Annotated in this window: 54 protein-coding genes and 1 tRNA gene (1 of these 55 running past the window's edge); 32 read left to right on the top strand and 23 right to left on the bottom strand. The window is 42.4% G+C overall.

Features of this window, described 5'->3' with window-relative positions; all coding sequences use genetic code 11:
- The 14 genes from FB6_RS10680 to FB6_RS10615 form a co-directional block, all read left to right on the top strand.
- On the top strand, positions 1-933 hold the 3' portion of the coding sequence (locus FB6_RS10680; RefSeq protein WP_174559982.1) for an AMP-binding protein. It extends 738 nt beyond the left edge of the window; 933 of the gene's 1,671 nt are visible here — the last part of the coding sequence; its start codon lies beyond the left edge, outside the window; its stop codon occupies positions 931-933.
- A gap of 12 nt (positions 934-945) precedes the next feature.
- Complete coding sequence (locus FB6_RS10675) at positions 946-1,680, top strand: glycosyltransferase family 2 protein (protein ID WP_174559981.1); 735 nt, start codon at positions 946-948, stop codon at positions 1,678-1,680.
- Between the two features lie 73 nt (positions 1,681-1,753).
- A complete protein-coding gene (locus tag FB6_RS10670; protein ID WP_174559998.1) occupies positions 1,754-2,614 on the top strand; it encodes an LpxL/LpxP family acyltransferase in 861 nt (286 codons plus the stop codon).
- Entirely contained in the window at positions 2,614-4,146 is a 1,533-nt protein-coding gene (locus tag FB6_RS10665) for an HAL/PAL/TAL family ammonia-lyase (protein ID WP_174559980.1), read from the top strand. The genes FB6_RS10670 and FB6_RS10665 overlap by 1 nt, the downstream gene beginning before the upstream one ends.
- A 19-nt stretch (positions 4,147-4,165) precedes the next feature.
- Positions 4,166-4,585, top strand: a complete 420-nt coding sequence (locus FB6_RS10660) for an acyl-CoA thioesterase (protein ID WP_174559997.1) — start codon at positions 4,166-4,168, stop codon at positions 4,583-4,585.
- 68 nt (positions 4,586-4,653) lie between these two features.
- The gene (locus FB6_RS10655) at positions 4,654-5,238 is read left to right on the top strand and encodes an outer membrane lipoprotein carrier protein LolA (protein ID WP_438819968.1); all 585 of its coding nucleotides are present in this window, start codon (positions 4,654-4,656) and stop codon (positions 5,236-5,238) included.
- Positions 5,213-7,537 carry an MMPL family transporter gene (locus tag FB6_RS10650; RefSeq protein ID WP_174559978.1) on the top strand — a complete coding sequence of 775 codons (2,325 nt, stop codon included), beginning with the start codon at positions 5,213-5,215 and terminating at the stop codon, positions 7,535-7,537. The genes FB6_RS10655 and FB6_RS10650 overlap by 26 nt, the downstream gene beginning before the upstream one ends.
- A 19-nt stretch (positions 7,538-7,556) precedes the next feature.
- Complete coding sequence (locus tag FB6_RS10645) at positions 7,557-8,855, top strand: NAD(P)/FAD-dependent oxidoreductase (RefSeq protein ID WP_174559977.1); 1,299 nt, start codon at positions 7,557-7,559, stop codon at positions 8,853-8,855.
- Between the two features lies 1 nt (position 8,856).
- On the top strand, positions 8,857-9,423 hold the full coding sequence (locus FB6_RS10640) for a DUF3261 domain-containing protein (protein WP_174559976.1): 567 nt from the start codon (positions 8,857-8,859) through the stop codon (positions 9,421-9,423).
- Positions 9,424-9,435: 12 nt separating this feature from the next.
- Positions 9,436-10,635 (top strand): beta-ketoacyl-ACP synthase, encoded by a 1,200-nt coding sequence (locus tag FB6_RS10635; protein WP_438819967.1) that lies wholly within the window; start codon positions 9,436-9,438, stop codon positions 10,633-10,635.
- Positions 10,632-11,069 (top strand): ApeP family dehydratase, encoded by a 438-nt coding sequence (locus FB6_RS10630; RefSeq protein WP_174559975.1) that lies wholly within the window; start codon positions 10,632-10,634, stop codon positions 11,067-11,069. Before FB6_RS10635 ends, FB6_RS10630 begins: the two co-directional genes overlap by 4 nt.
- A complete protein-coding gene (locus FB6_RS10625) occupies positions 11,066-11,791 on the top strand; it encodes a 3-ketoacyl-ACP reductase FabG2 (RefSeq protein WP_174559974.1) in 726 nt (241 codons plus the stop codon). Before FB6_RS10630 ends, FB6_RS10625 begins: the two co-directional genes overlap by 4 nt.
- A complete protein-coding gene (locus FB6_RS10620) occupies positions 11,791-13,011 on the top strand; it encodes a beta-ketoacyl-ACP synthase (protein WP_174559973.1) in 1,221 nt (406 codons plus the stop codon). The genes FB6_RS10625 and FB6_RS10620 overlap by 1 nt, the downstream gene beginning before the upstream one ends.
- A gap of 20 nt (positions 13,012-13,031) precedes the next feature.
- A complete protein-coding gene (locus tag FB6_RS10615) occupies positions 13,032-13,466 on the top strand; it encodes an excinuclease (RefSeq protein WP_174559972.1) in 435 nt (144 codons plus the stop codon).
- A 75-nt stretch (positions 13,467-13,541) separates the two neighbouring features.
- On the opposite strand, the gene secF is transcribed toward FB6_RS10615, so the two are convergent.
- The 8 genes from secF to queA all read right to left on the bottom strand — a co-directional run bounded on the left by secF (position 13,542) and on the right by queA (position 21,836).
- A complete protein-coding gene (secF, locus tag FB6_RS10610; RefSeq protein WP_174559971.1) occupies positions 13,542-14,510 on the bottom strand; it encodes a protein translocase subunit SecF in 969 nt (322 codons plus the stop codon).
- 7 nt (positions 14,511-14,517) lie between these two features.
- A complete protein-coding gene (secD, locus tag FB6_RS10605; RefSeq protein WP_174559970.1) occupies positions 14,518-16,419 on the bottom strand; it encodes a protein translocase subunit SecD in 1,902 nt (633 codons plus the stop codon).
- A gap of 51 nt (positions 16,420-16,470) precedes the next feature.
- Positions 16,471-16,800, bottom strand: coding sequence for a preprotein translocase subunit YajC (yajC, locus tag FB6_RS10600; protein ID WP_174559969.1), 330 nt, complete (start codon positions 16,798-16,800; stop codon positions 16,471-16,473).
- Between the two features lie 103 nt (positions 16,801-16,903).
- Positions 16,904-18,034, bottom strand: coding sequence for a tRNA guanosine(34) transglycosylase Tgt (tgt, locus tag FB6_RS10595; RefSeq protein ID WP_174559968.1), 1,131 nt, complete (start codon positions 18,032-18,034; stop codon positions 16,904-16,906).
- 143 nt (positions 18,035-18,177) lie between these two features.
- Positions 18,178-19,044 carry a DUF4303 domain-containing protein gene (locus tag FB6_RS10590; RefSeq protein ID WP_174559967.1) on the bottom strand — a complete coding sequence of 289 codons (867 nt, stop codon included), beginning with the start codon at positions 19,042-19,044 and terminating at the stop codon, positions 18,178-18,180.
- Positions 19,045-19,146: 102 nt separating this feature from the next.
- The gene (locus FB6_RS10585) at positions 19,147-19,713 is read right to left on the bottom strand and encodes a LemA family protein (RefSeq protein WP_174559966.1); all 567 of its coding nucleotides are present in this window, start codon (positions 19,711-19,713) and stop codon (positions 19,147-19,149) included.
- A gap of 27 nt (positions 19,714-19,740) precedes the next feature.
- Entirely contained in the window at positions 19,741-20,769 is a 1,029-nt protein-coding gene (locus tag FB6_RS10580; protein ID WP_174559965.1) for a hypothetical protein, read from the bottom strand.
- Positions 20,770-20,798: 29 nt separating this feature from the next.
- Positions 20,799-21,836, bottom strand: coding sequence for a tRNA preQ1(34) S-adenosylmethionine ribosyltransferase-isomerase QueA (gene queA, locus FB6_RS10575; RefSeq protein ID WP_174559964.1), 1,038 nt, complete (start codon positions 21,834-21,836; stop codon positions 20,799-20,801).
- A gap of 193 nt (positions 21,837-22,029) precedes the next feature.
- On the opposite strand from queA, the gene FB6_RS10570 reads away from it, so the two are divergent.
- The 12 genes from FB6_RS10570 (at position 22,030) to rfbC (ending at position 34,802) form a co-directional block, all read left to right on the top strand.
- Positions 22,030-22,116, top strand: a tRNA-Leu gene (locus FB6_RS10570).
- A gap of 249 nt (positions 22,117-22,365) precedes the next feature.
- Positions 22,366-23,634: a sensor histidine kinase gene (locus tag FB6_RS10565; protein ID WP_174559963.1), complete on the top strand. Its 1,269-nt coding sequence runs from the start codon at positions 22,366-22,368 to the stop codon at positions 23,632-23,634.
- An 86-nt stretch (positions 23,635-23,720) separates the two neighbouring features.
- Positions 23,721-26,480 carry a bifunctional [glutamate--ammonia ligase]-adenylyl-L-tyrosine phosphorylase/[glutamate--ammonia-ligase] adenylyltransferase gene (gene glnE, locus FB6_RS10560; protein ID WP_174559962.1) on the top strand — a complete coding sequence of 920 codons (2,760 nt, stop codon included), beginning with the start codon at positions 23,721-23,723 and terminating at the stop codon, positions 26,478-26,480.
- 18 nt (positions 26,481-26,498) lie between these two features.
- Positions 26,499-27,425, top strand: coding sequence for a branched-chain amino acid transaminase (locus FB6_RS10555; RefSeq protein WP_174559961.1), 927 nt, complete (start codon positions 26,499-26,501; stop codon positions 27,423-27,425).
- A 73-nt stretch (positions 27,426-27,498) separates the two neighbouring features.
- Positions 27,499-28,395 carry a mitochondrial fission ELM1 family protein gene (locus FB6_RS10550; RefSeq protein ID WP_174559960.1) on the top strand — a complete coding sequence of 299 codons (897 nt, stop codon included), beginning with the start codon at positions 27,499-27,501 and terminating at the stop codon, positions 28,393-28,395.
- 9 nt (positions 28,396-28,404) lie between these two features.
- A complete protein-coding gene (locus tag FB6_RS10545; protein ID WP_174559959.1) occupies positions 28,405-29,214 on the top strand; it encodes a polysaccharide deacetylase family protein in 810 nt (269 codons plus the stop codon).
- A gap of 3 nt (positions 29,215-29,217) precedes the next feature.
- The gene (locus tag FB6_RS10540) at positions 29,218-30,213 is read left to right on the top strand and encodes a glycosyltransferase (protein WP_174559958.1); all 996 of its coding nucleotides are present in this window, start codon (positions 29,218-29,220) and stop codon (positions 30,211-30,213) included.
- On the top strand, positions 30,210-31,241 hold the full coding sequence (locus tag FB6_RS10535) for an ELM1/GtrOC1 family putative glycosyltransferase (protein ID WP_174559957.1): 1,032 nt from the start codon (positions 30,210-30,212) through the stop codon (positions 31,239-31,241). The genes FB6_RS10540 and FB6_RS10535 overlap by 4 nt, the downstream gene beginning before the upstream one ends.
- Positions 31,242-31,403: 162 nt before the next feature.
- A complete protein-coding gene (rfbB, locus tag FB6_RS10530; protein WP_174559956.1) occupies positions 31,404-32,471 on the top strand; it encodes a dTDP-glucose 4,6-dehydratase in 1,068 nt (355 codons plus the stop codon).
- Between the two features lie 2 nt (positions 32,472-32,473).
- Positions 32,474-33,367 carry a dTDP-4-dehydrorhamnose reductase gene (gene rfbD, locus FB6_RS10525; protein ID WP_174559955.1) on the top strand — a complete coding sequence of 298 codons (894 nt, stop codon included), beginning with the start codon at positions 32,474-32,476 and terminating at the stop codon, positions 33,365-33,367.
- Entirely contained in the window at positions 33,364-34,248 is an 885-nt protein-coding gene (gene rfbA / locus FB6_RS10520; protein WP_174559954.1) for a glucose-1-phosphate thymidylyltransferase RfbA, read from the top strand. Before rfbD ends, rfbA begins: the two co-directional genes overlap by 4 nt.
- Entirely contained in the window at positions 34,245-34,802 is a 558-nt protein-coding gene (gene rfbC, locus FB6_RS10515; RefSeq protein WP_174559953.1) for a dTDP-4-dehydrorhamnose 3,5-epimerase, read from the top strand. The genes rfbA and rfbC overlap by 4 nt, the downstream gene beginning before the upstream one ends.
- 126 nt (positions 34,803-34,928) lie before the next feature.
- Here the strand turns inward: rfbC and FB6_RS10510 are convergent, their stop codons facing one another.
- The 10 genes from FB6_RS10510 to FB6_RS10465 all read right to left on the bottom strand — a co-directional run bounded on the left by FB6_RS10510 (position 34,929) and on the right by FB6_RS10465 (position 44,304).
- Positions 34,929-35,993 (bottom strand): glycosyltransferase family A protein, encoded by a 1,065-nt coding sequence (locus FB6_RS10510; protein WP_174559952.1) that lies wholly within the window; start codon positions 35,991-35,993, stop codon positions 34,929-34,931.
- On the bottom strand, positions 35,980-37,092 hold the full coding sequence (locus tag FB6_RS10505; protein ID WP_174559951.1) for a DegT/DnrJ/EryC1/StrS family aminotransferase: 1,113 nt from the start codon (positions 37,090-37,092) through the stop codon (positions 35,980-35,982). Before FB6_RS10505 ends, FB6_RS10510 begins: the two co-directional genes overlap by 14 nt.
- Positions 37,085-37,555, bottom strand: coding sequence for an acyltransferase (locus FB6_RS10500; RefSeq protein WP_217427339.1), 471 nt, complete (start codon positions 37,553-37,555; stop codon positions 37,085-37,087). The genes FB6_RS10505 and FB6_RS10500 overlap by 8 nt, the downstream gene beginning before the upstream one ends.
- 1 nt (position 37,556) lies before the next feature.
- Complete coding sequence (locus FB6_RS10495) at positions 37,557-37,955, bottom strand: sugar 3,4-ketoisomerase (RefSeq protein ID WP_174559949.1); 399 nt, start codon at positions 37,953-37,955, stop codon at positions 37,557-37,559.
- Positions 37,956-38,037: 82 nt separating this feature from the next.
- Positions 38,038-39,054 (bottom strand): glycosyltransferase family 2 protein, encoded by a 1,017-nt coding sequence (locus FB6_RS10490; RefSeq protein WP_174559948.1) that lies wholly within the window; start codon positions 39,052-39,054, stop codon positions 38,038-38,040.
- Positions 39,055-39,082: 28 nt separating this feature from the next.
- Positions 39,083-40,024 carry a CgeB family protein gene (locus tag FB6_RS10485; RefSeq protein WP_174559947.1) on the bottom strand — a complete coding sequence of 314 codons (942 nt, stop codon included), beginning with the start codon at positions 40,022-40,024 and terminating at the stop codon, positions 39,083-39,085.
- A 160-nt stretch (positions 40,025-40,184) separates the two neighbouring features.
- Complete coding sequence (locus FB6_RS10480) at positions 40,185-41,054, bottom strand: lysophospholipid acyltransferase family protein (RefSeq protein ID WP_174559946.1); 870 nt, start codon at positions 41,052-41,054, stop codon at positions 40,185-40,187.
- A gap of 175 nt (positions 41,055-41,229) precedes the next feature.
- Positions 41,230-41,451 (bottom strand): hypothetical protein, encoded by a 222-nt coding sequence (locus FB6_RS10475; RefSeq protein WP_174559945.1) that lies wholly within the window; start codon positions 41,449-41,451, stop codon positions 41,230-41,232.
- A gap of 118 nt (positions 41,452-41,569) precedes the next feature.
- Positions 41,570-43,360 carry an aspartate--tRNA ligase gene (aspS, locus tag FB6_RS10470; protein WP_174559944.1) on the bottom strand — a complete coding sequence of 597 codons (1,791 nt, stop codon included), beginning with the start codon at positions 43,358-43,360 and terminating at the stop codon, positions 41,570-41,572.
- Positions 43,361-43,530: 170 nt separating this feature from the next.
- Positions 43,531-44,304, bottom strand: coding sequence for a DUF4184 family protein (locus tag FB6_RS10465; RefSeq protein WP_174559943.1), 774 nt, complete (start codon positions 44,302-44,304; stop codon positions 43,531-43,533).
- A 145-nt stretch (positions 44,305-44,449) separates the two neighbouring features.
- Here FB6_RS10465 and znuD point away from each other — a divergent pair, with 145 nt between their 5' ends.
- Together znuD and FB6_RS10455 are read left to right on the top strand one after the other, a co-directional pair.
- Positions 44,450-46,483, top strand: coding sequence for a zinc piracy TonB-dependent receptor ZnuD (gene znuD, locus FB6_RS10460; RefSeq protein ID WP_174559942.1), 2,034 nt, complete (start codon positions 44,450-44,452; stop codon positions 46,481-46,483).
- Between the two features lie 106 nt (positions 46,484-46,589).
- Positions 46,590-48,053, top strand: a complete 1,464-nt coding sequence (locus FB6_RS10455; protein WP_174559941.1) for a phospholipase D family protein — start codon at positions 46,590-46,592, stop codon at positions 48,051-48,053.
- A gap of 87 nt (positions 48,054-48,140) precedes the next feature.
- Here FB6_RS10455 and FB6_RS10450 read toward each other — a convergent pair whose 3' ends face one another.
- Positions 48,141-48,593, bottom strand: a complete 453-nt coding sequence (locus tag FB6_RS10450) for a hypothetical protein (RefSeq protein ID WP_174559940.1) — start codon at positions 48,591-48,593, stop codon at positions 48,141-48,143.
- Between the two features lie 198 nt (positions 48,594-48,791).
- Here FB6_RS10450 and FB6_RS10445 point away from each other — a divergent pair, with 198 nt between their 5' ends.
- Complete coding sequence (locus tag FB6_RS10445; RefSeq protein ID WP_174559939.1) at positions 48,792-49,271, top strand: RcnB family protein; 480 nt, start codon at positions 48,792-48,794, stop codon at positions 49,269-49,271.
- A gap of 75 nt (positions 49,272-49,346) precedes the next feature.
- On the opposite strand, the gene FB6_RS10440 is transcribed toward FB6_RS10445, so the two are convergent.
- Positions 49,347-49,844 carry a phosphate-starvation-inducible protein PsiE gene (locus FB6_RS10440; RefSeq protein ID WP_174559938.1) on the bottom strand — a complete coding sequence of 166 codons (498 nt, stop codon included), beginning with the start codon at positions 49,842-49,844 and terminating at the stop codon, positions 49,347-49,349.
- Between the two features lie 169 nt (positions 49,845-50,013).
- Here FB6_RS10440 and FB6_RS10435 point away from each other — a divergent pair, with 169 nt between their 5' ends.
- Entirely contained in the window at positions 50,014-50,223 is a 210-nt protein-coding gene (locus tag FB6_RS10435; RefSeq protein ID WP_174559937.1) for a hypothetical protein, read from the top strand.
- Between the two features lie 55 nt (positions 50,224-50,278).
- On the opposite strand, the gene FB6_RS10430 is transcribed toward FB6_RS10435, so the two are convergent.
- The 3 genes from FB6_RS10430 to FB6_RS10420 all read right to left on the bottom strand — a co-directional run bounded on the left by FB6_RS10430 (position 50,279) and on the right by FB6_RS10420 (position 54,955).
- Positions 50,279-52,060, bottom strand: coding sequence for an acyl-CoA dehydrogenase C-terminal domain-containing protein (locus tag FB6_RS10430; RefSeq protein ID WP_174559936.1), 1,782 nt, complete (start codon positions 52,058-52,060; stop codon positions 50,279-50,281).
- Positions 52,061-52,230: 170 nt separating this feature from the next.
- Positions 52,231-54,033, bottom strand: coding sequence for an acyl-CoA dehydrogenase C-terminal domain-containing protein (locus tag FB6_RS10425; protein ID WP_174559935.1), 1,803 nt, complete (start codon positions 54,031-54,033; stop codon positions 52,231-52,233).
- Positions 54,034-54,331: 298 nt separating this feature from the next.
- A complete protein-coding gene (locus FB6_RS10420; RefSeq protein WP_174559934.1) occupies positions 54,332-54,955 on the bottom strand; it encodes a hypothetical protein in 624 nt (207 codons plus the stop codon).
- 135 nt (positions 54,956-55,090) lie between these two features.
- Between FB6_RS10420 and baeS the strand changes: the two genes are divergently transcribed.
- Together baeS and FB6_RS10410 are read left to right on the top strand one after the other, a co-directional pair.
- Positions 55,091-56,752, top strand: a complete 1,662-nt coding sequence (baeS, locus tag FB6_RS10415; protein ID WP_174559933.1) for a sensor histidine kinase efflux regulator BaeS — start codon at positions 55,091-55,093, stop codon at positions 56,750-56,752.
- Positions 56,753-56,765: 13 nt separating this feature from the next.
- Positions 56,766-57,452 (top strand): response regulator, encoded by a 687-nt coding sequence (locus FB6_RS10410; RefSeq protein WP_086175456.1) that lies wholly within the window; start codon positions 56,766-56,768, stop codon positions 57,450-57,452.
- The last annotated feature ends 219 nt before the right edge of the window (positions 57,453-57,671 follow it).

Raw genomic sequence — 57,671 nt, 5'->3', positions numbered from 1 at the left:
GTACGTCCTTATCTGAACCGGCCGATTACTGAAGTGTTTGGCAGTTCGGAAACCGGCGGAATTGCCCATCGCCAGCAAGATGATGCCCTGTGGACGCCTTTTGCCAATGTGGATATTCAGGCGGGTGCAGAGCAGGAGTTGCAAGTTAGAGCCAATCATGCTTTTAGTGTGGACTGGATTTTTACTGGCGATAAAGTTGAGGTCATTGACTCGACCAATTTGAAAAGTCCATTTCACTTGTTGGGTCGCTTGGACCGGATTGTCAAACTGGAAGAAAAACGCTTAAGTCTGGATGCCATTGAGCAGAAAATTGTCGAGCTGGATGACATCGTACAATGTCATGTGCTGATTCTGGAGCGTGAACACCGCCAGATTCTGGCCTGTGTCGCGGTCTTATCGGAGCCGGCCAGACAGCGCTTAAAGCAAGGTGCTAAAGCCGACTATGTAGCGGCCATTAAAACACAGTTAAAATCCAAGCTGGAAAGCATTGCCATTCCCCGACAGTGGCGCTTTTTGACACAATTACCGCAAAATGCCCAATCTAAACTGAATAAACACTACATGAAATCCTTATTTCAACCTATGTTGTTGCCTATAGTCTTGGAACAGCAGAATGAGCCAGAGCAGGCGCTCTATCGTCTGGAGTTCGCTCCTGAGCTGGAATGCTTTAAAGGGCATTTTCCGGGTCAGCCCATTTTTCCAGGGGTCGGGCAAATCGGTTTTATTCAGCATTTTGCCCGCCAGACCTGGGCAGACCTAGACTGGTGCAACGGTATTGAACAGCTCAAATTTCAGGATCTGATTCAGCCCTATATGGTGCTACAACTGAAACTGAGCAGAAAACTGCACAAAGTCAGTTTTGAACTCTCCCATGCAGAGCAGACCTTGGCCTCTGGACGCTTGTTATTTCATACACAACACGATCCGATTTAAAGGTAAATGTAGATGCAGCAATGTTTTGTCATTCCAGTTTATAACCATCCTCATCATATTGAGGCGTTGGTCACCCATTTGGATCAGTTTCAAATGCTGATCATTCTGGTCAATGACGGTAGTGATGCCGCATGTACTGAGCTTTTACATGATATTGCTACGAAACATCCTCAGGTAGATTTGGTCGAACACAGCTACAATCAGGGCAAAGGTCAGGCGGTGATGACCGGTTTACGCCATGCTCACAAGCTGGGTTTGAGTCATGCCTTACAGCTGGATTCTGATGGTCAGCATGACTGGCAAGATGTAGCAAAATTCCTGCAAATTTCCCAACAAAACCCAGAAGCGATGGTCATCGGTCAACCCATCTTTGATGCATCGGTGCCGAAAAAACGCCTTTATGGTCGTTATGCCACGCATATCTGGGTGTGGATTAACAGCCTGTCTTTAGAGATTAAAGACAGCATGTGCGGCTTCCGGGTTTATCCACTCGCCAAGACCATTCAAGTCTTGGATTCTGCCAAATTTCAGCCGCGTATGGGTTTTGATAGCGAGATTCTGGTGCGTCTGAAATGGGCCAATGTGCCTTTTATCAATGTGCCGACCAAAGTGATTTATCCTGAAGATGGCATTTCGCATTTCAATGTATGGCGTGACAATCTGGGGATGAGTCAGGCACATGTGCGCCTGTTTGGTGGCATGCTGCTGCGCTTGCCCAAATTGCTGGCACAGAAAGTAAAAGGTTGACGGTGTGACTGAGCTGAAGCAGACCCAGTGGAATGAGATCAAGGAACGAGGCGGTGCGCTATCCTTGACTTTGATGCTGGCGTTTTATCGTCTTGGCGGTCGCTGGTTATGCCGAATACTGATGTATTTTATTATTTTGTGGTACTGGCTGTTTGCGACAGTCGCACGTCAGGCTTCGCTGCAATATTTGACGCGGTTACACCATTTTGCTGGCAGTCATTCGCCGTTTCCGCATACGCCTAGTCTGATGCATAGCTATCAGCATTTCATGCAGTTTGGTGAATGTATTCTGGATAAAATTGAGGGTTGGCTGGGGAAAATTCCAGAGCAGCAATTGCAGTTGCATGGACACGAGCATTTCCGTCAGCATTATCAAAAAGGCGCAGTGATTGTGGTGTCGCATTTTGGCAATATCGAATTGTTACGCGCGATTAAATCGGAACATCAACAGAAAATTAATGTGCTGGTTTATCAAAAACATGCCACCAAATTTAACCAGTTTTTAAAAAAGCTGAATGATCATGCCGATGTCAATCTGGTGTCGGTGGATGAATTAGGGATTGAAACAGCCTTGATCTTGCAGGACAAACTGGATCAGGGCGAGTGGGTGATTGTGGCGGCAGATCGTGTACCGGTGCAGTCAGATCGGGTACAGCCGATTTCATTTTTAGGTGCAGAGGCCAACTGGCCGCAAGGGGCGTGGATTTTAGCCAGTTTGCTGAAAGTGCCGGTGCTGGCTGTGTTTTGTTATCGAGTTGGTAATCAATTTGAAGTGCATATTCACTCGATTGCGGAAAAGCTGAATTTTCCGCGCAAAAACCGTCTGCAGGCCATGCAAGCGACCACCCGTGAATATGTGGCCTTACTGGAACAGCATTGTATACGTGCGCCATATCAATGGTTTAATTTTTATAATTTTTGGAACAAACAATAATGCAAGTGTTAGTTGTAGGGGAAACACCACTTTCGATTGAAGATGTGGTGGCTGTTGCACGTCAGGAAAAATTAGTCGCTTTACCGGCCTCGACTGAATGGCGGGAGTTAATTCAGCGCGGTGCAGATTTTCTGGATCAACTGTTGCAGGATGAAGGCGTAATTTATGGCGTGACCACCGGTTATGGTGATTCCTGTCTGGTGGAAATTCCTCCCCATCAAGTTAATGAATTGCCTTTGCATTTATCGCGTTTTCATGGCTGTGGTCTGGGTCAAAATCTGGATTTAATCAGTGCCCGTGCGGTGGTGGTGACGCGCTTGTGTTCACTGGCTCGCGGATATTCCGGAGTTTCACATGCACTGCTGGAACGTCTGGTGTGGATGCTGAATGAAAATATCATTCCGGTTATCCCTTCCGAAGGTTCAGTTGGTGCCAGTGGGGATTTAACCCCATTGTCTTATATCGCCGGGGCCTTGGTCGGTGAACGTGATGTTTATCATCAAGGGCAAATTGTGCCGATCAGTCGCGTATATGCGGAAAAAGGTATGCAGCCTTTGGTGTTACGTCCGAAAGAAGGTCTGGCCCTGATGAATGGTACCGCAGTGATGACGGCAATTGCTTGTCTGAACTACAAAAAAGCCGAACAGATTGCCGTGGCCAGTACCTGTATCACTGCACTAAATGTCTTGGCTTTAGAAGGTAATCCGAGTCATTTTGATGAAGTGCTGTTTGCACAAAAACCGCATCCGGGGCAGCAACATATTGCCGCACAACTGCGTGATTGGCTAAATAGTGAAGTGCAAACGGAACATCAAAGTTCACGCCTGCAAGACCGCTATTCGCTACGCTGTGCACCGCATATTATTGGCGTATTTGAAGATTCCAAAGTTTGGTTACGCCAGTTTATTGAAAATGAATTGAACTCCAGCAATGACAATCCGCTGATTGATCCGGTGAATTTACGGGTGTTGCATGGCGGTCATTTCTATGGCGGTCATATTGCCCAAGCCATGGATAGCCTGAAAATCATGATTGCCAATATTGCCGATTTAATGGACCGTCAATTGGCGCAATTGGTGGACTATAAAATGAATAATGGTTTGCCGCGTAATTTGACTGGGGCGACCGATGAGCGCCTACCGCTGAATCATGGCTTTAAAGCCGTACAGATTGGCGTATCGGCATGGACCGCGGAAGCCTTGAAACACACGCTGGCGGCCTCGATTTTTTCACGTTCGACCGAATGCCATAATCAGGACAAGGTCAGTATGGGCACCATTGCCGCGCGCGATGCCAGCCGCGTGATTGTGCTGACCGAACAGGTGATTGCGGCACTGGGCTGTGCCAGTGTACAGGCCATTCATTTAAAAGGTCTGGATGGCAAATTGTCCGAAGTCCTTGGTGCATTTAAGACTTGGGTGTTGCAGAGTTTTGATTATGTGGTGGAAGATCGACCATTACAAAACGAATTACAACAACTGGTTGACCGACTGGAAAATTTAGAATTATTGCAGAGTGGACTTGTCCGCTAAACGTGATGGGAAACAGACTATGCATGCCGATGTAATCATTGAAGTACCATTTCACGACGTGGATACCATGAACGTGGTCTGGCACGGGCACTATTTGAAGTATTTTGAAATTGCCCGCTGTAAGCTGCTGGATCAATTTCACTATAACTATATGCAGATGCGTGAATCCGGTTATGCCTGGCCTGTAATTGAAAGTCATGTGCGTTATGCGCATGGCATCCTGTTTGAACAGAAAATTCGGGTACGGGCTATTTTAAAAGAATGGGAAAACCGTCTGAAAATTGAATATCAGATTTTCGATGCCGAAAGTGGCAAGAAGCTGACTAAGGGTTATACCACGCAAGTGGCCGTACATATGCAAAGCCGGGAAATGTGTTTCCAGTCGCCACAAATTTTATTGCAGCGTTTAAACGCCTGGTCTGAGTTTAAGCCGGAGTAAAGCAGATGACATATCTTAATCTACCACGTGCAGCAGGATTCTTACTTGCAGGGCTATTATCTCTGCTGATGCTGCTGTCGCAAGCGGTACATGCACAGAATTCGCAGCTCAAACAAATCTTTGCCCAGCTCTCTGAAACGCCGACGGTACGAGCCAATTTTGAACAACAAAAAAAGCTGGCTGCAATGAATAAAACCTTTGTTTCTAAAGGCACGGTTTTATTTTCCAAATCTCAAGGCGTGATCTGGAAAATTCAGAGTCCGGTCAAAGCCGACCTGATTGTCACTCCACGCAAACTGGTGCAAAAAACCCAGCGGACTTATAGTCAAATTGCAATTGATAAATCACCTTATGGTTCGGTGGCGACCATGTTCCTGCAATTGATGTCTGGCAATGAAGCAGCTTTGGCCAAAAACTTCAATATTGTTTCGGCCAGTTATAGCCCAGCGCAGTGGAATGTGGCTTTAACCCCTAAAAGCAGTTTGTTTAAAAAACTGTTTGTCCGTGTTGATGCGCAAGGGCAGCGTTATGTGGACAGAATCGTGATTCGTGAGAAAGCCAATAACAGCACCACCATTCGCTTTAGTCAGCAAAGCACTCAACCACAGACATTAATGGCAGAGGAAAATGCACTTTTCCAACTGGCAAAATAAATTTACCGCACTCTGGCTGATTGTCCTTAGCGTGCTGGCTATCACGCTGGGTATGGCATGGCTGAAAAAAGATATTCATATTCAAACCAATATCTTTGCCTTATTGCCGGAATCGACGCATGATCAGAGACTGGAACGGGCGCAGCAATATGTCAGTGGGCAACTGAATGACAAAGTCTTTGTGGTGCTGAATGCCAAAGATGACGCAGCCTTAAATCAAGCCACCACGCTATTTAAAAATACTGTGGCGCAAAGCGACTTATGGAAGCCTTTGCATGCTCAAGTTGACAGCGAGCAGTTTGCTCAGCTGTTATATCAGCGTCGTGCCGGGCTGTTAACGGCCGCGGATCAAAAGTTACTTGAGCAAAAGGATTATGCGGCGCTGGCTGAACAGAGCTTGTTGCAGATCATGAGTCCGGGCATGCCGTTGACGGCAGAACTGCTACAACAAGATCCCTTGCTGCTGTTTCCACGTTATGCCATGGGTTTATCCAGTTTACAGAACAATCCGGATATCAGTCTGGAAGATGGCTTTGCCACGCTTCGGGATGAGCAGGGCATTTCCCGTTTATTGGTTCTGGAGCTGAAAAGCAGTCCCTACAATATTGATTATCAAGAAAAAACTGCGGCCTGGATGAAACAGCTGGATCAGCAGTTGCATCAAATGCAGGTTGAGCCGCATTGGACAGGAACGTTATTATTTGCCCAGTTTGGTACCACCTCGGCAGAAAAAGAAATTTCGACTATTGGAGTAGGTTCGACCATCGGGATTTTCTTGTTGGTGTTATTTGGTTTCCGCTCGGTTCGTCCAATGCTCACCGAGATGATTGCAGTTGGAACAGGCTGTCTGGTGGCCTTTGCCATCACTCATTGGGTGTTTGGGGAAATTCACCTAATGACCTTGGTGTTTGGGGCCAGTCTGGTCGGGGTCTGTGTCGATTTCTCGTTTTATTTTATGGCGATGCAGTCGCAGCATCGGCAGATTGACGGTTTTGCGGTATTAAAGCCATTATTGCCCAGCCTGTTTATGGGTCTGATGACCACCTTGGTGGCCTATGTCTTCCTAAGCTTCACTCCATTTCCGGGCTTTAAGCAGATTGCCGTGTTTTCGATGGTCGGTCTGGCCGCGGCATGGATCACCAGTGTTTTATTACTGCCACGCTTGCCGGCTTTAAATGCCGAACCGGCGATTCGCAGCTTAAGTTTTATTGGCAAAGCACGAGGTTTTGTACAGTCGAGAAACCGTATGCGTTATGGCTTGATCGCCTTAATTACTGTGGTCGCGGGCAGCAGTTTGATGTTTCTGCAAAGCAATGATGATATCCGTAACTTGCAAAGTATGGATCAGAAGCTAAAGCAGGAAGATCAATATGTCCGTGAACGTTTTATGCAGCAGCAAAGCAGTGAATATTTTGTGGTGCAAGGCAGCACGGCACTTGAACTGGAACAAAACGAACAGAAACTGTTAGAAAAACTGCAAGTTTTACAGACACAAAACAAGCTGGATAGTTTTCAGGCTTTAGGTCAATGGCTACCATCCAAAGCGCAGCAACAACACAATATTCAGTTACTGCAAGCCATTCCAGCCAGTGCCCTGAATGAATACGCCGCGGCATTAGAGTTAAATCCGGCCGATGTGCGTGCTTGGCAACAGCAACTGGCTCGGCAGCCTTTACTCAGTTCGGCTGAAATGGCACAACATCCGCTGGCCTTTTTACAGATGAGTCCGACCGAGCGTCTGGTACTGCTGCAAAATGTGCACGATGTGAATGCCTTGCAAAAACTGAATAGCACACAGGTGCAACTGCTGCGTCCAGTCAATCAACTGTCTGAATTATTCCAGCAGCATCGTATACAGGCACAGTGGTTGCTGATTGCCGCATTGATCACCCTGATGATTGGACTGGGTATCATTTATGGCATCAAGTCAATTTTGCCGCTGGTCTTGCCAGTCACTTTGGCCTTGATGACCACCTTTGCCATTCAGGCCTGGCTGGGTGTGGAAATCAATTTATTCAGTATTATGGGCACCTTCCTGATTATAGGGATTGGGGTCGACTATGCCATCTTCTATCGTCATGGTCATGATCATCCGCAAGTGGTGGGCATGGCTTTATTCCTATGTATGATGTCAACCTTGCTCGGTTTCGGGTTATTATCCTTTAGCCATACCTATGCCATTCACTGCTTTGGTCTGACCGTGTTACTTGGGGTTATTTTTTCATTTATCTATGCAACATTGTTTACGTCATCCGATGCCAAACATGTTGTGCTTCAACAATATCAGCCAAAGAGCTGAGAAAATAAGGTACCGTGCAATGAGCACTATGCAACATACAGATGTATTAATTATCGGAGCAGGCCCATCGGGGAGTTCGGCAGCAGCATTACTGCGCCAAAAGGGCTATCAGGTCACGATCATCGAAAAACAACATTTTCCACGCTTTTCCATTGGCGAATCTTTACTGCCACAATCGATGGTATTTTTAGAAGAAGCAGGCCTGCTGGATACCGTACGTGAACACGTGGAACAGTTTGCCTTCCAGTTTAAAAATGGCGCCGCTTTTTTAAAGGGCAAGCAGCGCAGTTTCTATGATTTCCGTGAGAAGTTTACAGACGGCCCGGGTACCACCTGGCAGGTGCGCCGTGCCAACTTTGACCATTTACTGGCACAACAGGCAGAAAACTACGGTGCCGAAATTCGCTTTGGTCATGAAGTGATTGATGTCAATGTTGAGCCTGAACATCCGCTTTTAACCGTCAAAGATGAACAACAAAATGTGTATCAGATTCAGGGCAAATTTTTACTGGATGCCAGTGGTTTTGGCCGCATCCTGCCCAAATTTCTGGAACTGGAAAGCCCATCCGATTTCCCGGTACGCCGTGCGGTGTTTACCCACATTGAAGATGGTATTTTAGATGATCCCGATTTTGACCGTGAAAAAATCCTGATCAGTGTGCATGCCAAAGATCCGCGTGCCTGGTACTGGCTGATTCCTTTTGCCGATGGCCGTTCATCTTTTGGGGTGGTGGCAGAACAAGACTTCTTTGAAAAATATGGTTTTGATGGCAGTGCCGAGCAGGATTTAGAAGCCTTGTTTAAACGCATTTTGGCTGATGAAGAAAGCCTGTCTCAGGTGCTGCGCAATGCCCAATTCGATACTCCGGTTCGGACACTGGTTGGTTATTCTGCCAATGTCAAACATCTGGCAGATCGTAACTATGCTTTATTGGGCAACGCCGGTGAATTTCTCGATCCGGTGTTTTCTTCAGGTGTAACGATTGCCCTGAAATCTTCAAGCCTGGCCATTCCACTGGTCGATCAGGTACTGCAAGGCCAGCCGGTCAACTGGATGGAACAGTATGAAAAACCGTTACGTTCAGGTATTCAGGTATTTCGTGCCTATGTGGAATCCTGGTATAGCGGTGAGTTTCAGGATGTGGTGTTCTCCAAAAATCAGGATGAAAAAATCCGCCGTATGGTGTCCTCCTTGCTGGCCGGTTATGCCTGGGATAGCAGCAACCCGATTCATAAAAATGCCAAAAAGCGTTTAAGTACTTTGGCTGAATATTGCCGTGAACCTGCGTCGCTTGAAACCGACCTGAGTGGTGTTTGATATGCAGTTGAAATGGGCAGGAATCGTGATTTGTGCCATGTTGCTATGTGGTGGTTGTCAATCGATGCTGCCCAAGGCACAGGGCCTGGCGGCCAGCAGCTGGACTGCACAGAATTATCAGCGGCAGGATCAGCTGGAAGTACAGTGGAAAGAGCATAGCTTCAGCTTTTTGCTGTATCAGCAGCAACAGGGGCAAAAACTGGAGATGCTGGCGTTGACCCTGACCGGGCAGCAACTGTTCAAACTGAATTTTGATGGTCATCAGGTGCATGTGGAGCAGCGGATTGAACAAATGAAGCTGTTGCCCTTTGAATTTGTGGTGCGGGATATTCTGTATGCCACCTATCCTGATTTTGCCCGTTTACAACAGCAGAATGTACGGATTGATACTGCGGTGCAGACACAAAGTATTTTTATTAATCAACAACCTGTGTTAAAAATTGTGCATCAGGATGATGCAATAGAATTGAATAATCTACAGGTCCCTTATCAAATGGTGATCAGTGCCATCAGTGAAGGTCTGGAAAATACTGGTGTGGAAAGTACCGATATGGAACCCACTGAATAAAGGAGGATGATTATGGACGATAAAATGACGATATCACATCCTGCAGTGGGGATTCAGCTGAGTGCTGCTTTGTCTGCGCTAGGCCATAACGCTGCACAGATACGGCAATCCATGACCAGTGAGGAAAATACCTTGACCTTAAGTTCCGGCTTTATTCCGGAAAAACAGGTCTGGGTGGGCGCCTATCCACACGCCTTGATCGAAGAAGTTCCAGACTTTTTAGCGCATGTCGATTCACGCAATTTACGCTTTGCCTTAACCGCTTTAAGTTCAATTGAAGCTGAAGTACGGGCCTATACTGCGCAATTTGATGTGAAACGTCTGGCGGTGATATTGGGTACCTCGACTTCAGGCATTGCCGACAATGAAATATTGCTCAAACAATATTTTGTAAATCAAGTGCATGAAGAAATTTCACATTACAAGCAGGAAATGGGCAGTCTGGCCAAAGGCTTGCAAAAGTATTTGGGCTGGGAAGGTCCGGCCTATACCATTTCCACCGCCTGTTCTTCCAGTGCCAAAGCCATGGCGGCAGGACAGCGTTTGATTAATGCTGATCTGGCCGATGCGGTTCTGGTCGGTGGTGTAGATACCTTGTGTCGGTTGACCTTGAATGGGTTTGACAGTCTGGAAAGTTTATCTAACGACCTTTGTCAGCCTTGTGGGGCACAGCGTGACGGCATCAATATTGGTGAAGCAGCAGGCCTGTTTTTATTGTCCAAAGAAACTGCACCAGTGATGTTGATGGCGGCAGGGGAATCGATGGATGCCTGGCATATTTCAGCACCGCATCCAGAAGGCAAAGGGGCAGCAGAAGCGATGCAAAAAGCCTTGAGTATTGCTGGCATCACATCTGACGAGATTGCCTATTTGAACATGCACGGCACCGCCACGCCGCAAAACGATGCCATGGAAATTAAAGCGGTTCAGACCGTGTTTCAATCCTATGAAGTGCCAATCAGTAGTACCAAACATAAGACCGGGCATTGTCTGGGTGCTGCAGGTGCCATTGAAGCGGCAATCTGCCAACAGGTGCTGATTGATCAATCCTGGTTGCCTTTGCATCAGGCAGGTCCTATTGACCCGGAACTGGATCAAGCCAACTATGTACTGCACGCCGAGTTGCAACAACCGATAAAATATGTCATGAGTAATTCTTTTGCCTTTGGGGGCAGTAATATCAGTCTGATTTTTGGAACCACGCTGAAATGATGGATGCCGTACAGTTTATACCGCATGAAAAACCGATGGTTTTTGTCGACCATTTGATTGAAGCCAATGACCATTTTGCCATTGCAGAACTGGTGATTCGTCCTGAACTGATGTTTTGTGAAGATCAGGGACTTCCAACCTGGACCAGTATTGAACTGATGGCACAGACCATTAGTGCCTATGCGGGACATAAAGGTAAGATGTCAGGCTTGCCGCCGAAAATCGGTTTTTTATTGGGGACCCGTAAAATGCAGTTGCCCGTGCCATATTTTGCACTGGGGGAAACCGTGCGGATTAAGGCGGAACAAGCCTATCTGCATGAGGGTTTGGGGCAGTTTCAATGTGAAATTGAATATCAGGAACACTGTTTTAGTGCCATGTTGAGCGTCTTTGAGCCGACAGAAATTGAAGAAAAGATTAGGGATACAGTGTGAGCAGAAGAATATTAGTGACAGGTTCAAGCCGCGGCATTGGTAAAGCCATTGCCTTGCAATTGGCACAGTCAGGTTTTGATGTCACCGTGCATGCACGTTCCAGACAGCAAGAAGCCGAGCAGGTGGTCGAGGAAATCCGAGCTTTGGGTCAAGCCAGTCATGCCATTTTATTTGATGTGAATGAGCGTGAAAAAGTCATGCAATTGCTGGAACAGGATGTTGCTGAACATGGCGCATTTTACGGGGTGGTGCTGAATGCCGGTTTAACTCGTGATGCGGCATTTCCGGCCTTAACTGATAGTGACTGGGATGAAGTGGTTTCCACCTCTCTGGATGGTTTTTATAATGTGCTTAAACCGCTGGTGATGCCAATGATTCGTCTGAAAAAAGGCGGACGCATTGTGACTTTATCATCTGTTTCAGGTTTAATGGGCAATCGGGGACAGGTCAATTACAGTGCGGCTAAAGCTGGCCTGATTGGTGCGACCAAAGCCCTGGCACTGGAACTGGCGAAAAGAAAAATTACCGTCAATTGTGTGGCACCGGGTTTAATTGAAACAGAAATGGTCACCGAAGAAGTCAAAGAACATGCCTTGAAAATGATTCCATTACAACGCATGGGGCATGTCGATGAAGTGGCCAAAGTGGTGAAATTTTTGTGTAGTGATGATGCAAGTTATATCACCCGTCAAGTGATTTCGGTCAACGGAGGTTTGATTTGATGAAACGTGTTGTGGTCACCGGCATGGCGGGAATCACCTCTTTGGGTGAAACGGCAGATCAAATTTTTGCGCAGTTCGAACAGGGCAAAAGCGGTATTCGTTATATGCCGGACTGGGAAGTCTACACTGATTTACGCAGTAAACTGGGTGGCCCGGTCGAGTCCTATAGCATTCCCAAACACTTTAACCGTAAGGTGACACGTGGTATGGGGCGGGTGGCGCTGATGTCGACCGTATGTGCAGAAAAAGCATTGGAAGATGCAAAGCTGCTCAATGATCCGATTTTAAGCAGTGGCCAAACAGGGGTTGCTTTTGGTTCATCTGCCGGCAGTGTCGATGCAGTTGCTGAGTTTGGTAGCATGTTGCTCGATAACAACATGAATAAACTCAATGCCACGACGTATATTCGTATGATGTCGCATACCAGTGCTGTCAACATAACTGTATATTTTGGCTTGAAAGGCTTAACTTTGCCGACCTCCAGTGCCTGTACGTCAGGTTCCATGGCCATCGGTCAGGCCTATGAAGCAATTAAATACGGCAAGCAAACCGTGATGCTGGCCGGTGGCGCAGAAGAACTCAGTGCCGCAGGTTCAGCGGTGTTTGATGTACTTCTGGCTACTAGCAGCCAAAATGAACATCCGGAAAAAACTCCGCGTCCATTTGATGCCAAACGTGATGGTCTGGTGGTGGGAGAAGGTGCAGGCTGTTTAATTTTAGAAGAATATGAACATGCCAAGGCCCGTGGTGCGCATATTTATGCAGAAATCATTGGTTATGGCAGCAACACCGACGGTCAGCATGTTACCCGTCCGGACTCGGAAATGATGGGACGCTGTATGCAACTGGCATTAGCCGATGCGCAAATTCCGGCAGTTCAGATTGACTATGTCAATGCCCATGGTACATCCACCGATCAGGGGGATATTGCTGAGACTCAAGCCACAGCACGGGTCTTGGGTAAAAAACCGATCAGCTCCTTAAAAAGTTATTTTGGACATACACTTGGCGCGTGTGGTGCAATAGAAGCCTGGTTGAGCATTGAAATGATGCAGCGCAACCAGTTTATTCCGACCTTAAATTTAGAAGAAATAGATCAAGCTTGTGGTGATCTGGATTATATCGTTAAACAATCTAGACAGATTCAGGCTGACACCATTATGAGTAATAATTTTGCTTTTGGAGGGATTAACACCTCCCTGATTTTTAAACGTGTCTAACAACAACTAGAGGGTAAATTATGTTTATTAAAAAATTAGCATTGACAGCTGTATTGAGCTTGGCTGGAGTGGCTTCGGCTCAGGCAGCAGATGAAATGCATGATTTTAATTTTCAGGAAGCGGTGAGTCGCGCCGTTGCTGATGGTACGCTGGACGGTTCAGTGAAGTTCTATCTGGCCGGCACTCGCTCTGGTGGTAAGGTGATTCAAAAAGGTTTGGTTACCAACAAGAAAACCAATGGTTTTGCCAAATCTGCAGAAAGTTCATGCGATCATGTTTTGCGTTCAGCGCTGATTCAATTCCAGAATACCGCTAAAGCAAAAGGCGCCAATGCCGTGACCAATATCGTGAGTTTCTATAAGTCAAATGAAACCAAGAGCAGCACAACTTATCAATGTGCCAAAGGAATGGCGGTTGCCGGTGTCGCATTAAAAGGCGATATCGTGAAGTTCTAATCGACAATCGAGTGTCGATTGAACATAAAAAAGCCCATCATGTGATGGGCTTTTTAATTGACGAGAAATCAGAAATTACTTAGGAATTTCTTCCTCTTCGAATTCTGGTTTAACCTGAACAATAAAGTCTTGACGGTTCAGACCACGCCAAAGGGCAAAGGCAGTACCAATGTAAATTGAAGAATAGGTACCGACAAATACACCAATAAACATGGCAACAGAGAACCAGTGTAAACCTTCACCACCTAGGAACATCATTGCAAGAACAACCAGCAATAACGTTGCAGAGGTATGAATGGTACGACGTAAGGTTTCTGTTAAGGAAATATCGACAATTTCACGCGGGCTTGCGCCACGGATCTTGCGGAAATTTTCACGAATACGGTCAGATACCACAATGTTATCGTTTAACGAGAAACCTAATAGCGCCAGAATGGCCGCCAATACGGTTAAGTCAAACGGCCATTGCATCATGGCAAAAATACCAATGGTCACAATCACGTCGTGGAACAGTGAAAGAACGGCACCTAAAGCCAGCTTGAATTCAAAACGAATAGTCACGTATACCAGCATTAACAGTAATGCTAACGCGACTGCACCCGCCGAACGAATATAAAGCTCATTACCGACTTGACCACCCACAGAATCTACTTTGTGAACTACGGCTGGATTATTCGGTAACTGCGCAGCTTTGGTGATCGCATTATTCAGATCTTCTACTTCAATGTCTTGAACAGGCATACGAACCAAAAGGTCTTTATTGCTACCGAGGGTTTGCACGACTGCATCTTTAAAACCGGCCTGGTTTAAAGCTGACACCACATCAGCCTGATTGGCCGGTTGTGTATAGTTCAGTTCGGCGGAGACACCACCAGTAAAGTCCAAACCTAAGTTTAGACCTTTGGTCACAATAAAGAACAAGCTTGCGACAGTCAGGATGATGGAAATAATTGCCGCTGGTTTGGCAATTTTCATAAAGTCAATTATGCGCTCATCATCCGGGCGACCGTATTTCTTTTTCGGTTGAGTCATATCAGTCATCATCGATCTCCTAAATGCTCAACTTTTTCAAGTTACGCTTTTTGCCATAAATCAGCTGTACGATGGCACGTGTTACAGTAATGGCTGTAAACATTGAGCACACAATACCGATCATCAAGGTCACGGCGAAGCCTTTAATTGGGCCAGTACCGATAGCGAACAGAATAAACGCAACCAAGAAAGTGGTTAAGTTCGAGTCAAAAATGGTGTTATAAGCTCGATCATAACCCGCGACAATCGCCTGTTTGGGCGAGGCTCCCCATTTCATTTCTTCGCGAATCCGCTCACAGATCAGTACGTTGGCATCAACCGCCATACCAATGGTAATCACGATACCGGCAATACCCGGGAGGGTGAGGGAGGCACCAATCCATGACATCACTGTCAGGATCATTGCCAGGTTGGCAATCAGGGCAAAGTTGGCAATTAAACCAAATAGACGGAAGAACACCACCATCCAGATTGCCACCAGAAGGAAACCGATTTGAGTCGATAACACACCTTTGTCAATGTTTTCTTGTCCCAAACTTGGGCCTACAACACGTTCTTCGACAAAGTACATTGGTGCTGCAAGTGCACCGGCACGAAGCATCAAGGCAAGTTCAGACGCTTCCTGCGGTGAAGCCAGACCAGTAATACGGAACTGAGAACCCAATACAGCTTGAATGGTTGCCGCATTAATGATTACAGATTCTGCATAAGGCGTACGAACTTCAGTTTGCGCACCCGTAACAGGGTCCGGTACATAGCTGATTTTCTGCTTGTTCTCGATGAATAATACGGCCATACGTTTGCCTACGGCATTACGTGTTGCATCAGCCATCAGCTTACCGCCAGCGCTGTCCAAAGTAATATTTACTTCAGCACCACCAGTGTCCTGGCTAAAGCCACTTGACGCATTCTGTACACGTTCACCAGTCAAGATACGGTTACGGTTGAGCAGTAATTCACGACCACTATCCAGTGATTCATAGGCAAAAGCTTCAGTACCCGGAGGTAAGGCCTGACCATTTGATTTTCCTGTATAAGGATCGATGTATTGGTCATTCGAATCAGAAACCAGACGGAATTCCAGGTTGGCTGTACGACCCAAGACACGTTTTGCTTCAGCTGTGTCCTGAACACCCGGAAGTTCAACCACAATACGGTTGCTACCTTGGGTTTGAACCAAGGCTTCAGCCACACCTAACTCGTTAATACGGTTACGTAAGGTAGTCAAGTTCTGGTTGACCGCATAAGACTGAATTTCCTGCTTGCGGACATCGGTATAGTTCAAACGTAAGGTTGAACCAGACTCAGATGCAATCGCTTGCTGATTGAATTCATTGCCATTACGACGCAAGAAATCCATAACTGCTTCACGATCACTGTTGTTGGCAAACTGCACAGTGATCGTGTTGTTATTCAAAGAAAGACTGTTGAATTTCAGCTTGTTATCACGGAATTGACGACGGAGGTCAGTGGCGGATGTTTCCATGCGCTGACTGATGGCCTTGTCCATATCCACTTCAAGCAAGAAATGCACACCGCCACGTAAATCCAGACCCAGTTTCATAGGTTTGGCGCCAATTTTTTGTAGCCATTCCGGAGTGGTTGGTGCAAGGTTCAATGCCACAACATAATTTTCACCCAGTCCACGACGCAATACTTCTTTAGCTTTTAATTGGGCTTCAGAAGAGTCGAGACGTAGCAGGGCAGCATTATTGCTAAAGCTGTTGTCGTGGCTTGGAATTTTTTCACTTTGTAATAATTGCTCTGCTTTTTGTACGATGCTTTGATCAATCTGGGTGCCGGCTTTGGCACCTGAAATTTGAACAGCAGGTTCATCTGGATACAAACTAGGCAGGGCATATAATGTGCTGATCAACAATACCACAATGATCAGCAGATATTTCCATGCTGGATAACGCATTTGTTTTCTTCTTAAAATGAAAAAGTCGTGCTAGGGCACGACTATTTTTGATTAGAGATTATTCAATGTGCCTTCAGGAAGAACTGAAATCACACTTGCGCGCTGAATTTTTACTTCTACACCACGGCTGAGTTCAACCACTGCAAAATCACCTTCAATTTTCAGGATTTTACCCATCAGACCACCCGCAAATACCACTTCGCTACCTACACCCAGGCTTTCAACCAAAGTACGGTGTTCTTTCGCGCGTTTTGCTTGAGGGCGCCAAATCAGGAAATAGAAAATTGCGACAAAAACCGCAATCATCAAAAGGTTGGTCACCAAACTTGGTTGTTGTGCAGCTTCACCTGCTGCGTGAGCAGTAGAAATAAAAAGGCTCATTTCAATTTCCTAAACTAAAAAATGTACTATCAACTACATGATAAATAAACTGACTTGTTCTGCAATTTACCTTGTCTTTTTCTTCAGCGCAAATGCTGAAAGATTAATCTTCAGGACAAGGGGGTACTTCTAGACCACGACGCGCATAGAAATCTTGAACATACTCATCAAAAGTACCATTATCTAACGCATCACGAATGTCTTGTGTAAATCTTTGGTAATAACGCAGGTTGTGAATGGTGCCCAGCATAGAACCTAGCATTTCACCGCATTTTTCCAGATGGAACAGGTACGCACGGGTGAAGTTTTGGCAGGTATAACAATCACAATCCGGATCCAGCGGGCTTTGGTCATGACGATATTTGGCATTGCGAATACGCACTAAACCGTCTGTCACAAAATAATGACCATTACGTGCATTACGGGTTGGCATGACACAGTCAAACATGTCGACGCCGCGGCGAATCCCTTCCACGATGTCTTCAGGCTTACCTACGCCCATCAGGTAACGTGGCTTATCTTCAGGCATTTTCGGTGGAAGATGATCCAGAATCTTGATCATTTCTTCTTTGGGTTCACCTACAGACAGACCGCCAATGGCAAAGCCATCGAAGTCAATTTCTTTCAATGCATTGAGTGATTCATCACGCAGGTCTTCATACATGCCACCTTGGATAATGCCGAACAGGGCATTTCTATTCTTTAACACATCATGGTGATGGGTTTTACAACGTTTTGCCCAACGCAAAGAAAGTTGCAATGATTTTTGCGCTTCTTCATGTGTAGCAGGATAAGGCGTGCATTCATCAAAAATCATCACGATATCTGAATTCAATGTATGTTGAATTTCCATTGAAATTTCAGGTGATAAAAATACTTTTGAACCATCAATCGGGGAACGGAAGGTCACGCCTTCTTCTTTAATTTTACGCATGGCCCCCAAACTGAAGACCTGAAAGCCGCCTGAATCGGTCAAAATAGGCTTGTTCCATTTCATGAACTCATGCAAGCCACCATGTTCACGAATCACGTCCAAACCTGGACGTAAATAAAGATGGAAGGTATTGCCTAAGATAATTTGGGCTTTAATGTCTTCTACATCGCGCGGGAGCATGCCTTTGACTGTACCGTAGGTACCAACAGGCATAAACACTGGCGTTTCCACTACGCCGTGTTCAAGCGTTAAACGACCACGACGGGCACGACCCGACTGACCTAATTTTTCAAACTTCATAAAATATCCTGAACAAAAGCAAAGCACTGCTTTGTTTGCAGTGCAAGTGCGAATAAACAGTTCGCCGCTAAAAGTTGGCTATTTTCCTAGATTACGAACATAAACGCCAGTGTTGTTGAATTTTTAACTGAATACTTTGTCGATCAGGAAAGATTGGAAAAGTGATCATTGTCTAACAAAGTCGGGTTGTGATTGGCATGATAGAACTGTTCAATACGTTCTAATATTTCATTTTTTTCCAGGGCACAGCCATTTTGCATACCTGTATCCATTGCAGCAATGGTCTGAACCAGTTTCTGAATATAAGGATTACTATCCATAAAGGTCGATTCGAGGGTGAGTAAATAAGCCTGCTGTGAGATGTGCAAATAATCATATGGTTCGATTTCTACCATTTGTGCCAAATCGACCAGTAGGTCTTTCTCTGTCTGAGAGAGTTTTAGTTTGCTCTTTGGATGTTTAGGCAGGGTATGAAGGGCATAATGCCGGAGAAATTCATTTAGTAAAGGACTACTTTTATTAAGGCATTCAGCTGAATGTACAGCCACTTTAGGCTGCTGGGGAAGACTGATAAAAAATACAACGGAGTGGGTGTTCAGACCATAGGAGTCGGTGCAAGCTTCTTTGGCCTGCTTAAATGCAGTAATAATTAATTCTAAAGTCGTTTGGCCATAAGTGTGTTGTTCCAGCAGCTGATTGCCAAATATATGGGTAGTTTTTAAATAATCGGCCAGCAGCAATTTAAATTGCGTAAAGCGACTTTCCGAAGAATATGAAGAGCGATAGCGCCATTTCGAGACATCCCATTGATCATGTTCAGATAAATATTGCGCCGGGTCTTCATGCTCGGAGAACAAACTGCGTGTAGTCGAAACCGCTAAACAATCCAGCACCAAATATTCATTGAATACCAAGGCACAGGCATAAATATCATCGTCATGATATTGATCATATAAGGCGTAGAACTCTTCAATCAGGGCCTCTTGAAGTAAGGGTATATGTTCTAACATGTTCATTATTCTTTTAATTAGGTATTTTTTTTAGATTATATTTTTTATTAGGACTTCTTGCTGTGATTTATGATGACTGGATGCAAGAAGTCCCAGTGTGATTTAAAAATTTGGTCTATAGTCAAAACTTTGTGTGACAGCTTCATCTCGGAACGAGCGGATGGCTTTTTTTCCTAAAGTCATGGTGTTGACAATGTTGTTTGGAAAAACCTGAATATGGTTATTAAACAGCTCTACATTACGGTTAAAAATGGTAATTGCTGCACCGACATTTTCATTCTGTTCTTCAATTTCATTCATCATTTTAAGATAAATTTCATTGGCTTTGAGTTCTGGGTAGTTCTCTACCACAACATTTAAACTCCGCATCAATTCTTTATTCAAGCTTTCAATACGTTGTAATTGATGGACATCAGCATTGTTTACATTCAGATTGAGAATATTCTGGCGTAGTTCCGTAACTTTTTCTAAAGTCCCTTGTTCAAAGTTTGAATACTGTTCTACCAAGGCTTGTAAGCCATCCAGAATTTTAATTTTTTGACGTTCATAACTGGCCACATCTGACCAGGCCCGAATGGAGGCATTGTGATGACGTACAATATTATTGCGGATCATGATACAGGCCACGATGACGGCAACAATCAAAACAAAAAAAATCAATAACCCCATGGATATGCCCCTGAAACTGCAACTTTGTTATTTTAAAAACTGCGTTAAATCACGCGCTAAGCTTTCCAGATAAGGTAATTTAAAAGTACGCAAGTGTCCACGTAATGCGGAAATATCATGAATTTTTTTTGCCCGTGATGAAATCTGAAATAAATTTGCAGGACCTAAAAAACACAGCAGCTGACTGTCTGGATGAAACATGAGATCGCCCTGACGCTGGGCAAAAAACTGGTCCAGCTTCAATACAAAGGCAGGGGTGAGCAGCTTGGCCATGTGCATTTCATCATTGCCAAAAATATTGAGTTTCTGATTAATCTGTATGTCGCTGGTATGCCACGGAAAACTATAAGGATAATCAAATTCCTTGTTGGCAGTGGTCACGGCCAGACCTTGAATCGCAACATCAAAAACAAAGACACCCCATAAATCGCGGTGGATTTCTTTGACCTGAACTTCTTCACCGTTTTTATTGCGCACCCGGATTTCATTGACAAAATGATATTGAAACACCATTACCTGATGCTGTTTACCATCTTCATCTGTCCAGATGGTGCTGGCATAGTTATAAATTTCATTGACGATGCTGCCCTGATTAAACACAGGAAACAAACGCTTTAAATGGGCAATGAATAAAACGGGTTGAACTGGAATAGAAAGATGTTGTGGTGGTTGCTGGAAGGCTAGGTTGTATTTTTTGCCAATGCTTTGCTGTTCTAGATACTCGATTACCTCATCAATCGGTTTTCGCTCTTCAAAACTGATATAGGCCCAGAAAATCATAAACAGGCCAGTGACTAAACAGATCTGCACCCAGATATTGCCCGGATTCAGAAAAATCAGCAGTACAAAAAAAAGTCCTACGGCAGCCAGAAGTAGCGGTAGGACATTTTCAAATTTCAGCACAATCGGCGCATTCCAGGGATGCAGCGCATCTAAAATGTTCTGATGGCTCTGGGCTTTGCGCGCGATATCCCAAAGCCGCGCAATATTATTAAAAACCCGTTCATTTTTTTTACGTCGAATATGAATCGAATGTCTAACAGTATTGAGCGGCATGGGCTGATTCTTTAAATTAATTCATTATGTTAAGCACTGATGTTATCAATCAGCATGGCATCACCATAACTGAAGAAGCGATATTTTGCTTCGACCGCATGATGATAGGCATTTAAAATATTATCACGGTTGGATAATGCTGAAACCAACATTAATAAGGTCGATTCAGGTAAATGGAAGTTGGTAATCAAACGATCCACGACTTTAAACTCATAGCCCGGATAGATGAAAATTTGCGTATCGCCTGTCCAGCCTTTGAGTTCACCGCCATTAGCCTGCGCTGCGCTTTCAGTGGCACGTGTTGCAGTGGTCCCTACTGCAATGACTTTATTGCCACGAGCTTTGGTTTCTTTAATCAGCGCCATCGATTCATCGGATACATCACACCATTCGCTGTGCATGATATGGTTTTCAATGTCTGTGGTGCGGACTGGCAAGAAAGTACCTGCGCCGACATGTAAGGTCACAAAAGTCTTGTTGATGCCTTTGGCTGCTAATTTTTGCAGCAATTCTTCATCAAAATGCAGGCTGGCAGTGGGTGCTGCAACACTGGCAATTTTAGTTGGGTCGTTAAATACAGTTTGATAGCGTTCAGTATCAATGGCTTCTGCTTCACGGTTGAAATAAGGCGGAATGGGTAAAGCACCATAGAGATCCAGTACATTTAAAATGGGCTGAGAAAACTCCACAATAAATAGATTTTCATGACGACCTTTGACGGTCACTTTAACTTCATCGGGGCCGATGAACAGCTCTGCACCTTCTTTAGGAGAGTTGCTGGCTTTAATGTGGCAATGCGCAACAAACTTATCCATCATGCGTTCCACCAGCACTTCTACAGCACCACCAGTCGCACGTTTGCCTTTTAAGCGGGCTTTCATCACTTTGGTATCATTTAGAACCAGTAAATCGCCCGACTCAAGCAAATCCAGAATATCGGTAAAATGATGGTCGTGATATTGGCCTTGAGCGTCTAAGTGTAAAAGACGTGAAGCACTACGGGTTTCCAAAGGGTAGCGAGCAATTAGCTCATCCGGGAGATCAAAGTTAAAGTCGGAAAGTTGCATCTTCAATGTATAGAATAAGAAAAACCCCCGCATTATAGTCCCGAAATACATAAACAAGATGATATCTGCTGCTTTTTAAGACAAAGTTTTTAGTTTTGCTTTAAAAATGAGCGATTAAGTGATTTGGATAATTGACAATTTAAAGTTTGGGAGTAATATAGCCACCACAAGCTAATCAGCTTGCAGCCCCTTTCCCGAGGTGGTGAAATTGGTAGACGCGGCGGACTCAAAATCCGCTGTCAGAGATGACGTGTCGGTTCGAGTCCGACCCTCGGGACCAGATAAAATGAAAAACCCTCAAGCACACTAAGACTTGAGGGTTTTTTTATTGCCTAAAATAAATGATTGTTTGATTTTTGATCTTAAGTACAAAGTGTTAAAATGGTAAAGCCAAAAAAATCTGGCTCATATTGTCACTTTTTTCCGTTTGTGCCTTTTTTATTGTGTTCTCTATCAAAGTTTGTTAATAAAGTTAGTGAGAGTAGGTGGTTTTGGGCAATAGGGGTATAAACACGCTAGAGAGGCAAATATGAAAATAAAGTTACTTGAAATTGGTTCTGCAACAGAGCAGCTCAGTGCATGTAAATTGTCATTATTGCTTGGTGTGTTTACTTCAAATAATCGTGTTGAAGGGTTTTTGAAATTTGCCCGTGGAATTTTACAAGCTAATCGCGGCATTCTTTGTTTTCATCATGAACCTTATATCTGGTATTCATCAACGGAAGGCTTTAAAGCTTTTCAAGCCAAAAAAGAAGCCAATTTAGCTTCATTCTTTGAAGGTGATACGATTCTTACTACCCCGCATAAAAATTATGCTGCTTTTTCCCAACATATTGATGATTTAGGTGTGGAACACCAGCGTATAGTCGGTTTTGACTTAAAAATTAATCATACGGAGTCCATTGGACAAGTTATTCTGTTTGATGAGCAGAATGAGCCTTTCGATCAAAAGAATCTGGAACTGGTACATGAATTTGCCATGAGCCTGATCAATATCATCGAGTTACGTTCTGACTATGCTGAACTCAAAGAATTATATGAACAGCAATCGGCTTTAAATTTCAGTAAAACCAAATTTTTTCAAATCATTGCCCATGATTTGCGCGCGCCATTTCATGGGCTCATTGGTTTCTCGGAAGTGTTGGCTCAAGAGCGAGACACGCTGGATGAGTCCAATATCCAGAGTATAGCGGACTATTTACTGGATACTTCGCAATCGACCTACAATCTGCTCGAAAGTCTGCTCAACTGGGCAATGGCAGAAGGTGGGCGTTTTGTGTATCACCCGATTAACTTTAATTTAAAACAGTCTTCGAAAATTGTCTTTGATGTTTTGAATGGTTTGGCAATGAACAAAGATATTCAATTGATTGATCGGGTACCAGATGATTTAAAAGTGTATGCCGACATTAATATGGTGACTTCAGTATTACAAAATCTGGTGTCCAATGCCCTGAAATTTACTCATATGGATGGCACAGGAAAAGTCACTATATCAGCTGAGCAGTCGGCAGATTTTGTAGACATTTACATTCAGGATACCGGTTTAGGCATGACTGCCAGTCAAATTGATGAACTGTTTAGCCCTCGTCTTACCATCAGTTTTAAAGGCACCGCAGGTGAAAAAGGCACAGGCTTGGGACTGGTCTTATGTAAACGCTTTGTCGATTTAAATCAGGGAACAATTTCCGTGCAATCAAAAGAAGGTGCTGGAACCACATTTAAGGTTTCTTTGCCTATTGCGAGCAATACACATCAAGCTTTAATGCTAGATGAAGCGAAACAAGCGATTAGCTAATAAATCATTAGAGAAAACTAAATTTCTTTTCCCCAATCTCTTTTCAGCTGCTATAACTAGAAAAAAATCAGGCTGAAGGTTTTAAGATGAATGCGGAACAATTGCAAAAAACATTGCGTGCGAGCCAATATGCAGAACAGGTGTTGGGCAATCACAGCGCTTTATTAGAACAAGATTATGCAATTGATCAATTTCTTATTCCTTTAACAACGAATCAAATTCAGCACTTTGTGCAGGACACGCTAGCACAGATTTCTGATGAAACCACTTGGATGCGTGCTATTCGGGTGTTACGCGCGCGGCTGATGTTCCGGTGGATTTGGCAAGATGCCAATCAGCTCACCGATGTAGTAACACTGACCCGAGAACTTTCCGATTTTGCCGATGCTGCCATTTGTGCAGCTAAAGAATTTGCCCGTGCACCTTTGATTGCCAAGCATGGTGAGCCAGTCGGTTATGGTGGTGCTGTGCAAGATTTGATTGTGGTGGCCATGGGTAAACTGGGTGCTCAGGAACTTAATCTGTCCAGTGATATAGATCTGATTTTTGCCTTTGATGAACAGGGTGAAACCAATGGCCGTAAATGTATTGATGTGCAGCAGTTCTGTATTTTGTGGGGGCAGAAGCTGATTTATCTGCTGGATCACATGACTGCGGATGGTTTTGTGTTCCGGGTGGATATGCGCTTGCGTCCTTGGGGGGATGGTTCGGCACTGGCTATCAGTCATGCAGCTTTGGAAAAGTATTTAAGCCAGCATGGACGTGAATGGGAGCGTTATGCCTGGATTAAAGCTCGAATCGTGACCGGTGGGAACGAGGGTAACGAGTTATTGGACATGACTCGACCTTTTGTATTCCGCAAATATGTCGATTACACCGCCTTCGAAGCCATGCGCGAAATGAAAGCCATGATTGAGCGCGAGGTACAGCGCCGAAATATCGAAGATGACATCAAGCTGGGTGCAGGCGGCATCCGTGAAGTTGAATTTATTGTGCAGGTGTTCCAGCTGATTTATGGCGGCTCGAAACTGGAACTGCAAGACCGTCAATGCTTGGTCAGCCTGCATCATTTGGGTGAAGTAGGACTGCTGGACCCTAAAGTAGTGTTAGAGTTGGAAGATGCCTATTTATTTCTGCGCCGGATTGAACATGCAATTCAGGCACTGAATGACCAGCAAACCCAGTCCTTGCCAACAGAACATGAGTCTCGGCAGCGTATTTTGGACACCCTTGGCTATGCGTCATGGGATGAATTCTTGCAGTTGCTGAATCAGAAACGTGCCAAAGTCATTTACCAGTTTGAGCATTTAATTAAAGAAAAAGAACCTGATCCGCTGATAGAAAGTTTTACTCAATTAGAAAAACAACTGAATGAGGTGCTGGATGAAAATGCCAAAAATCTGGTACATGAGTTCTGGTACGGGCATGCGCTGAAAAAATTGCCTGCCAAAGCTGTACAACGCCTGAAAGCTTTCTGGCCACACCTGATTGAAGCGATTTTACAGTCCGATAAACCGCAGGTTGCATTATTGCGCCTCATGCCGTTAGTTGAATCGGTGATGCGCCGTACCGTGTACCTGGTCATGCTGATTGAAAGCAAAGGGGCATTACAACGTCTAGTGAAAATGGCTACTGTCAGTCCGTGGATTTGTGAGGAACTCACCCATTATCCAGTACTGCTGGATGAATTCCTGTCAATGGATTTTGAATTGCCGAAACGCAAGGATCTGGAAGATTCTCTGCGCCAGCAACTGCTGCGCATTGAGATTGATCAGGTTGAAGATCAGATGCGTGTATTGCGTTTATTTAAAAAATCCAATGTCTTGGCAGTGGCAGCCAGTGATGTACTGGCGGAAAGTCCATTGATGAAAGTCTCCGATGCATTAACAGATATTGCAGAGGTATCCGTTAATGCAACGCTAAATTTGGCGTATCAAATTACCGCTAAAAAGCATGGATATCCCTTAGATGCTGAAGGGCAGCGCTGTTCACTCGATCATATGGCATTCGCGGTTGCAGGCTATGGCAAATTAGGCGGTATTGAACTGGGTTATGGCTCGGATCTGGATTTGGTGTTTATTCATTATATGAGTGAGCAGGGCGATACCGATGGCATTAAACCGATTAGCGGTTTTGAGTTTGCCATGCGCGTTGCTCAAAAATTTATGTCGCTGATGACCACCCAGACTTTAGATGGGCGCGTTTATGAAATTGATACACGCTTACGTCCCTCTGGTGAAGCCGGTTTACTGGTCACTAGCTTGAAAGCCTTTGAACAATATCAATTAAAAAGTGCCTGGGTGTGGGAGCATCAGGCGCTGGTGCGTGCCAGATCGATTGCTGGAGAAGCATCACTGAGAGAAAAATTTGAAGCTTTACGTTGCAGTATTTTGACTCAACCGCGTGATGAAGCAAATGTACGTGCAGAAGTGTTAAAAATGCGTCAAAAAATGAAAGATCATCTGGGTTCATCCAAAGAGCAGCAAAAAGATGGGATTTTTCATTTAAAACAGGATGCAGGTGGTATCGTTGATATCGAATTTATGGCACAGTATGCAGTATTAGCATGGAGTGGGTCGAATCCTGATCTCGCCCATTACTCCGACAACGTACGAATCCTTGAGGATGCCGCAAAAACGGATCGCTTATCCAGCGCCGACGCGACAGCATTGATTCAAGCTTATCTCAGTGAACGAGCCGAGAGCCACCGCTTAGCCCTTGCAAATCAATCCATGCAAGTCAGTGCTGCGGACTGGCACGATACCCGAGAGGTCGTTTGCAAGTTATGGCAAAGATTAATTGATCCAACTGCAATTTATGCGTTGGATAAAAATGACTGTGTATAAAAATTTGGAGTGTGTGCCATGAATTTGGCTGATCGTGATGGTTTTATTTGGCAAGATGGACAAATGGTTGACTGGCGTGAGGCGAAAATCCACGTCTTAACTCATACATTACATTACAGTATGGGTGTCTTTGAGGGTGTCCGTGCTTATGAAACACCAAATGGTACCGCGATTTTCCGTCTCCAAGATCATACAAAACGTTTGCTTAACTCTGCAAAAATTTATCAAATGAATGTTCCATTTGATCAAGCAGCACTTGAGCAAGCTCAAATTGATGTAGTGCGTGAAAATAAATTAGCTTCATGTTATTTACGTCCAATTATCTTTATCGGTTCGGAAAAACTCGGTATTGCTGCAACCAATAATACGATTCATGCCACTGTAGCGGCATGGGGCTGGGGTGCTTACCTTGGTGAAGAAGCAATGGCAAAAGGCATTCGCGTAAAAACTTCATCATTTACTCACCATCATCCAAACGTAACCATGTGTAAGGCAAAAGCGTCTGGTAACTATACCTTGTCGATTCTTGCACATCAGGAAGTGGCTCATTCAGGTTATGACGAAGCCATGTTGATGGATCCACAAGGTTATGTATGTCAGGGTTCTGGCGAAAACGTATTCCTGGTAAAAGATGGTGCTTTGCATACACCTGATATTGCGGGTGGTGCATTAGACGGTATTACACGTCAAACTATCATTACCATTGCTAAAGATTTGGGCATTGAAGTATTTGAACGTCGTATCACTCGTGATGAATTCTATATTGGTGATGAAGCATTCTTTACTGGTACTGCTGCTGAAGTAACCCCAATCCGTGAATATGATGATCGCGTGATCGGTGAAGGCTGTCGTGGTCCAATTACGACAAAAATCCAGAAAGCATTCTTTGATGCAGTTCAGGGTAAAGATCCTAAATATGCACACTGGTTAACTTACGTAAAATAAGTTGATCGGTTAAGATGAAGAGGCGGAACGAAAGTTTCGCCTTTTTTTATTGGAAAATTTGAAAGGTAAATCTATGCATATTGTCTATGTCAGTGATGGAAAAGCCGGGCATCGCTCACAAGCAGTGGGTTTATTTAAAGCAATGCAAAGACAAAGTGCAGAACATGTCACTTTTCAAGAAGTTTCAATAGAGAATTTGCCGGTTTTTTCTTTGATTAAAGGGGTATTCCAGCATTCACTGGCTTTATGTAGTGAAACTCCGGATTATATTTTTGGCGTGGGCAGTCATACCCAGTCCCGGGTTTTGCTGCTTGGAAAGGTTTATCCGCAGGCGAAAACCGTGATTTTAATGAAGCCGAATTTTCCGTTCAGCTGGTTTGATCATTGTATTATTCCCGAACATGACGGCGTACCGGAATCGAAGCAGGTCATCACTACGAAAGGGGCGTTGAATCCGATCGTGAATGAACAGCGTCATCAGTCCAATCGGCTGCTGATTGCTCTAGGCGGTTCTTCTAAACGTCATCAATGGAATCCAGCCAAAGTGCTTGAAGCCATTCAGAATATTGTGCAGCAGAACCCGCAAGCTGAGATAATCTTAACCACTTCACGTCGTACCCCGAAAGAATTTTTAGCAACTTTAAAACAACAACAGTTTGCGAAGCAGCTTAGTATTTTTCCGGTCGAAGATACGCCACAAGGCTGGATCTTTGAACAGATGCAAAAAGCTGAAGCGGTCTGGGTAACGGAAGATAGTGTATCGATGATTTATGAAGCATTGACTGCGGGTTGCCGGGTGGGTGTCATCATGCTGGACCGCTTAAAAAAGGACCGGATTACCCAATCTGTTGATTCTATTTTACAGCAGGGACGGGTTTCGCCATCTACTTCCATCCCGCAATTGCCTGAACCTGCTGCTTTTAAAGAAGCAGAGCGTGTGGCAACATATCTTTTAGCACAAAATAATTAGGTCGTTGTTGTGATTTATATTCTTCTTCTGTTGTTGGTCTTGATGATGGCCTTTAGCTATAAATATGCCTGGTGGAAGCCAGCAGTAGATTGGAAGCGTCCACGTGTGCTGATGTACCACATGGTCAGAGAACATATCGACGGTGCGAAGTTTAACAAATTGCGGGTGAAACCGGCGGAATTTGAAAAGCAGGTGGCATGGATGAAAGCACAGGGCTTTCATTTTGTCACTATGCAGGAATTGCAACAAAATTGGGGCAAACATCCGGAAAAAACTGTAGCGATTACCTTTGATGATGGCTATCTGGATAATCTGGAAAATGCTTTTCCGATTTTAGAAAAATACCAAGCCAAAGCCACGATTTATGTGGTGGTTGACCGTCATGACCGGGATTGGTCGACTTATAAAAAGGCGCATCATAATAGCGGTGAACTGGCTCGTGAACCCAAGCTGAATGATGAGCAAGTCGCATTTTTAGCGCATAGTGGTTTAGTGGAAATTGGTTCACATACTTTGACTCATGCCAATTTGGATAAACTGGATGATGCACAGTGTCTGCAAGAGTTGTCCGATTCCAAGATGCAATTAGAACAATTAACCGGACATGCCGTCAGCAGTTTTGCCTATCCTTTTGGGATTTATTCAGTGCGCGATGTGAATATGGCGAAGCAGGCAGGCTATCGCAATGCGGTCACCACCAAAGAAGGGATTGATTCGGCACAGCCAGATTTTATGCAGTTACAGCGGATTAAAATTAGCGGTAAAGATTCCATGTTGGCGGTGAAATTGCGTTTAAAACTGGGTAAGCGTGAGGGGTAAATAATGCGAATCACGATCGTAATGGCCAGTGATGAAGACGGTGGCCTGGAAAAGCATGTGATTGAACTTGCCAATGGCTTGGCCAAATATCAATCGGTGAGTTTAATTGCCCATCCACGCTTTCAGCATCTTTTGAATGCGAGTGTGAATTTTTGTGCCATGGATCTGAGTGGTAGCCGTCATAATCCGTGGACAAAATATCAGTTAAAAAAGCAAATTTTGGCGACCCAGCCGGATGTGGTGCATGCACACGCTTCCAAAACAGCCAAGCTGATGCAGGGGCTGGTAAAAAAAATTCAAGCTCCATGCGTTGTGACTTTGCATGGTGACAAAAGCAAGCTGGGTGCTTATTGTGCTTTCGACCATATTATTACGGTCAGTCAGCGGTTAGCGGAAAAACTGCCTCAAACCGCTAATAAAACGGTGATTTACAATGGTGTTGAGTTGACGCAGAAGGCACAGCCTTTTCATAAAAACCGTAAATTTATTGCGATAGGTCGTTTAAATGAAGTCAAAGGTTTTGATGTGTTAATCGAGGCCTGGAGCGATATTCCCTATGTTTTAAGCATTGTTGGGGATGGAGAAGAACAGACGAAATTGCAGGCTTTAATTGAACACAATGGCTTAACTGATCGGGTCAAGCTGTTGGGATTTTCAGATCAAGTTCATCAATTATTAACGGAACATGAGGCCTTGATTGTATCTTCGCGTCGCGAAGGGGGGCCTTATACCTTGAGCGAAGCTCTGTTATTACATCGACCGGTGATAGGAACGGATGTAGGCGTCATGTCGGAATTTATCGAGGCAGATTATCTTTGTAAGCCGGATAGTGCAGAAGCATTAAATGCAGTTATCAAACAGTATTTACAATTAGAAGCGCCTGAAAAAGAATTTGATTCTGCCTTTACAAATGCGCAGCACAAACTGACTTTCGATTGCATGATTGATCAGACTTTGGCGGTTTATCAGCATTGTATCGAAAAAGGGAAAACCTTATGAGTCATCAACCGATTATTTTGATACTGACAGATGGCAGACCGGGTCACGAAACACAATCAATTGGTATTGCCAAGCTGTTAAATCACGAACAGTCTTATGCAGTTCAATTTCTAAAAATTCAGCAACCTTCAAAATTGATTAAGCAATTGTTTAAAAAAACCTATTCATGGTTGCCTAAATCATGGATGCTCAAGCATTTTCTGTTAGCTGAACAAATTCAGCAATTATGTACAGAATCCAAGATTGAATTTATTGTGTCAGCGGGTGGGGATACTTTGCTGCCGAATGCCTTAGTCAAATCGGTTATGCAATCACAGAACCACAAGGTAAAAAATATCATTGCGACTTCATTAAGAGGCATGCCTGAATCTGCATATGATCTGGTATTTACCATTGATGCAGCAAAAAAAGATGTACCACCTTATATTTACTATCCAGTTGCGCCGAACAAACTGATTAGTTTTCAGTTGAATCAAGATGTTCAGGATGCACGTCAAGCTTTAAATATTGCCTCTAATGTACAGTGCTGGACCATCTTGATTGGTGCGGATACGGCAGAGGTGAAAATTGGTGGGGTAAAACACTGGGTTGATATGCTGCAAAAATTAAGCGCAAATCACCCCGATGATCAAATTATCGTGTCGACCTCACGACGAACACCTCCAGCCTTCGAACACAGTTTAAAAATTTTGCAGCAGCACTCGAATATTCGGCTGATTTTGGTGGGTGAAGGCAATCAAACACCTATTCAGGACTTAATCTATGCGGCTGATTATGTGGTGTGTTCACCAGATTCAACGTCTATGGTCAGTGAAAGTTTGATGGCAGAAAAAAAACTGCTGGTGCCACTTTTTGCTGATAGTGATTTAAGTGATCAGTTTGTTGATTATTATGAAAAAATTAAAGAATTTGTCTGTTTGAAAGATGCCAGCCAGATTGATGATGCTGCATTAATGAACATACAAGCTTTCGCTCATAAAGATGAGTTGGCAAAACTATTTCAACATGCGACCTTGAAAGTTGAATGATCAAGTCAGTGTTTATCTAAGATTAATTTTTCAGTCCTTCAAAGAGCTTTTTTGATTGGAAAGACTGCTGTAATTTGTATACGCATTTAGTTTTAAATGGCAGTAATTTAACTGCCGAGATGATAAAATTATCCCAAAATAATTCTTGGGTAAATTTCACACATGCGAATTTTGGTTACAGGTGGTGCTGGCTTTATTGGATCAGCCGTAATTCGTCATATTATTCATCATACTAATAACGACGTATTAAACGTAGATAAATTGACCTATGCCGGTAATTTGGAGTCACTAATTTCGGTATCTGAAAATCCGCGTTACCAGTTTAGCCAAACTGACATTTGTGACCGTGCAGCACTTGATCAAATATTTAATCAATTCAAACCGGATGCGGTGATGCATCTGGCAGCCGAGTCGCATGTGGATCGTTCCATTTCAGGTCCTTATGCATTTATTGAGACCAATATTATTGGGACTTATCAGCTTCTGGAAGCAGCGCGTCATTATTGGAATTCTTTGGATACTGCTGCCAAGGAAAATTTCCGTTTTCACCATATTTCGACTGATGAAGTTTATGGTGATCTGGAAGGGACGACTGACCTGTTTACGGAAACTACCTCATATTCACCAAGTTCGCCGTATTCAGCAAGTAAGGCCAGTTCAGATCATTTAGTGCGTGCATGGAATCGTACTTATGGCTTGCCGACCTTGGTAACCAACTGTTCAAATAATTATGGGCCATTTCATTTTCCGGAAAAGTTAATTCCGTTGATGATTTTGAATGCACTGCAAGCTAAACCGCTACCTGTGTATGGTAATGGTCAGCAAATTCGTGACTGGTTATTTGTAGAAGATCATGCTCGTGCACTGTATACGGTAGTCTCAGAGGGTGTAGTCGGGGAAACCTATAATATTGGCGGACATAATGAAAAAGCCAATATTGAAGTGGTGCATGCCATTTGTGAACTTTTGGAAGAACTAGCACCGAATAAGCCCGCAGGGATTAGCCACTATAAAGATTTGATTACCTATGTCAAAGACCGCCCGGGACATGATGTGCGTTATGCCATTGATGCCACAAAAATCAAAAATGAATTGAACTGGGTGCCTGAAGAATCATTTGAAACTGGTTTAAGAAAAACCGTGCAATGGTACCTAAGCAATACTGAATGGGTTGAGCATGTACAAAGCGGTGAGTACCAAAGCTGGCTGACTAAGCAATATCAGGGTTAAGTATGAAAATTGTATTGCTTGGAAAAAATGGACAGGTGGGGTGGGAACTGCAACGTGCGCTTGCCCCCTTGGGTGAAGTCATTGCATTGGATCGTCATGGTTATGATGGGCTGCAAGGTGATATGTCTCAACCTGAAGCAGTGAAACAGACCATTTTAAATATCAAGCCAGATGTTGTGGTCAATGCCAGTGCTTATACCGCTGTAGATTTGGCAGAAACCGAACAGGATTTGGCGAAACAGATTAATTTTGATGCGGTGCAAAAAGTTGCTGAAGCTTGTGCGGAAGTAGATGCTTTACTTGTGCATTATTCAACAGATTATGTTTTTAATGGACAGGGAAATACTGCATTTGTCGAATCCAGTCAGATTGATCCGGTTAACATTTATGGAAAAACCAAAGCACAAGGCGAACAAGCGATTGCATGCTCAGGCTGTAAATATCTGATTTTTAGAACATCTTGGGTCTATGCAGCCAAAGGTAAAAACTTTTTGAAAACCATGCTGAATCTGGCGCAGCAGCGTGAAGAGTTATCCATTATTCACGATCAAATTGGAGCGCCGACATCAGCTGAACTCATTGCTGATGTCACCGCTCAAGCCATTCCTCAAGTCATCCATGAAAAGACGAAAGTCGGTATTTATCATTTGGTGGCAAGTGGTGAAACATCCTGGTTCAATTATGCAAATTATGTGTTTGAACAGGCCAAGTTGGCCGGTATTGAACTTGTAGTTAAAAAAGTCAATCCGATTCCAACCGAGGCGTATCCGACACCTGCGAAACGACCGCATAATTCGAGATTAGATAATCAAAAACTTCAAAGCACCTTCCAATTAAAATTACCAGACTGGAAATTCGGTGTACAAAGAACTTTAACGGAGTTATTGAACAAATGAGCTTAAAACGCAAAGGTATTATTTTGGCGGGTGGTTCAGGCACACGCTTACATCCGATTACCAAGGGTGTTTCGAAGCAGTTGCTTCCTATCTACGACAAGCCAATGATTTACTATCCACTGTCGGTGCTTATGTTGGCGGGTATTCGTGAAGTATTGGTCATTTCTACTCCGGAAGATTTGCCGAATTTTGAAAAATTATTAGGCGATGGCTCACAATTTGGTATAGCGCTGAGTTACAAGGTACAGCCTTCTCCTGATGGTTTGGCACAGGCTTTCCTGATTGGTGAAGAGTTTATTGGTCAGGATGATGTCTGCCTGATTCTGGGTGACAATATTTACTATGGTCAGAGCTTCGGTAAGCAATTGGCTGCAGCTAGTGCCCGTGAACATGGTGCCACAGTATTTGGCTATCATGTGACAGATCCTGAACGTTTTGGTGTAGTTGAATTTGATGCAACAGGAAAAGTACTGAGCATTGAGGAAAAACCGACGCAACCTAAATCGCACTATGCTGTGACTGGGCTTTATTTCTATGACAATCGCGTAGTTGAATTTGCGAAACAGGTGAAGCCATCACATCGTGGCGAACTGGAAATTACCGATATTAATAATGCCTATCTTCAAGATGGTTCTTTAAACGTTGAGCTATTAGGTCGTGGTTTTGCCTGGTTGGATACTGGAACGCATGAATCATTATTAGAAGCCGGTCAGTTTGTTTATACCATTGAAAAAAGACAATCTTTAAAAGTTGCCTGCCTGGAAGAAATTGGTTTTCATCAAGGCTGGATTTCTAAAGAACAACTGGCTGAAAGTGCGGATGCTTTAAAGAAAACAGAATATGGGCAATATCTTTACAAAGTACTGGAAGAAGCAAAGTGAAAGTAGAAACAACCAAAATTGAGGGACTGCTGATTCTTCATCCCAATGTGTTCGGAGATGATCGTGGCTGGTTTATGGAAAGTTTTAATCAGCAACGTTTTGAGCAAGCTTTAACTGAACTCAATTTACCTATCCCGAACTTTGTACAGGATAACCATTCCCTTTCACAAAAAGGGGTTTTACGTGGTTTGCATTTTCAAAAAGCACCTTATGCGCAAGGAAAACTTGTACGTGTAGTCCAAGGCAAGGCATGGGATGTTGCAGTGGATATTCGCCCAGATTCCAAAACTTTTGGTCAATGGGTTGGAATTGAACTGAGTGCTGAAAATAAAACCATGTTCTGGATTCCTGAAGGGTTTGCTCATGGTTTTGTTGCACTAGAAGATAATACTCAATTTCTTTATAAAACAACCAATTATTATCATAAAGAAAGTGAGGGATCAATTGTCTGGAATGATCCAACGCTGGCAATTAATTGGCCTCTAGATGGGGTTGATGAAGTACTTGTAAGTGATAAGGATCAGGTAGCTCATAAATGGACTAGTTTGTTTTGATTTAGATCATTATTCTTCAGTGGTTGTTGGAATATGTCTTTAAGCTTAATACTAATTATATTTTATTAACCTAATGAAGACATGTGATTTTTTATAAAATAATCACATGTCTTCAATTTTTTATGTTTAGTATTTTAAATAATGAACTTTAGGTTTTTGTGATATTTTTTTGTGCTTTTTATAAATAAACTTTATAAATCCAAATAAAATAATTTGTCGTTGAGCATCATTTATTTTTTGTTTTGAAAATATAAATTTTTTGAAAAATGGTTTTTCATTGTCATTCTTGAGTGAGTTTTTTATAGCATGTTTAATCCTGTCATCATTTAATAGACTTTTTGCTCGTTTATTGAGTGTTAGTGTTTCTATAGACTTCTCAAAAGAGGAAGTATTGATCATATGACAAGCCCAGTTAATTAGTATAGATGGATTTGGCTTGTTGGGCCAAAATTTATCTAGGTATTCTGTCACTATTTTGATTTGGCGAGGTGTATTTTTATGAATATTATGGTCATGAAGCCTGTAAAAAACATTATTTTCTTTGATGATTTTAAAATCCCATTGAGAGTTTTTTAACATAAAATTAAAAATTTTAGTTCTTAAAACAATATCATCACCAGTCATATCTTCATCAAACCCGCCAATAATATCTACTATTTCTTTTTTGATGATTGATCCTTGAATATAGAATGATCCGAATTCTGAATATTCCAATTCTAGAAGATTTTCAAGTGTAGGATTTTCCATACGATAAAGTGATAATTCTGGTGGAGTATTTTCATTAACTATTCCTTCATTATCAATGGATAACGCTTTTGAAGAAGCGATGAATGCTAACTGAGGATTATTATTCATTTCAGATAATTCTGAAAGAATGATTTTTGAATGAAATACATCATCTAAAGCTATGAATGTTACATATTCTCCAGTTGCTTCTTTCAGTGCATTATTAAAGTTTTTACCAATATTACCAGTATTTTGTTGAGCAATAATTTTAAGTGGATATGGAAACGAAACTGCTAATTCATTCAATAAAGGAACACTATTATCTTTAGAGCCATCATCAACTACGATAACTTCAATATTCTCATATTGAATAGCACAAATTGAATCAAGAGTATCTTTTAAGAAACTTGCGTGATTGTAACCTAGACAGCAAATTGACAAGCGATGGTTTTTAGATAAATTCATTTATAGACTCAATAATTTTCTGAACTTCAGTAAATGTCAATGTAGGGCCAATAGGCAAACTTAGTACTTGATTATGAATTCCTTCAGTAATTGGGAAACTTAGATGATTTAATTCTTTATAAGCTTGTTGTTTATGAGGTGGTATAGGGTAATGAATTAAGGTTTGTATCCCTTGTTCTGTTAAATACTTCTGTAATTCATCTCTTTTTTCACATTCAATAACAAATAAATGCCATACATGTTGATCATATAATGCTGCATTTTTATTTTGTAGAGGTAGCTTAATTAGGGGATTCTTTATATTTTCTAAATATGCTTGTGCAATTGTACGGCGATGTAATATTTCTTTATCTAAATATTTTAATTTAACATTTAACATGGCTGCTTGGATTTCATCTAGTCGACTATTTACACCAGCATAAATGTTTTTATATTTTTCATGTGATCCATAGTTTCTGAGCGCAATTAATACATTTGCTAACTCAGCATCATTGGTAGTAATCGCTCCAGCATCACCTAAGGCGCCTAAATTTTTTCCAGGGTAAAAACTGAATCCTGCTGCGTCACCCCAATTACCAGCTTTTATTCCATCTAATTTTGCTCCATGTGCTTGAGCGGAGTCTTCAAGAATTAACAGATTATGTTTGTTAGCGATAGCTTTAATTGAGGGCATATCTGCTAGCTGTCCGTATAAATGAACAGCTAAAATCGCTTTGGTCTTATCATTAATTTGTGATTCAATAAGTCCTGAATCTAAATTATAAGTATTAACATCAGGTTCAATTAAGATTGGTTTTAAATTGTTTGCTGTAATAGCTAGGATACTTGCAATATAAGTATTCGCAGGAACAAGAACCTCATCATTATCTTTTAGTTTTCCTAATTCTTTCCAAGCACGAAATACTAGGACTAAAGCATCTAATCCATTAGCAACTCCAACTGCATATTTGGTACCGCAAAAACTAGCAAAATTTTGCTCAAATTTTGCTAGTTCACTCCCTCCAATGTACCAACCAGAATTTATGACACGAGTACAAGCTTCGATTAATTCTTCATTATATTGTTGATTAATTTGTTGTAGGTTTAAAAAGTTAATCATGAGAAACTTGACCTATTATTTTAGCGGGATTGCCTACGACTATACTAAATGCTGGAACATCTTTAGTAACTACGGAACCAGCACCGATCATGCTAAATTTGCCTATCGTAAGCCCCGGCAAAATAGTAGCATTGGCACCTATAGAGGCGCCTTGTTCAATTAACGTTGATAGAAAACTTTCAGGATATTGTTTTGATCTCGGTTTTTTATCATTAGTGAATGTAGCATTTGGTCCAATAAAGACATCATCTTGGACAACAATACCGTCCCAAAGAAACACTCCTGATTTGACAGTTACATTATTTCCAACTGAAACATCATTTTCGATTAAGGTGTGCGCACATATATTACAGTTTTTGCCAATTTTTGCATTTGGAAAAACTACTGAAAATTGCCATATGCGTGTATCCTCACCAATGTTTTTTGATTTTACATCGCTCAGAGGATGAATATAATAATTCAATCTATTTACCATAAGTATTTAAAAAATCATCATAATTTCTAATATAGTCTGACTCGTCGTATAAATGATTTGCTAAAACCATTAGTACACAATCCTCAGAAAAATCATACATTTCACGCCAAATGCAAGAATCAATTAATAGACCTTGAGCTGGGTTATCTAACAGTAATGTAATTCTCTCTTTACCATCATCAAGTAAGAAACGACATGAACCACGAACAGCAACAACAACTTGTGTCAAATCTTTATGTGCATGAAAGCCACGACGAACATCAGTACCAGTATTAAATAAATAATAAACACGTTTAATCTCGAAAGGGATATTTTTACCCTGTTCTAATGCAATCAGTGAACCACGCTCATCACCATGAGTTTGTAGAGGAAGGAATTTAATTTGCATATAATTTCGTATTCATTTGTTGATATTCGATATTTTATCTAAATTAAGAAACATAGTAAAAAGTATTTCATAACTTTAAATATTATTTATAGCTATCTTTATTTCCTTTTAATGCAAAGGTAAAAATCGAAAAAATAAATTGTAAAGTTATTTTCAATAAGTAAAAAGGAACAATATAAAAGGGCAGTGTTTTAACCGCGATTATAGTTGTTGATATAATTTTACTAAAATAGTGTTTTCTAATCGCTAATGAAGCATTTTTTCTTAGATCTTTCGATAACATTTTTTCATTAATATAATAAGTTTTATTAGCAGCTTTGCACTTTTCTCGATATATGCTCAAAAAATGTGACATACTCTTTCTAAATAAAATTAGTTGATTTCTATATTCAAAATGATCTTTATTTTTTCTTGCTTGAGCAATAACACTGGTATCGTGATATCTAAAATAATTTAGACACTCATGAGTAAAAAAAATATCTCCTTGAGTAACGATTTTAGACCAGATGTCCCAGTCACCTATAAATTTTAAGCGTGAATTTGCCTTACCAACATCGAAATAGGTTTGTTTTTTAAAAATCACGCCACTAGCATTTGGAATGCTATTTCCTGTTTTTAAAAAGCGCTCAAAATATTCTAAACCGGATATTTCAAAATCTGATTGGAATAATGCTGGATCAATATGATCAGTACAATCTTTCCAAGAGCCTGTCACTATTCCATTTGCATTCATACGATAAGATTGACAATAAGCCAAGACTAAATTTTGATTTTTATCAAATTGAGGAACCAGCTTCTCTAAAAAGTGAGGATCGGCAACATCATCTGATTCAGCAATCCAGATTAAATCACCTTTAGCCAACTCCATTCCTTTATTCCATTGAAAAAAAGTAGAGCCAGAATTTTTTTCATTAATGATGCAATGAGAAACTTTAGGGTGTGATTTATATTTTTCTAAAATTTCTGCTGTATTATCCGGAGAAAGGTCATCAAGCAGAATAATCTCAAAATCAGCATAAGTCTGATTCAGAATACTCTCGATTCTTTCTGCTAAATATTGTGCATGGTTATAGCTGGGAATGATGACACTAACGAACACTTGGATGAGACCTACTTTTATAAAATTTTCAGGTACATAAAAGCATTTCAACCAAAGTCTTTATCCTATGTTGATAGGTATGACAGGATTGAACTTTATGCATTGCCAATTCAGGATTAATATCGGTATTTTGGAGTTTTTCTGCTAACTCCGCGGGATTAGAGAAAGAAATAATTTCGTTGCCAACATCAAAAGCATATTCAAGGTCTTTGACATAAGCACTAACTAAAATACAGCCACAGGCAGGAGCTTCAAAACAGCGCATGTTCATACCCTGTCGTATATTCGTTTTGTTGATCAAATTGAGAACAAAAGTATGTTTGCGATAAAGCTCTGCAACTTTTTCTAATTTTATATTATGGGGATAAATAGTACAATTTTGTTTTGTTAGTTTATCCCAGCCTTTGCCATAGATTGTAAGTGCCAAGGGAATCTTTTCCATCAATGCCTGACGGTCAGCTGACCACGCACCGATAAATAATAAGCGCTGATCTTTCGATTCATTACTTGTAAAAAAAACATCCGGATTATAAGCCAATGGCAAATACAGACTCTTTTCAATGCCAATTTTCTTGGCATCATCAATAAAACTTGAGTCAGTAAAGCAAAATAAATCAATAATGTCTTTAGACTTACTCAGGCGCTCATCAAAAAAATCACCAATCCAGTGAACTTTTTTAGCAGCAGATTCTTTGAGTACCTGTAAAAGGTAATCGTTAAAATAGAACAGATCTGCAATCAAAATAAGATCGGGTTGGAAAGTTGATAATTTTTTTTTGAGTAAGTTTGCCGTGTATTGGTCTTTATTCGGAACAATTTTCTTGAGGGTACGTTCAAGATTATTATTATGATTGAGTGCGAAGCCTTCTATTGTATAGGTCGTGGTCTGATGCTGTGCAGCAAGCAGGTTTTCGTACCATTGCAGGATGCCACCACGTTTTCCAATGATCAGTATTTTAAATTTTTGCATTAGAATTGATTAGCAACCTTGTTGGAACTGGATAAAGCACATAAGTATCATTTCTGATCAGTCCACTTATAGGGAAAGAGGATCAGTGTAAATGTGGCAGGGAGTAATTATGCCATTGCTGAGAATTGACCACAATCGAGTAAAAACAAATAGTTATTTTTTAATGCTTTTTGTAATAAATATTTTCCTGTCCTTCAACATTTCGAAAACGCTTATAAGACCAGATATATTGCTCTGGAGCAGTATTAATCATGATTTCCAGATCCTGATTAAGGCGATCTACAGACCTTTGTAAATCTTTAGATAAAATCTCATCGGATAGTGGAGAACAATAGACACTAAAACCAGAAATTTCATCACGGATACAACTAAGACCAATGATATTGCATTGAGTTTTATTGGCCAGTTTTGAAACCAGTGTAGTCGATAATACCTTTTGACCAAAAAAATCCGAATAAATACCGCCGGATGCTTTAGGAAGATGATCGGGTAAGATCACAGTCAATCCACCTTGTTTCAGGTGTTTGAAGATGGCACGCACGCCATTTTCATCCGTTGGAACCAGCGTCGCATTCAATCGTTGTCGCGCCTCTAACATAAAGCGATTTACAGCCTTATTCTTATTGGGTTTGTACATGATCATGGGTGCGGTTTGTAGATTCAGCCAGGCATTTAAAAGTTCCCAACAGCCAAAGTGGGCGACCACCACAATGACGCCTTTTTTATTGGCTAATGCTTCCTTGAGATGCTGTTCTCCATAAACATTGTTTATCTGATTCAAGCTGTATTCAGGTGACATGCCCCAACATTTAATCGATTCCACATAGGTCATACATTGGCTTTTTAAACTTTTCCTGATCAGGAGTTTGTGTTGCGCTGCACTTAATTCCGGATAAGCCAATTGCAGATTAATCTGGGTAATCCGCTTCATGGATGAATTATGGCTATTTAGTAATAGGGCAATCCAGGATGCGATCAATTGCAAAATAGAAAGTGGGAGTAAGGCGACCAGTTTGAATAAAAAATACATGACAGCGCAACTCTAAGGACAAGAGTATAATAAGAAAAATTTTGGTAAGAGTTTTATTGCATCAATGATGCTGCGCCATGTCTAAACTACAGATTAGGAGTTAAAAGTCTTGAGAACAAAATAAATAAAAAAACCACTAAAACTTATGTTGCCGTTCAGTGGTCAGTAGAATCTGTTATTCAGGTTTGTCGGCATTGCCTTTTAAAACCATATAAATCAAGCCAACAAAGATAAGTAAGGCACCGCCTAAACTGCTGACACAAAAGTATAAAATACGTTCGTTGGTATCCATGTTGAGTAAACCATTTGCCAGGATATAACGCATAAATAGCCACTGCACCACAGAAAACACAATCAACATGATGCCACGATTACGAACAGCAGGACGCATAGCCATAGCTTGCTTAACTCAATAATAGAAAAACAGCAGTATTATGCCACTACCCAGAACCAATCTCAATTCAATAAAAAACCCTGCATGAAGCAGGGTTTTTGATCACTGAATCAGACAAGAATTAAGCTTCTTGTTTAGCTTCAGCTTTTGGTTTTTCACGAAGACGGATACCTAAATCACGCAATTGATTTTGTTCAACTGGTGCAGGTGCTTGAGTCAATGGACATTCAGCAGTCTTGGTTTTAGGGAATGCAATCACGTCACGGATTGAAGATGCACCAGTCATCAACATCACCAGACGGTCAAGACCGAATGCCAAACCACCGTGAGGAGGCGCACCGAATTTCAATGCGTTAAGCAAGAAGCTGAATTTCTCTTCTGCTTCTTCTTCACCAATACCTAAAGCTTCAAAAATGGCTTTTTGCATTTCTAAAGTATAGATACGAAGTGAACCACCACCGATTTCAGTACCATTCAATACCATGTCATAAGCGACAGACAATGCTTCACCTGGATTGTTCTTCACGTCTTCAACACTTGATTTTGGCAGTGTGAATGGGTGGTGAACAGAAGTCCATTTGCCATCATCAGTTTCTTCAAACATTGGGAAGTCAACAACCCAAAGTGGAGCCCACTCGCAAGTTGACATGTTCATGTCATGACCGATCTTGATACGTAAAGCGCCCATTGCATCGTTTACAACTTTCGCTTTATCTGCACCGAAGAATACGATGTCGCCATTTTCAGCGCCAACACGTTTCAACAAATCAAGCACGATTGGTTCGATGAATTTAACGATCGGAGATTGAAGACCTTCAATGCCTTTTTCAAGTTCGTTGACTTTGATATAAGCCAAACCTTTCGCACCGTAGATACCCACGAATTTAGTGTATTCGTCGATTTGGCTACGTGGAAGTGAACCTGCACCCGGTACGCGAAGCGCAACAATACGGCCTTTAGGATCTTTAGCAGGACCTGCGAATACTTTGAACTCAACGTCTTGCATCATGTCTGCAACGTCAACCAGTTTCAAAGGAATACGCAAGTCAGGCTTATCTGATGCATAGTCACGCATTGCATCTGCATAAGTCATGCGTTGGAATTTGTCGAATTTTACGCCAAGAAGTTCGTCGAACATCTTAACCGTCATACCTTCCATCAAATCCATAATGTCGTCATCGTTTAAGAACGATGTTTCGATGTCGATTTGAGTGAATTCAGGCTGACGATCCGCACGTAAGTCTTCATCACGGAAACATTTCGCGATTTGGTAGTAACGATCTACACCACCTACCATCAACAACTGTTTGAACAATTGTGGTGATTGTGGAAGGGCATAGAAGCTACCATTTGAAACACGGCTTGGAACCAAGTAGTCACGTGCGCCTTCAGGTGTTGCACGAGTCAAGATTGGTGTTTCAACGTCAAGGAAGCCGTGGTCATCTAGGTAGTTACGAATCAGGTTAGTAACTTTAGAACGGAAACGTAAACGGTCAATCATTTCTGGACGGCGAATATCAAGGAAACGATATTTCAAACGTACTTCTTCAGAAATATTGGTATTTTCGTCATTTAAAGGGAATGGAGGAGTTTCTGACGCAGCAAGAACTTCAATATCTTTTGCAAGAACTTCGATTTGACCACTCACCATGTTGGCATTTTCTGTGCCTTCATAGCGGCGACGTACACGGCCTGTAATTTTTAATACGAATTCAGAACGTGCCTTGTCGGCAGTAGAGAATGCTTCAGGAGTATCAGGGTCAATCACCACTTGAACAAGACCGTCACGGTCACGCATGTCAAGGAAGATTACACCACCGTGGTCACGGCGACGGTGAACCCAACCGCATAATGTTACGGTTTGGTCAATTTGGGCTTCAGTTAATGAGCCGCAGTAATGAGTTCGCATCATAGCGTAAAAAATCCAACTATATGGGTTAAGGTCAGCGAATACGTAAACAGCGCACCGCTTTTATTCGAATGTGAGATTATGCCTCTTTTTGGACATTTTGTCACAATAACTCGGGGGAAAATGTGGAGCATTCTCTATGTCAGGTGTACAGATACAATGAAATAGCCGTTTTAGCCCAAACGACGGTCACGGTCAAAAAATAAAAATAAAATGCAGCCTAAGCTGAACGTAATTAATGCAGTTTGAGTAAATTCATTAAATGAAATGCCAATAAATGAATAAAGATCAGAACGCCAAATGTGGCTTGGAATATAACGCGCATAGTCCCAAACGGTAACCAACCCTGCAAACACAGCAATCAAACTGAGTCCCCATCCAGCAAACATAACTTTTTTACTGATTTTTAAGTGTTGACGATAGCGTTGGTAATAAGACCATATCATCCAGACTAAAATGGGTAATGTCAGTACGGAAGTAGCAATTTGCACAATTCTATGTAAGGGATAAATTTGTCCAAACAGTGGGATATTCTGTTCTAAAAAGTCTTTGAAGGCGAAAGTACGAAAATCGGCATGGGTTAATCCATCCCAAAGAATATGAGTACTAGTGCCAATAATTACTGCCAGGCAAATGCCAATAAAGAATCTGAATGCAGTCCCAACAGAGTAAATTTGTAAATCATGCTGAATGCCGGTAAAGCGATAAATGACAGGACGGTAAAGAACATACCATAAAAGTGAAAAGCCAAGTCCTATAAGCAAGTCTGGATAAATTAGTGAACTCCAGTAATGTGCCAGATAGGGATCGCTTCGTCCTGGCTGGACAAACAGACGATATAAATCAGGGATCATACAGCCAATTGCAAGTGCTGCTATAGGAAGTGTATTACCACTTAGCTTAGAAATTGGCGGAGCAAGTACAGCATGAGATAAGGTAAATGGCATGTAAAAATTTTTTTAAAATCAATCAGTATGGAGTTGGGTTTAAAAGAGTGTAACTCAATGATGAGAAAAGAAATGTTTTTTATTGCAAAATAAATGAAATGTTATATTATAACATTTTTAAAAATTGCAGCTTTGAGTCCGCTCCATGTTCCTTCATAAGAATTTAATTACACTCTCTATTTTTGCCGTGATTGCACCTTCTGTTTTTGCAGATGAGCAGGGACAAACCCAACAATTAGAAACTATCAAATTACAGGCACATCCTTTGGTGCAATCGGCCGCAGATTTTGCAGTGGCCGATCAGGTCATTGATCACAAAAAGCTCGCTCAAGGTGGTGTAACGATTGGTGATGCATTGGCAGGTGAACTTGGGGTATCGTCCAATCAGTACGGTTCAGGTTCAAGCCGTCCGGTGATTCGTGGTCAAGAGGGGGCGCGTGTCAAAGTGCTTGAACATGCTTCTGAAACAGCAGATGTATCGACACTTTCCCCGGACCATGCTGTAACTGTTGATCCGATTCTAGCCAAGCAGGTGGAAATTATTCGTGGTCCTTCGACCTTGCTATATAGCGCAGGTACAGTGGGTGGGCTGGTGAATGTCACGGACAATAAGATCCCCACTCAAATGCCGGAAAAAGGCTATGAAGGTCAGGTTGGACTGCGTTATAACAGCGGTAGTGATGAAAAATTAGCCAGTGCTGGTACGACCGTTGCCTTAGGCAGTCAGGTCGCTTTAAGGGTTGAAGGCTCAAAGCGCGATGCCAATAGTTATATCGCGCCAGATTATGTGCATGAAGGCGAAAAAGAACGACGGGTGGATAATACCTTTGCCAAAGGCGAAGCTGTAAATGTCGGGCTATCATGGATTCATGATCGTGGTTTTAGTGGGATTTCTTATAGCAACCGTCAGGATCAATACGGTTTACCGGGTCATAGTCATGAATATGAAGATTGTGAAGTATCCGGCAATGCCTTGATTGGATGTGGCCTGCATGCAGGTCATAGTCATCATGATGATCATGAAGCAGGCCCTTGGGTAGATCTGAAAACTGAGCGTTATGATATCCGTACTGAATTAAACGATCCTTTTGCCGGTTTTGAAAAGCTGCGTGCACATGCCAGTTATACTGACTATAAGCATGATGAAATTGAAGAAAATTCAGTAGAAACTACCTTTAAAAGCAAAGCTTATGATGCACGTTTAGAATTGGTTCACAGCCCGATTGCCGAATGGGAAGGAGTGATTGGTGGACAATATAGCCAGCAAAAACTGAATATTAGTGGTACAGAAGCCTTACTGGATCCAAACAAAACCCAAAAGTGGAGCCTATTTGGCCTGGAACATAAGCAATTTAATGATTTGCACGTAGAACTGGGTGCACGCCTTGAACAGCAAAAAATTGATATTGATACCAACAAGAAAGATTTTGATGATTACGGCTTCTCTTATTCAGGGGCATTAAACTGGGCTTTTGCACCAAGTTATAAGCTCTCATTGGTTGGTTCTCATCAAGAGCGTTTACCTTTAGCGCAAGAGCTGTATGCAGATGGCAAACATTTGGCGACCAATACTTATGAGCGTGGTAATGAAAATCTAAATCCAGAAAAATCCAATAATCTGGAGTTGGGTTTACATTATGAGCAAGATAAATTGGATTACCATGTACATGTCTATCACAACTGGTTTGACAACTTTATTTATGCAGATACCACGGCTTCTTATAAAGATTTTCGTTTAGTCGATTATAAGCAAGACAAAGCTAAATTTTATGGAGTGGAAGCTGAAGCTTCTTATGCCTTAAGCGATACCTATAAACTTGGGGTATTTGGTGATTATGTACGCGGTAAAATTGACAGTGAAAATGCGCCACGTGTTCCAGCCGGCCGTCTGGGAACCAAAGTAGATGCCAGTTTTGATGATCACTGGTCGGGTCTGGCGGAGTATTATCATGTGTTTAATCAGGACAAAATCGCCAGCTATGAGCGTGAAACTGATGGCTACAATATGCTGAATCTGGGGCTGTCTTATGCAGGCCAATATGCCAAACAGAACGATTATCGCGTCTATTTCAAAGCCAATAACCTGCTGGATGAACAAGTGTATTCACATGCATCATTCTTATCCAATATTCCGCAGGTAGGTCGTAACTTTACTGTAGGTCTGGAATTCGGTTTCTAGTAAAAAGCTGGGATAGATAACATCATTGCAGGGCAAGTCACAGAAATCCTCTTGAAAAATAAAGCAATAAAACCTAGTCTGATGTCATTGGACTAGGTTTTTTGTTATGCGTATTTTTCAACGAATTCATCAGAAATTGAATTGGTCACGCCGTCGTTATGTCAGCGTGATCATCAGTTTATTGGCGGTGGGCTATCTCTCATCTGCAATTTATCATACCTATAAACCATTGCCAGCAGGGCTGGATTTTACCGGTAAATTGCGTCATGCCGAGGTGAATTTTCTAGCAGATCAAACCTATATTGATGCCCGTGGTAAACAGCAGCAAGATCATCATATTTTTAATGAAATGTTAAAAATGATTGATGAGGCACAAACCACCATTGTGCTAGATATGTTTTTATTCAATAAAGAGGTCGGTGAATCCACTCTGCCACATCAAACATTGGCTCAAAATCTGACTGATGCCTTGATTTTAAAACATCGGGCACAACCGACGATTGAAATTAAAGTCATTACTGACCCGATTAATTCGGTCTATGGCGGGATTGCGCCCGAACATTATCGTCAGTTACGTGCCGCTGGTATTGATGTGATTGAAACTGATTTAAGACCCTTGCGGACTTCCAATCCATTGTGGTCCGGCTTTTGGTACATCTGCTGTCAGGATGCAGGCAATAATCCGGAAAAAGGCTGGTTGGCCAATCCTTTTGGGCAGGAAAAAATTACCTTACGCAGCTATTTCAATTTGTTTAATTTTAAAGCCAATCACCGTAAAACACTGGTCGTGGATACAGCGCAGGGCTGGAAAGCGCTGGTGACTTCTGCAAACCCGCATGATGGCAGCTCGCGTCATTCCAATGTGGCTTTGGTGGTGTCAGGCAATACCGCGGTGGATGTGCTCAAAACCGAACAGGCAGTGGGCCGAATGTCCAAAGGCGATATCCCGATGGTAATTATGGGTGAGTTCGAAGGTGATCAGTCTTTGCCTCAAGTTCAGGTACTGACGGAACAAGCGATTTATGATCAGACCCTGCAACTGATTGAAACCGCCAAGTCTGGGCAGAAGATCGACTTGGCCATGTTCTATCTATCTGAACGTCATATTGTTAAAGCATTAATTGCAGCACATGAACGTGGGGTCAAACTGCGTGTGTTGCTAGATCCGAATAAAGATGCTTTTGGCCGTCAAAAAAATGGTATTCCCAACCGGCAGGTGGCTTCTGAACTCAACGATGCAGGTGTGCCGGTACGCTGGTGTAATACGCAAGGTGAGCAGTGCCATAGCAAAATGATTGTGAAACAAGATGCCAAAAATGCTGAATTGATTTTAGGCTCTGCCAATTTCACAGCGCGTAATATCAAAAATTATAATTTGGAAACCAATTTACGTGTGGTTGGCTCGGCACAGGCAGCGGTGTTTAAAGATGCGAATCAATATTTTGATACAGCGTGGTCGAACTTGAATGACAAAAAGATGAGTGTGGATTACAGCCGATATGCCGATGAATCCAAGTTTAAATATGTGATTTATCGTTTTATGGAATGGAGCGGGTTGTCGACGTTTTAAAGCCCTCATCCCAACCTTCTCCCAAAGGGAGAAGGAGTTCCCTCTCCTTGTAGGAGAGGGTTAGGGAGAGGTAGAATAATAAAAAATTTACTTTTCAGGATTCGGCGGAACCAAAGTATCCAGATCCTTATCGCTCATTTGATCCAGTTCTTTGATATCGGTTTTAATTTTCCATTTCTCAGCATCTTCCACCGGTTGTGGTAAGCGTGCTTCTAACCAGTCACACACCACATCGGGTGAAAAGTCCGGATGGTTACACTGAATAACCCAGGCCAAAAACTCTTTGGCTTCACCATTCATATAAGGTGGGGGTGAAACAGGTAGAAACTGGGTTGGAAGACGTTCATTTTTGGAAATGTAATTCAGAACATGACCCAATTCCTGAACGGTTTGCCATGCAAGAGGGTGTTCGATATTGATTTGAAACTTAAACCACCAAGCATGTTGACCATCTGAACCATAAGCATTAATCAATGCTTCTTGTACACTCGGCACTTTACAAAAGAATTGATGTAGGCGGTCAAAACTTAAATCAGCCACTCTATTTGATCCAAGAAAGAAAAGAAATATCTTAGCATATAGATCTGCAGAACTTTGTTGCCTGAAGCAATCAGCTCAGGAAAATATTTAATTTACAAAACATTGCATTCGATGTTTTTTTATTCATTTTTTATCCTAAACTATGGATTAAAATAAGTTATATATATTATAGACGATGAATATCGTTGGGAGGCTCTTATGAAAGTAGCAATGCTTTGTGCTGTTGGTGGCATGATGCTTTTGGGGGCTTCTGCTACAACGCAGGCTGAAAATCAGTGGTCGAATTATCGTGGTGTAGATACAAGCAAATATCAGCATCGACCGCATTATTCACAAAACCAATATCCACAGCAGTATCCGAATTATCCTTATAATCGTTATCCACAAAATCAGTACCCACAGAATCATTATCCGCAAAATCGGCCGCATTATCCGAATCGTCCGCAGCCTTATCCACCCATTCAAAATGGTATTAGCATTCAATACACTGCTCCAACCACCATCACCCATAACTCGCAAAGTTATAGCTGGGTAAATGGGGACCCCAATACGGCCCGTATTGAAAGTTCTAACTATACCTTGATTAGTGATTGGCAGCGTTTGGGTTTGCCTGCACCGCCGAGTGGAACTTATTGGATTTTTGAAAATGGACGTTATGTTCTTGTGCCGAATCGTTAAATTTTAAGATTACATTTCCACAGCATACTTCCCCCTTTGGAAAAGGGGGATTGAGGGGGATTTGGAAGTTAAAGCTTAGGCAAGTTCATCATCTTGCGGGCGTGGGGTCTTGTCTGCAGGCAAGATATTTTCACTATGTTTATCTCGAATGACTGATGGAAAAGTCCAGGATGCATAGCGAACCACCAAGATGGCAATGGCTAAAATCAGGATCGAACCGGTAATAATCACCAAATCCATATCGGCTTTATGGTCATGTTGAATATCCGAAATCAGCAGGCGAGTCAGTGCGGTAATGGCAATATAAATTAAAAATCGTACAGGCATATGATTGGTTTTAAAATAAATACCGACCATGGCACCCAGTTCTAGATAAATAAACAGCAGCAAAATATCATCAATGCTGGCGAATTGCTTCACGGTCAGAATTTCGAATACGGTATGCCCGGCAGACCAGATCACCATACAGCCAATAATAAACAGCGCAATATAGTGAAAACTTTCTACTGCAATATTTCCGAAACGGTCGAGGAGGGTCTCAATTTTTTCAACTTTGTTCTCAGGTTTTGGCATCTTTTCCTCCTTTCTCTTGCTCGTCATTTATATGAAACATCATGCAAGTTTCATGCACATTAAAACTTCATAGAATCTCTGAGGTTAAATATTTTAGTTGGTTGACTTTTTTTTATACAGATTTCATGTAATGTATGAAGGGTTATGTTATGAATCAGGGAAAAGAAAAATGTTAGAAACAATTCAAACAAAAATTAATAGTTTAGCAAACGGCAAAAAACTGATTTTGGGTTCGGGAATGAAGACAGATGAAATGCAGAAGTTGATTGCATTATGTGAGAGCCTGCAATCAGAGGGTGTAATTAAAATTGTGAACATTCATCAAGATGCACAAAGTAGCAAAACCAAGTCAAATTCGATTGTTGTTGAAAAAATCTAAGCAATTTTTACACATAAAAAATGCCTGCATGTGCAGGCATTTTTTATTGACTCAATTAAGCTTGATTGGTGAAGTAATCTTCAGAGAAATTCATAATCACTTCAGAACCTGCTTTCACTTTGGCAATGCGCAGTGCCAATTCAGGCAAGATGCGTTGAGTAAAGTAAAGTGCAAGCGACAATTTGTTTTGGTAGAACTCGCCATCTTTGGCTTTGGCTGCATTGGCAATACGCGCGAACATATAAGCAAAGCTGAGTAAACCCACCGCATGTAAGTAATCTACTGCTGCTGAGTTCGGGAATTCTGCATTTTCACCCGCAGCTTCAATAATGTATTGGGTTACTGATTCTACTTCTGCCGCTGCATCTAAAGTGGCATCTTTAATGAAGTTTAAGTCTGCATCTAGACCATTCGCGAAATCACGGATTTCCTGAATGTATTCTGCAAGGAATGCACCGCCACATTTAATGGTTTTACGGCCAATCAAATCTTGAGATTGAACACCATTGGTTCCTTCGTAAATTTGGGCAATACGCAGGTCACGGATACATTGTTCCATACCCCACTCACGGATAAAGCCATGACCACCAAAGACCATCTGTGCATCTAAAGTTGCGTTAAAAGCAGTATCGGTTAAGTAGGCTTTGGCAATTGGAGTCAAAAGTGCAACACGGTCATTGGCTTTTTTTACAGCTTCAGGATCGGTTGAGAATTTGGTGATATCCAGCTGTTGACCCACATAGACAGCGAAAGCACGAGAGGCTTCGTTGTTGGCACGAGCATTAAGCAACATACGACGCACATCGCCATGCACTAAAATACTGTCAGCTGGTTTGTTTGGAGACTGAATGCCAGATGCACTACGGCCTTGCAAGCGATCTGTCGCATATTGTGCTGCGTTTTGATAAGCAAATTCAGACGCGCCCAGACCTTGAATACCCATAGACAAACGTTCGTAGTTCATCATCACGAACATGGCAGCCAGGCCTTCATTTTCTTTACCAACGAGGTAACCTTTGGCACCGTCAAAGTTCATCACACACGTTGCAGAAGCTTTGATCCCCATTTTGTGTTCGATTGATCCTGGGCCAGCATGATTGCGTTCACCCAATGAACCATCTTCATTGACCATAAATTTTGGTACGATGAACAGGGAAATACCACGTGAACCTGCAGGCGCATCCGGAGTTTTTGCTAGAACGAGGTGAATGATGTTTTCAGCCAGGTCGTGATCACCGCCGGTAATGAAGATTTTCGTACCGGTAATGTTATAAGTACCGTCTTCATTACGCTCAGCTTTAGTTTTGATAATACCCAAGTCCGTACCTGCATGCGGCTCGGTTAAGCACATGGTCCCTGACCATTCGCCAGAGTAGATTTTAGGTAAATAAGTTTCTTTTTGCTCTTGTGATGCATAGCTGTTTAAAGCCATACCTGCACCCACAGAAAGCAGCGGGTAGAGCATGAAAGACGGGTTGGTGGCGAACAGCATTTCATCTGCAAGTACGGTCAGCATTTTCGGCATGCCTTGACCGCCCCATTCTTCATCTGCCGCCAAACCAATCCAGCCGCCATCAGCATATTGTTTGAATGCTTCTTTAAAGCCGGCAGGGGTGGTCACTGCACCATTACTATAGCTTGCGCCTTCTTCATCACCTGTACGGTTTAATGGATGAGTGACGTTTTGCGCAAATTTAGCCATTTCTTCAAGAATGGCTTCAGCCGTTGCGGCATCAACATGCGCAAGATTTTCATTGGCTTGCCAGAATTGTTCTGCATTGAAAACATCATTCAGGATGAATTTCATATCCGCAAGAGGCGCATTATAGATTGGCATAGTGAGTCACCTGTTTATTGTTTGATTCAGTTCGGTTTCATGAGTCTAATACATGAAAATTCATGTTGTTAGACGACTAAAGGTTAATTATTTTCGATTTTTGATAAAGAAAAAGGACTGCCAAAACCATGACCGTCCTTTTTCTCAGATTATCTTAATGCTGCATCCGCTTAGAATGCGAAATGTTCAGCATCTAAAGACATTAATGGTTCTACACCACCGGCAATCACGTCTACGTGTGAACGTACGCGTGGCAGAATTTTCTTGAAGTAGAAACGGGCAGTGGTGACTTTCGCGTTGTAGAAATCTACATCAGTTGTACCAGTAGCCAATGTTTCTTGAGCAACAAGCGCCATGCGAGCCCATAGGTAAGCAAGGGTTACATAACCAGAGAAGTATAGGTAATCAACTGCAGCAGCGCCCACTTCATCCGGGTTTTGCATTGCACGCATACCAATCTGCATAGTCAAGTCACCCCACTCTTTATTGAGAGCAGCAAGCGGTTCAACAAATTCTTTCATTGCAGCATTGTCTTTGTTGGCATCGCAGAATTTGTGGATCATCTTGGTGAAGTCTTTCAACATTGCACCTTGAGTACCTAGTACTTTACGGCCTAACAAGTCAAGCGCCTGAATTTCAGTGGTTCCTTCGTACAAGCAAGAGATACGTGTATCACGTACGATTTGTTCCATGCCATGTTCAGAAATGAAGCCATGACCACCGAATACTTGAACACCGTGTTTCGCAGATTCAGAACCTGTTTCAGTTAAGAATGCTTTTGCGATAGGCGTTAATAAAGACAAGATGTTGTCAGAAGCTTTACGTTCTTCTTCAGTAGCACCTTGTTCAACGATGTCAGCGTGTAAAGACAATAGGTAAACCAATGCACGGCCAGCTTCTGCAAATGATTTTTGTGTCAACAGCATGTTACGCACAGCTGGGTGAACAATAATCGGATCGGCTTCTTTTTCTGGCGCTTTAACACCTGAAAGTGAACGCATCGCCAAACGGTCTTTAGCATAAGCCAATGCACCCTGGAACGCACCTTCAGAAGCTGAAAGACCTTGTACCGCAGTACCAATACGTGCAGTGTTCATGAATGTGAACATGCAGTTTAAGCCGCGGTTTTCAGGGCCAATCAGGAAGCCTTTTGCGTTATCGAAATTGATCACACACGTCGCATTACCATGGATACCCATTTTGTGTTCGATTGAACCACAACGAACGGCATTGCGTTCGCCAAGCGAACCGTCAGCATTCACGTTAAATTTCGGAACGATGAACAGTGAAATACCTTTAGTGCCTTTAGGTGCACCTGGAAGGCGCGCTAACACGATGTGAACAATGTTGTCCGCCATGTCGTGTTCACCGGCAGAGATAAAGATTTTCTCGCCAGAAATTGCATAGCTGCCATCTGCATTTGGTTCAGCTTTGGTACGAATGATACCCAAGTCAGAACCTGCGTGAGATTCTGTTAAACACATAGTACCTGTCCAAACACCTGAAACCAGGTTAGGCAGGTAAGTATCTTTTTGTTCTTGAGAACCGTGATGTTCTAAAGTACGAACGGCACCGTGTGAAAGGCCAGGGTACATGCCCCATGCCCAGTTTGATGTACCGACCATTTCAGAGATCACGTTGCCTAAAGAAACAGGCAAGCCTTGACCGCCGTATTGTTCTTCAGCAGAAAGAGAGGGGAAACCCAATTCGATATATTTTTGGTACGCTTCTTTAAAACCAGTCGGAGTAGTAACAACACCGTCGTTCCAGGTACAACCTTCGCGGTCGCCCACTTGGTTCAAAGGAGAAAGTTCATTTTCACAGAAGTCAGCAGCGGCTTCTAAATATTGATCAACCAACTCACGGCTTACGGTTTCTTGAAATGCAGGGAGTTTTGCATAGTGTTCTTCTGCATTTAAAAGTTCATGCAGAACGAATTGCATATCACGTAAGGGCGCTTTGTATTGTGGCATATCGGTTTCCTCAATACTGGTTTAACCAGCTTATAATCCTAATAAACATTGGAACGTGCCGCCTTCAGTGACACGTATTTGTATGGCTTAATCGTGCAACATCTTCTTACTTGGTACAAGCTTTTCCATGTGTTTTCTTGGTGACTGTAAAGTCAAAGATTTCTGCTTTGAAAGTGCTAAGTGTATTGAGTGTAAATGTTTTTATGCTTTATTTGATGTCATAAATAGTCAAAAACGTAAATTTTTATGTGCAATAAAAAAGGCGCTCAGTTGCGCCTTTTGAAATGGGTTCAGATGATTATGGCGTGGATTTCACTGGAGCGGGTGCAACCGGCATTTTAGGCTGGAAGCGAACTTCACATTTGCCATTCATGCTGTGGGTGCCGACTTTAACTTGAACTGCCGTACCATTCGCCTTGCCTTGGCAGGCTTTTAACATGGCCTGTTGATGTGCTTGGCGTTCTGCCAGGCGCTGATCAAATTGCTTGGTTAATTCTGCACGTTTTGCATCAGTCAATGGTTCGCCGTGATGCATCATACGCATGTCTTTCATTTCACCCTGCATAGGATGATGTTCGCGGCGCATTTGCTTCATCGCTGCGCGATCTGCTGTGAAGCGCATCATGCAAGTCCCATCAATGGTTTTTTCACCCGCCTTGACTTGTACCGCAGAACCGACCGCTTTACCGTCACAGGCGGTTTTAATGCTTTTCATCACTTCCTGACGTTCGGCGCGAGCTTGCTGGAACTGCTCACGTTGTTCTGGCGTCATTTTGTGATCAGACATTCGATGATGATCCTGCATCATGCGTGCATGATCACCTTCTTTGTCTTGAACCGAATTGGTCGATTGACAGGCTGTTAAAGCGCCCATGCTGAATACACTTGCACCTACTAAAGCCATTTTTGTCATGGAATTCATTGTTGTTATCTCCAATGAAAAAACGTAATTTGATAAGTTAAAGATTAAACAATAATGATGAAGAAACAATGAAGAGTTTTTTGTTGCAGGGTTGGTTACAATAAAACATTGAGAAAAAAGATTGAGACTGAGCTTTTGAAGATTCGCCGTGTTCCGATTGCCTTACGCTTGTTTCTGACTGTACTGCTCACCACCTTGGTGATTACCACCGTCAGCCTGGGGGTATTGCATTGGACCATGCAAAAGAATTTTACCCGTTATGTGGCCGATGTGGAAATGCAGAAACTGGATCATGTCATCAGTAATCTGGCTGGCGTCTATTCCGTTTACCATGACTGGGGCAATGCCATTCAAGCACAAATTCTGCAAATTGAAGGAACTGCTGCACCGGATGACTATGACCGCTTGTCGCGCTGGTGGTTACGCCGTCAATATGATATTGCCTTGCAGCAGCGTTATTTTCAGGAAAATACCCTGATTAATGCATCTCCGAGTTTAAATAAAACCGAGCCAAGCAAACCGGTCATTGATCAAGAAGAACTTCACATGATGGAGTTGAATTTACCTTCGGAGTATCAGCCATTTGAAGGGCTTAAATTTCCTTTAAGTGCCAATCAGAATATCTTCCGTCCAGATAAAAAATCTGAGGGTAAAGCTGCAAATCCTGCACAAAATCAAAGCCAGAAAAAGCAGTTTATCTCCATGCCTGACCGTTTGGGACTCAGTTCACGGCTTTCACTTTATGATGCGAGAAAACAGTTCGTGGTGGGGGAGCCATCGGATAGTCCGGTGTCATATCGTCCTATTATAGTGGACGATAAAATTGTCGGTTATTTGGGGCTAAAACCGGTACTGGATCAGGATGATGCTCTAAGTATCAATTTCTTTAGTAATCAAAAACGCTATTTATTGCTGGTCTATGGCTTAACTTTCCTGAGCAGTTTGATTGCGGCTTTATTGTTGGCAACGTATTTCAAAAAACCGATTCAGCGTTTACTCAATGCCACACGTGAACTGACTAAAGGGCATTATCAGCATCAGGTGAAAATTAACCGCAATGATGAGTTAGGTGATCTGTCGACTGAAATTAACCAATTGGCGGTGATTTTGGATCAGCATGAACAGTCGCGCCGTCAGTGGGTAGCAGATACATCACATGAATTAAAAACACCATTGGCAGTGCTGCAAGCGCAAATTGAAGCGATGCAGGACGGAATTCGTAAACCGACGCCGGAACATTTTGAATCGATGCTGCGTCAAGTGACCAGTCTGAAAAAACTGACTCAGGATCTGGCAGATTTGGCTCAGGTTGAAGCCCAGCAACTGAAATGCTATATGACGGAAGTCGATCCGTGGAATGTGGTACTGCAAGAAGTGGAAAACTTCAAACCTAAATTTGCTCAAGCTGATCTGGCTATTTCAGTGCAGGGAGAAGGGGCGAATTTACAATTAGACATAGATCGTTTTAAACAAATTATGGTCAACTTACTTGGTAACAGTATTCGCTATACTGAAGCAGGTGGTGAAGTTCGTGTGCATACCGAACAATCTGCAACGCAGTGGAGTGTGATTGTGGATGACAGTCCGCTGGGATTGAGTGATGAACAGTTGGCTCGTTTGGGCGAACGTTTCTATCGTGTGGATGATTCGCGTACCCGGAGTACTGGCGGTACAGGTTTAGGCTTGGCATTATCTGGTAAAATTGCGCAGGCATTGGGCGGACAGTTGAGTTTTGATCACTCTCCATTAGGTGGTTTGCGCTGCAAACTGACTTTTCCAAAACAGTTGAACAAATAAAGGAATAATATTCATGAAACATGTCATGCTGGTCGAAGATGAAGTTGAACTTGCACAACTGGTGCGGGACTATCTGGAAGCTGCGGGTTTTGAGGTCAGCATGTTTCATGATGGGCAAGAAGCTTATGACAGCTTTTTGCAACGTAAACCAAGTTTGATGATTCTGGACTTGATGGTTCCGCGTATGGACGGTTTGACCATTTGCCGTAAAGTACGCGAACAGTCGGATTTACCCATTATTATGGTGACCGCGCGGACTGAAGAAATTGACCGGGTATTGGGTCTGAATATGGGGGCAGATGACTATATTTGTAAACCGTTTAGTCCAAAAGAGCTGGTTGCACGTGTACAAGCGGTGTTACGCCGTTTAGACCGTCAGGTTGAGCCTGAACAAAACAGTCTGTTCCGTATGGATAAGGCGCAGCAACGCATTTGGTATCAACAAAAAACCTTGAACTTAACGCCAACCGAATTCCGTTTATTAGAGTTGTTCCTGGAACATGTCGGTCAGGTGTATTCACGTGCGCAACTGCTTGATCATATTAACCCGGACAGTTTTGATGTGGCAGATCGCGTGATTGACAGCCACATTAAAAACCTGCGCCGTAAAATTTCTGACGCGGCAGAAACCGGCAACCGTCATGAGTGGATTCAGGCGGTGTATGGGGTAGGTTACCGTTTTGAATATCCGGAAGATTAGTTCAGAATGAAATGATTAAAAGCGAGCCTTGGTGGCTCGCTTTTTTATTGGCAATGAAAACGAAGCTTGAGTTAAAAGGTAAATGTGAAAATCTTAGATTAGCATTTGAAGTGCAACACCATGTTCTTGGAATAATACCTGACTCGGGCTTCTAAATCCGAGTCTTTTTCTTGGGCGATGATTCAAACGTTGAGTGATTTCTGAAATATAAGCATCCGA

The organism is Acinetobacter bouvetii, from assembly GCF_902753875.1.
In the GTDB taxonomy this organism is placed as follows: Bacteria; Pseudomonadota; Gammaproteobacteria; order Pseudomonadales; family Moraxellaceae; genus Acinetobacter; species Acinetobacter bouvetii_A.
The sequence above is the reverse complement of the archived record's forward strand: the minus strand, read 5'-3'. Positions and strand labels throughout refer to the sequence as shown.

Coding starts and splice junctions, on each gene's coding strand:
- secD (WP_174559970.1), bottom strand. CDS start 16,419: ATGCGTTATCCAGCATGGAAATATCTGCTGATCATTGTGGTATTGTTG.
- FB6_RS10425 (WP_174559935.1), bottom strand. CDS start 54,033: ATGCCACAATACAAAGCGCCCTTACGTGATATGCAATTCGTTCTGCAT.
- FB6_RS10440 (WP_174559938.1), bottom strand. CDS start 49,844: ATGCCAAAACCTGAGAACAAAGTTGAAAAAATTGAGACCCTCCTCGAC.
- FB6_RS10420 (WP_174559934.1), bottom strand. CDS start 54,955: ATGAATTCCATGACAAAAATGGCTTTAGTAGGTGCAAGTGTATTCAGC.
- glnE (WP_174559962.1), top strand. CDS start 23,721: ATGAATGCGGAACAATTGCAAAAAACATTGCGTGCGAGCCAATATGCA.
- FB6_RS10465 (WP_174559943.1), bottom strand. CDS start 44,304: ATGCCATTTACCTTATCTCATGCTGTACTTGCTCCGCCAATTTCTAAG.
- FB6_RS10670 (WP_174559998.1), top strand. CDS start 1,754: ATGCTGGCGTTTTATCGTCTTGGCGGTCGCTGGTTATGCCGAATACTG.
- FB6_RS10650 (WP_174559978.1), top strand. CDS start 5,213: ATGCACTTTTCCAACTGGCAAAATAAATTTACCGCACTCTGGCTGATT.
- rfbA (WP_174559954.1), top strand. CDS start 33,364: ATGAGCTTAAAACGCAAAGGTATTATTTTGGCGGGTGGTTCAGGCACA.
- FB6_RS10635 (WP_438819967.1), top strand. CDS start 9,436: ATGGACGATAAAATGACGATATCACATCCTGCAGTGGGGATTCAGCTG.
- FB6_RS10565 (WP_174559963.1), top strand. CDS start 22,366: ATGAAAATAAAGTTACTTGAAATTGGTTCTGCAACAGAGCAGCTCAGT.
- queA (WP_174559964.1), bottom strand. CDS start 21,836: ATGCAACTTTCCGACTTTAACTTTGATCTCCCGGATGAGCTAATTGCT.
- znuD (WP_174559942.1), top strand. CDS start 44,450: ATGTTCCTTCATAAGAATTTAATTACACTCTCTATTTTTGCCGTGATT.
- FB6_RS10475 (WP_174559945.1), bottom strand. CDS start 41,451: ATGGCTATGCGTCCTGCTGTTCGTAATCGTGGCATCATGTTGATTGTG.
- FB6_RS10435 (WP_174559937.1), top strand. CDS start 50,014: ATGTTAGAAACAATTCAAACAAAAATTAATAGTTTAGCAAACGGCAAA.
- FB6_RS10665 (WP_174559980.1), top strand. CDS start 2,614: ATGCAAGTGTTAGTTGTAGGGGAAACACCACTTTCGATTGAAGATGTG.
- FB6_RS10410 (WP_086175456.1), top strand. CDS start 56,766: ATGAAACATGTCATGCTGGTCGAAGATGAAGTTGAACTTGCACAACTG.
- secF (WP_174559971.1), bottom strand. CDS start 14,510: ATGATGACTGATATGACTCAACCGAAAAAGAAATACGGTCGCCCGGAT.
- FB6_RS10480 (WP_174559946.1), bottom strand. CDS start 41,054: ATGTATTTTTTATTCAAACTGGTCGCCTTACTCCCACTTTCTATTTTG.
- yajC (WP_174559969.1), bottom strand. CDS start 16,800: ATGAGCCTTTTTATTTCTACTGCTCACGCAGCAGGTGAAGCTGCACAA.
- FB6_RS10655 (WP_438819968.1), top strand. CDS start 4,654: ATGCTGCTGTCGCAAGCGGTACATGCACAGAATTCGCAGCTCAAACAA.
- FB6_RS10445 (WP_174559939.1), top strand. CDS start 48,792: ATGAAAGTAGCAATGCTTTGTGCTGTTGGTGGCATGATGCTTTTGGGG.
- FB6_RS10430 (WP_174559936.1), bottom strand. CDS start 52,060: ATGCCAATCTATAATGCGCCTCTTGCGGATATGAAATTCATCCTGAAT.
- FB6_RS10540 (WP_174559958.1), top strand. CDS start 29,218: ATGCGAATCACGATCGTAATGGCCAGTGATGAAGACGGTGGCCTGGAA.
- FB6_RS10485 (WP_174559947.1), bottom strand. CDS start 40,024: ATGCAAAAATTTAAAATACTGATCATTGGAAAACGTGGTGGCATCCTG.
- FB6_RS10590 (WP_174559967.1), bottom strand. CDS start 19,044: ATGTTAGAACATATACCCTTACTTCAAGAGGCCCTGATTGAAGAGTTC.
- FB6_RS10640 (WP_174559976.1), top strand. CDS start 8,857: ATGCAGTTGAAATGGGCAGGAATCGTGATTTGTGCCATGTTGCTATGT.
- rfbD (WP_174559955.1), top strand. CDS start 32,474: ATGAAAATTGTATTGCTTGGAAAAAATGGACAGGTGGGGTGGGAACTG.
- FB6_RS10615 (WP_174559972.1), top strand. CDS start 13,032: ATGTTTATTAAAAAATTAGCATTGACAGCTGTATTGAGCTTGGCTGGA.
- tgt (WP_174559968.1), bottom strand. CDS start 18,034: ATGAAGTTTGAAAAATTAGGTCAGTCGGGTCGTGCCCGTCGTGGTCGT.
- FB6_RS10585 (WP_174559966.1), bottom strand. CDS start 19,713: ATGGGGTTATTGATTTTTTTTGTTTTGATTGTTGCCGTCATCGTGGCC.
- FB6_RS10580 (WP_174559965.1), bottom strand. CDS start 20,769: ATGCCGCTCAATACTGTTAGACATTCGATTCATATTCGACGTAAAAAA.
- FB6_RS10620 (WP_174559973.1), top strand. CDS start 11,791: ATGAAACGTGTTGTGGTCACCGGCATGGCGGGAATCACCTCTTTGGGT.
- FB6_RS10645 (WP_174559977.1), top strand. CDS start 7,557: ATGAGCACTATGCAACATACAGATGTATTAATTATCGGAGCAGGCCCA.
- FB6_RS10630 (WP_174559975.1), top strand. CDS start 10,632: ATGATGGATGCCGTACAGTTTATACCGCATGAAAAACCGATGGTTTTT.
- FB6_RS10510 (WP_174559952.1), bottom strand. CDS start 35,993: ATGAATTTATCTAAAAACCATCGCTTGTCAATTTGCTGTCTAGGTTAC.
- rfbB (WP_174559956.1), top strand. CDS start 31,404: ATGCGAATTTTGGTTACAGGTGGTGCTGGCTTTATTGGATCAGCCGTA.
- FB6_RS10505 (WP_174559951.1), bottom strand. CDS start 37,092: ATGATTAACTTTTTAAACCTACAACAAATTAATCAACAATATAATGAA.
- FB6_RS10660 (WP_174559997.1), top strand. CDS start 4,166: ATGCATGCCGATGTAATCATTGAAGTACCATTTCACGACGTGGATACC.
- FB6_RS10675 (WP_174559981.1), top strand. CDS start 946: ATGCAGCAATGTTTTGTCATTCCAGTTTATAACCATCCTCATCATATT.
- aspS (WP_174559944.1), bottom strand. CDS start 43,360: ATGATGCGAACTCATTACTGCGGCTCATTAACTGAAGCCCAAATTGAC.
- FB6_RS10550 (WP_174559960.1), top strand. CDS start 27,499: ATGCATATTGTCTATGTCAGTGATGGAAAAGCCGGGCATCGCTCACAA.
- FB6_RS10555 (WP_174559961.1), top strand. CDS start 26,499: ATGAATTTGGCTGATCGTGATGGTTTTATTTGGCAAGATGGACAAATG.
- FB6_RS10495 (WP_174559949.1), bottom strand. CDS start 37,955: ATGCAAATTAAATTCCTTCCTCTACAAACTCATGGTGATGAGCGTGGT.
- FB6_RS10535 (WP_174559957.1), top strand. CDS start 30,210: ATGAGTCATCAACCGATTATTTTGATACTGACAGATGGCAGACCGGGT.
- FB6_RS10455 (WP_174559941.1), top strand. CDS start 46,590: ATGCGTATTTTTCAACGAATTCATCAGAAATTGAATTGGTCACGCCGT.